Source organism: Janthinobacterium sp. PSPC3-1 (genome assembly GCF_049896105.1).
In the GTDB taxonomy this organism is placed as follows: Bacteria; Pseudomonadota; Gammaproteobacteria; order Burkholderiales; family Burkholderiaceae_D; genus Janthinobacterium.
Map to the genome: position 1 here is coordinate 1 of NZ_JAFCTQ010000037.1, position 50549 is coordinate 50549.

Genomic DNA, 50549 nt, shown 5'->3' on the forward strand with positions numbered 1-50549 from the left:
CAAGAATTTTGACAGCGGTCGATGTTGTTCGCAACACCACCAACCGCATGAGAGGAATAATACAAGGTCGGATTAGCGAGGCGAAGCCTCGCGTAATCCGACAACATGGTTGGCATGGACTGTGGTGTTGTCGGATTACGCGCTGCGCGCTAGGGTCTGTCTGACTGATTTCAAAGGAGCCATAGGATTATTGTTGCAATAGACACGCCTGCCAAATAGTTGTGTCCGCGTTTGTCGTAGCGAGTTGCGACGGCGCGGAAATCTTTCAGGCGATTGATCGCGCGCTCGACGACATTGCGGCCTTTGTAAGCTTGTGCATCAAAGCGCGGCGGCGCCCCACCTCGACGTCCCTTGCGCAGACGGTTCTGTCGCGCATCTTGACGTTCAGGGCAAATGCATCGAATGCCTCTGGCCTGGATCTGTTGCCGATAATGCCGCGCACCATAAGCACGGTCGACGCGCACGCTCGATGGTCTTTTTCGGGGGCGACCACGGCCCGGACGAGGCACATTGATAGCATCGAGTACCTGGCCGACGTGGGCGGCATCGCTACACTGGCCGGCAGTGACAAGAACGGATAGCGGCAAACCGTGTCCATCGACGCATAAATGGATTTTGCTGGTGATGCCCCCGCGTGAACGCCCCAGCCACTCGTCAGTTACGGCCCCCTTTTTTCGGCTGCTGGCAGCGTCTTTCGTACCCCGACGGCACTGCGCTGGGCCTTGATGTGTGTGGCGTCGAGCGCAGCGCCATCCCAGTCCACCAGGCCGGCCTCGTCGGCTGCAGCCTGCATTACCCCGAGAAGTCGCTGCCAAGTGCCATTTCTCGACCAACGAACAAATCGGTCATAGCAGGTCTGCCAAGGACCGTAGCGCGGCGGAATATCACGCCAGGGAGCACCTGTTCGCAAGCGCCATAGGATGCCATTGATCACGTGCCGATGCTCGACATACACGTGACCGTGATGGGGGTTGGAAGGCAGATGGGGCTCAAGTTTGCGCCACTGCTTTTCGGTAAGGTCAGTTCGGCTCATCGCCCTATGACCATCCAACCTCAATTAAGTTCAGTCAGACAGACCCTAATCCGACCTACTTGTTAACGCGCAATACTGGCCGCCCACTCGGCAATTACCTTGGCTACCGCTTCCGGCTGCTCCACCGGCAAGGCATGGCTGGCATGCGGGATTACCACCACCGTCGCCTTTTCCTTCAATACCTCCTTTACCTCCGACGCGCTGGCGCGCGGCCTCCAGGGATCATCTTCGCCCTGCAGGTCGAGCACGGGCGCATGGCTGACCGGCCACCACGTCGCGCGTGCCGGTGTCTTGGCGGCCTTGCGGTACAGCGCCGCCAGTTCCGGCTGCCAGCCTTCCAGCCACGGACGCGGATCGTTGCCGGTGGCGAAAAAGGCACGGCGCAGGGCATCGAGGCGCAATGCTTCGGGCTGGGCACTGTCGGCGGCGACGTCCAGCGCCTTGGGCAAGGTGGCGTCGGCATTGGCGCTGGCCGAGGCCAGCATCACCACGCCGCGCACCAGTTGCGGATGGTCGAGGTCCGCCACGCGCGCCACATAATGGCCGTAGGCGTGGCCGGCCACGATGGCACGGCCGGCGCCGAGCTGGCGGATGGTGGCGGCGACGTCCTGCGCCAGCACGTGCAAGGTGAGGTCTTTCATCTCGCCCCGGCTGGCGCCAAAGCCGCGCGGCTGCGGACGCAGCACGCGCATGCCGCGTGCCGCCAGCTGTTCGGCCACCGCGTCGAGATCATCGCTGCCGCGCTGCGACGAGGGCAGCAACACAATGGCGTCGCCCTCGCCGTCTGCCTTGCCGTCCACGATCACGTCGATCCGCGTTTGACCGTCCTGCAGCAGCACGCGGCTGCGCTCCGCCTGGGCTGCTGAAGCAGCACCGATGGTCAGCATGATCATCCCTTTTATCAGCATGTTTCTAGACATAGTCCACCCCACAGCCTGCGCCCGATGGCAAGCGCATTTGGCCGTCGATGACAGGCAGTGGCGTAAACGGATCGTCGTGCAAGTGCAGGTGCTCGGCCAGCTCGCAGCCATACGGCAGGCTGGCGATGCAGGACGCCGCCTGCAGCGCCACCGACTGCAGCAGCGCCGGGCCGAAAGTGGCACCGACGCGACAGGCGACATTGCCCGTTTCGCAGATCTGCACGGCGGCCAGGAAGTTGCGCAGGCCACCGAGTTTGGTCACCTTCAGATTGATCACGTCGACCATGCGCCCGCTGACCAGCGCCAGCACGTCGGCCACTGTCACCGCGCTTTCATCGGCCTCGATCGCCACCGGCAAGGTATCGGTCAACAGCTTCATGCCGGCCCGGTCGGATGCGGGAAGCGGCTGCTCGATCAGCGCGATATCGTGCGTTTCCATTTTTGCAAACGCCGCCATCATCTGCTTGACGCCATACGACTGGTTCGGATCCAGGGTCAGGATCACGCCGGCGCCAACGGCGGCGCGCACTTCGGCCACGCGCGCCACGTCGAGCGCGCTGTCGCCACTGAGCTTGAGTTTCAGCTGGCGATAGCCCTGCCCGGCCAGCCTTGCCGCGTTGGCTGCCATCTCCAGCGGCGGCTTGATGGCCAGGATGCGCGCCTGGGTGACGCTGGTGCGCACGGCGCCGCCCAGCAGCACATGCAGCGGCACGTTCAGACGGCGCGCCAGCAGGTCGTGCAGCGCCATGTCGACCGCCGCCTTGGCGGAATTGCAGAACGCCAGGCGCGCGTCGATATCCAGCATGATCTGGCGCAGCGCGGCCGGATCGCGTTTGACCAACTGCGGCAGCATGAACTCCAGCGCTGCGCGCACGGTGTCGCCGGAGCCGGTAATGGCGGGGATGGCGTGGGCATAACCGAGGCCCCGCACGCCATTGTCATCCTCCAGCACCAGCACCCAGCCATCGAGCCGGGGCACGGTGGCGCGGGCGAATTTCCAGGTGGGGTCGGCCAAAGGCTGCACGCAGGGGCGCAGGGTGGCGGAAACAATTGTCATGGTAGCTCCCTTGACTCAGAACAGGTGGCGCATGCCAAGGTTGAAGGCGCGGTTGCCGGAGCCCGTGTCGATGGCCGAATTGACGGTGTAGGAAGCGCCGTTTTCGTTGCTGATCTTGCCGTAGGCGGCATACAGGTCGGTGCGTTTCGACAGCAGGTAAGTGTAGCCGATCGCGTACTGCGAGGCGTCCTGGTTGAAGGCCGTGCGGTCATCCTTGTGGATATACGAGGCGATCACGCGGCCCGGCCCGGCAGGAACCGTGACGCCGACCAGCAGGTCGCGGCTGTCGGTGCTGGGCCGCGCCGCCACCGCCAGGCCATAGGCGTTCGGGTTCGACAGCTGCGAGCTGTTCAGGCCCTTGTTGACACCATACGCAAAAAAGCCCTTGACGACTTTCCAGTCGTAATTCATGGCCAGCAGGGTATTGCGCGCCGCGCTCTGGTTTTTCAAGGTCGCCGTATCGTTGTCGCGATGGTGGTAGCCGACGCGCATGTTGAAGGCGCCCGCGCTGTAGGCCAGGGCCGCGCCGGCCACGCTGGAGGCGGAATTGCTGCCCGCCACTTCGCCGGCGCCATACACCACTTCGCCGCTCAGGCCATTGAATTTGGGCGACACGTATTTGACGGCATTGTTCATGCGCGCGCCGGAATTGGCAAACACGCTGGAAAACACGCCGGCCAGGCCCGCCACGAAGGGATCGCCGACGGTGGTCATGGTGGTGTAGTTCGGTGCGTACTGGCGGCCCAAAGTGAGCGTGCCCCAGTTGCCGGCCAGGCCGACATACGCCTGGCGGCCGAACAGCAGGCCGCCCTGGCCCAGCGCGCCGGTATCGGCCTGGAAGCCCGATTCGAGCAGGAAGATGGCCGAGTTACCGCCACCAAGGTCTTCGGTGCCGCGAAAGCCGATGCGCGAACCGTTTTCCACGCCGCTGGTCAGCTTGGTGACGGAACCGGCCGCGCCGCCCGATTCGCGCACCACGCCCATGTCGACCATGCCGTACATGGTGACCGACGATTGCGCGGCGGCCATGCTCGAGCAGGCCGACAGGATGGCCAGGGCCAGGATATGTTGTTTCATCTACGTCTCCATTGTTATAAAGGTCAATTATCTGACCTATTGATTTAATGGGACTTTAGACGGCATGCATGGCACTGTCAAGCGATATCGGGGGAACGGAAAACAACAACGGTTGCTACACGGCGCAGCCCGCCGGGGCGCAAGCTGCGCCGCCGCCCATCTGGCCGGGCGCCGTTTGCGCAGGCAGCTGCCGGCGCAGATAATCGGCCCACTCTGCGTGGCGGCCCAGCCAGTTGCCCAGGTCGAGACGCATCATGCGGCCATCGCCGTGGTCGAGCGCCAAAGTGGGAAAGCCCTGCCCGCCCAGGCGTGCCAGCAAGGCCCGGCTGTGCGCGACATGCTGTTCGGTGGCGGCGCCGGCCAGCCGTGCGGACGCCGTGGCGAACAGGCCGGCGTCGAGGCCCAGCTGCTGCGCCAGTCGTGCCAGCACGCCGGCATCGGGGACGCGCTGGCCCAGCACATAATGGGCGTGCTGGATCCGGTGCAGCATTGCCAGGCCCAGGCCGGCGATCTCCTGCGCGGCCAGGATGGCGGTGGTCGGCGGGGTCGAATCGAACACGGCGCCGGTGTCGCGCAGCAAGCCGTCGAAGTACGCCTGCCCGAACGGCTGGCCGCTCGCCTGTGCGATGCGCCGGTCATGCGCCATCACATGGCGGCGCAGATGGTCGTTTACGCTTTGGCGGTTGGCGCCGCTCATCATGCCGCCACCGTGCAGCGCGATGGCCAGGCCTTCAATCGCCTGCGCGGCGTGCAGCAAGGGCGCGGCGCCGTAGCACCAGCCGCACAGCGGATCGTAAACGTAATGCAGCACCGGCAGGCTTACTGTGGCCATGTCATTTCCCCCTTGATGACTTTCGCGCCCAGTTCCAGCGAAGCGCTCTCGCCGGCCTGCGGGAACCTGGCTTGCATGGCCTTGACCAGCGCGGCCGAATCCTTCGCTTCAAGAGCCGCCGTTTCGAACGCCTGCAGGTAGTTGCGCGTGTAGTCCAGCGCGGCCTGGCCCTTGGGCGCCGCGCCGAGGTAGTGGCCGGGCACGATGGCTTGCGGCTTCAATGCCGCGATCTGGTCCAGGGTGGCCAGCCAGTTGGCGCGCGACTGCGGTGTTTGCGTGTCGGCCACCCAGACGTGGATGCCATTGCTGATGACGACGCCGCCGGCGACGGTTTTCAGCGAGGGGATCCACAGATAGCTGCGCTCGGGGCTGGCGCCTTTCAGCCCCTTGATCTCGATGCGCTTGCCTTCCAGCGTGAGGTGGTCCGCATGCAGCACTTGCGGCAGCACCAGCGCGCGTGGCGCATTGTCTTTCATGATCGGCGCCCAATAGGCCAGCTTGGCGTCCATATTGGACTTGATGGCGGCCACCGTCTGCGGCCTGGCGACAATTTTCGCAGCCGGAAAAGCGGCGTGGATGACGTCCAGGCCGAAGTAGTAATCGGGGTCGCTGTGGCTGACATACACGGTGCGCAAGGTCTTGCCGCTGTCCTGGATCTGCTTGACCAGCGCCAGCGCATCGTTGCGCTGGAACTGGGCGTCGACCAGGATCGCCTCGCGTTCGCCGCTGACGATCACCGCGCTGACAGGGAAGATCGCCTGCTCGCCCGGATTGTAGACTTGCAGCCGCAGTGGCGTGGCGGCGTGCGCGGCCGGCAGCAAGGTGGACAGGCCAACGGCGAACAGGGTAGCGATCAGGTGGCGGCGGTGCATGGTGGTTTCCTTTGAACAGTTCAGGCCCGGAGGGCGGGCGACAACAGCATGGTAGCCGCCTCGGCCTGTTCGATAAATCGCTTAGAATGCAATGGATTGTTGCGTGAATCGCGCAAGTCATAACTGAAAGGACGTGCCCGATGGACCGCATCGTCGCCGCGAAAGTGTTCGTCACCATCGCCGAATGCGGCAGCCTGAGCGGCGCCGCCGAACTGCTCGACATGTCGCGCGCCATGGTCACCCGCTACCTGGCGGAAATGGAAAGCTGGGCCGGCGCGCGCCTGTTTCACCGCACCACACGCCGCATCAACCTGACGGCCGCCGGCGACATCACCTTGCTGCGCTGCCAGGAACTGCTGTCGCTGGCCGACAAGATGCCCGGCGTGGGCGACACCGGCGATGACGAGCCGACCGGCATCCTGCGCATCGCCTGTTCGCAGTCGCTGGCGCAGGCCACCCTGGCGGCGGCGATCGCCGCCTACCTGAAACGCCACCGGCAGGCGGCGGTCGACCTGCGCATCGACAACCGCGCCGTCAACCTGGTCGAGGAAAGAATCGACCTGGCGATCCGCATCACCAACCAGCTCGATCCCGGCGTGATCGCGCGCCCGCTGGGCATCTGCCACTCGGTGGTGTGCGCCTCGCCCGCCTACCTGCGCGAGCACGGCACGCCACGGCAGGCCGCGGACCTGGCCACCCACGACTGCCTCACCTATACCTATTTCGGCAAAAGCCTGTGGCATTTCGAGCATGCGGGCGCCACCGTCAGCGTGCCCGTCAGCGGCAGCCTGAGCGCGAATGAATCGGTGGTGCTGCTGCAGGCGGCGGTCGAAGGCGCCGGCATTTCGCTGCAGCCCGTGTTTTCCGCCGCGCCGCTGCTCGCCAGCGGGCAACTGGTGGCCTTGCTGCCCGGCTACCAGCCCCACTCGATGGGCATCCACGCGATCTATATGTCGCGCGCCCACCCGAGGGCGATCAGCCGCACCATGCTCGCCTTCCTGGGCGAGTGGTTTGTGGCGCACGAGACCTGATGAAGCTCAGGTGGGCGACAGTTCCCGCACCACCACGCAGTTGCGCCCGGCGTCCTTGGCGCCATACAGAGCGGCATCGGCCAGGCGCAACAGCGCGTCGGGATCAAGGGCGCACGGCGCCGGCTGGACCGCGATGCCCACGCTGATCGTCACCTGTCCCGCATCCGCACCGGCGTGGACGATGCCGAGCGTCTCGATGGCGCTGCGCAGCGCTTCGCCGATATGCCACGCCTCTTGCGCGTCCGTGTCGGGCAGCACGATCGAAAACTCTTCGCCGCCGTAGCGCGCCGTCAGGTCGCTGGTGCGCCGCATGCGGCCGGCAAGCGCCTGCGCCACGCGGATCAGGCATGCGTCACCGGCCTGATGCCCGTAGCGGTCGTTGTAGCGCTTGAAATAATCGACATCGAGCATGATGACCGACAGCGGCTGGCCGGTGCGCATCGAGCGCGCATGTTCGCTGCGCAGCACGTCGTCGAAATGGCGCCGGTTCGCCAGGCCGGTCAGGCCATCGGTGATCGACAAGGTCGCCAGCTTGCGGTTGGCGTCCTCCAGCTGTTCGGTACGTTCGGCAACGCGCCGTTCCAGGCTGTCATGCAGCCTGGCGCTGGCGATCGAGATCATCGCCTGGGCGCCCAGCATGCGCAAAAAGGTGACGCGTTCATGCGTGAAAGAGGCATCGGTCAGCCGGTTCTCGAAGTACAGGATGCCGTCGATCTGGCCGCCGTGCCGGATCGGCAGGCACATCACGGCGCGCGCATGCTGCCGCACGTAAGGGTCGGCGGCAAAGCGCGACATGCCCGTAACGCCGTCTTCGATCACTTCGATGCCAGTGCGGATGACGTAGCGCAGCAGCGACAGCGGGAACTGCGGGTCGCCGGCCGCATCGAGGTCGAGCTGGCGCGATTGCAGCACGGTGATGGCATCGCCGTCAATCTCGGCCTCGACATGGTAGGCGCCATCGGACAGCAGCAGCAGGCGCGCCACCTGTGCGCCGGCGTTTTCGCAGACGATGGCAATCAGGCGTGTCAGCACGTTGCGCAGGCCGACTTCGTTCGACAGGATGGTGGCCGCTTTCAGCAGCGACACCATGTCGAGCGCGGAGCCGCCCTGCATGCGCGCACCGGCCTGCGCCTGCCCTTGCGCATGGCGGGCCTGCGCCCTCGACAGCGGCGCGGCGTGGCGCGCGCGCAGTTGCGCCACCTTGCCCTCGGCACCCCACTGGCCGTAATGGGCGATGGCGTCCATCATGAAGACGGCGGCCACGCGCGGCTGCTCCTGCTCCAGCCAGCATTCGCCGCAAAGCTCGTTGGCCAGCGCTTGCATGTTCACATGACCGGCCAGGCCGGCGGCGTCGATCGCCTGCTGGTAGCGGCGCGTGGCAAGCTGCAGTTCGTTGCGGTAGCGCGCCATCTCGGCCTGCACCAGCAGATGCCTGGCGATGCTGGTGTCCGAGCCCTGCCCGGCCCACGCGGCAAGACTGTGCAGCAGCGTGTCGATCAGCGCCAGCAGGTCGGCCGCATCAACGCGTGCGGGATCGCGCCGCAGGGCACGCAGCCAGATCAGCGCGGCATAGAAACTGGACTCGACCACCTTGGCCTGGCCGCGCATGATGCCGGTGACGCTGCCCAGTTGCGCGGCCAGCGGCTCGGCATCGCCACTGTCGAACAGGTAGGCGTTGCGTATCTTCCCTTGCAAAAAATAGGCACGGTACAGTTTCGAGTCGCCATATTGTTCCAGGAAACCGGCCTCGCTGAAGCCCGCATCGTCGTAGCTGTCGTGGCGCGGTGACAGCCCCATCAGGCACCTGATCGGTGCAACGGCGCCGGCGACGCAGCAATCGGCCATCGCCTGCTGGCCGTTGGCGCGCATCAGGGCCATGTCCTGCTCGATATCGAGCATCAGGTGCGGCAAGTGGTCGCCCAGGATCAGCCGCTCGGTGGCGCGCACGGACGCCACCACCCCGACCTGGACGAAGTCGCCGATTTCCAGCGCCCAGCCCAGGGCTTCTTCGTACAGGGCATCGGAACTGCGCAGCGGCTGCGTCCAGTGGCTGGACAGCGCGGCGAACATCAGGCCCGTCTGGGTACGCGCCTGCAGATTGGCGCGGCGCCTGGCCAGCGACAAGGCCATGGCGCCGAAATCATGGCCGCGCGCCGCATCGCCCTCGTACAGCGCAATCATCATGGCGTAGCCGACATAGGCGACGGCGCTGAAATCGCTGCTGCCACGCTGCATCGACAGCCGTGTCATCGACACCACCATCAGCGCACTGAGATCCTGTTGACCGGCGTAATAGCTGGCCATCCACAGGCCATGCATCATCTGCATCGCGGCCACGTCGGCCGGATCCAGCATGTCGCCGGCCGCCAGCAAGGTGTGCGGCGCACAGGCGCCAGGCAGTTGCCCGATCTCGACGCGAATCGCGTCGAAGCGCGCCTTCATCTGCGCCACATCGTGCGCAATGTCCATGCCCAGCAGCGCCAGCGCCTCGCGCTGCACGGCGATGGCTTCCAGCAGGCGGCCCTGCAATTGATACTGGTGCGCCTGGATCGCGATGCGGCGCACCTGCAATAGCGGCGCCAGGGTGCGGGCGCGCACCAGCTCATGGATCGCTTCGGCGGCATCGAACTGGCCACACAGATAGCTCGCTTCCGCCGCGCCCAGCTGCAGGTCGAGCCACAGAACGTCGTCACCGTGCCAGGCCTCGCCTGGCAGCAGCGCCAGACCGATGCGCATGTGTTCCAGCGTGGCCTGGAAGGCGGCCGAACGCCGGGCTTTCTCGCCCGCGCGCAGGTTCAGCGCCGCCAGTCGCACTCTTTCGCCGGCGTCGTCGATCAGCGCACGGCCGGCGTTGAGCTGCTCGACGATTTCAAACAGCTGGCCGTCCTGCTGTTGCTCGCCGGCCTGCGCCAGCAGCAAGCGGCCGAGCAGCAGATGGTTGGCCGCGCGCCCATCCGCATCCGCCGCCAGATAGGCCGCCTGCTGCACCCGGTCATGCAGGAACTGGTAGCGGCCGCCATCATCGCCAGCGAGCGGCTGGACCAGGCCGGCAACGAGCGCCGGCGCCATATCCTGCTGCGCGTGCAAGGACGTGCGCCGCATGGCCAGCGCCAGCGTGTCCAGGGTGAAGCGGTTGCCGCTCGACGCCGCCAGCTGCAGCAGCTGCTGCGTCGCTGCGGGCAGGCGGCGGATTTTCGCCAGCAGCGCCTCGACCACGTTGTCGGTATACCTGGCCTGCTCGATCGCCGCCAGGTCCCAGTCCCAGCAATCTTCCGCCGCCCGGTAGCGCAGATGACCGTCATCATGGAGCGCACCGAGGAACTGCTTGAGAAAAAAGGGATTGCCGGCGGTCTTGCGGTAGCAAATGCGGGTCAGCGCGGCGCAGCCGGGCACCGCCACGCGCACGGTGGCCGAGACCATCTGCGCTACCTGCGGCTCGGTCAAGGCGCGCAGCGCCAGCGTTGTCACGCGTGCGCCGCGGCCCAGCAGCTTGTTGCGCAGCGCACTGAGGGGATGAGCGGCGCCCACTTCGTTGTTGCGGTAGGCGCCGATGATCAGCATGCGGCTCTTGTCGCGGGACACCATCAGCAGTTCGAGCATCCTCAAGGTGGCCGCATCGGCCCATTGCAGGTCGTCGAGAAACAGCACCAGCGGCTGCCCCGCGGAGGCGAACACGTCGACGAAGCGGGGAAACAGGCGGTCCAGGCGCAACTGGACCTGAGACGGCGTGGCGGCCGGCACCGCGTCGACGGGGCCGACGATCAAGGCCAACTGGGGCATCAGTTCGACCATCGCGCCCAGGCCGCTGCCCAGGGCCTCGTGCAGTTTGCCGGCCCACTGGCGCAGCGTTTCCGCAGACTGCCCCAGCAGCTGGTGCACCAGCGCCTGGAAGGCCTGGACCAGGGCGGCATACGGCACGTCGCGTTGCAGCAGGTCCAGTTTGCCGGACAAAAAATAGCCGCTCCTGGCGCTGATGGACTGCTGCACTTCCTGCACCAGCGCCGACTTGCCGATGCCTGACTCGCCAGCCACCAGCAGCATCTCGCACGCGCCGCCGGCGCTGCGTTCCAGCGCCGCCAGCAAGCTGGCGACGGCGTCGTCGCGTCCGTGCAAGGTTGATGGCACACGGAAGCGGGCATCATGAAACGACAGCTGGCGTGGCTGGCCCGGCAGCGGCGCGCGGCATGCGGCAAGGTCGCTGCGCAAGCCTTGCAGGCTCTGGTAGCGCTGCTCGGGATTTTTCTCCAGCAGGCGCTGGAGGATGGGCAGCAACTGGCCGGGCAGGCTGGCCAGCGCCGGATGCGACCAGTCCGGACTGCGCGCAAGATGGCAATGCACCAGCTCCATCTCGTCGCTGGCATCGAACGGCACCTGGCCGGCCAGCAGTTCGTAAAAAGTGATGCCGAGCGCGTAGAAATCGGCGCGCTGATCGACCCGCCGGTTCATGCGCCCGGTCTGTTCCGGCGCCATGTAGCGCAGCGTGCCTTCCAGATGCCGCGTAGTAGCGGCGCCCTGCTGCTCGGACGCCAGCTCGCAGGCCACGCCGAAATCAATCAGCTGCAGCACGCGCGTATCGCCATTCCAGACCAGGTTGGCCGGATTGATGTCCTTGTGCATCATGCCCTGCCGATGAACCGCCTCGACCGCCGCGCACAATTGCAGCGCGATGTCGAAGAAATCGACCAGCGCCAGCGCGCTCTGCGACGGCGCCTGGCGTGCCGCCAGCTGCGCGCGCAGCACCTGGTCAAGCGCCTGGCCGCCCGTGTCTTCCTGGATCATGGTCCAGCGGCCGCCATGCTGCTGCAGCGCCAGCGGCTGCACGACGCCCGGATGGCGGCACAGGCGCGCGCTGGCATACTCGCGCTTGAAGTTCGCCACTTGCTGAAACGATGGAAACTGCTGATTCGGCACCTTGACGATCAGCGCCGTGCCGTCGGCTGCCTTGGCGCGCCAGACCAGCGAGCGCGGCCCGCTATGGAGCTGTTCGATGATCTCGTGGTCGAAAAGGGAGCTCATGGGCTGGGCTTGCGGTGCGGGGACAATGGCGTGAGCACCGGGGGCGCGAAGTTCGTCTATAACTTGATTAAAAGTATTATATCAGCAGGAAGTATTGGTGGTAATCAATCGCCACGCCCCTGTGCGGGGTGCCGCTGGCGCGCCTGTCGGCCAGCAGGAAGGGGAGAAACGACAGCTTGCGGCAATGCATGCAAGGGCCAGGCCGCACTCAAAACACGCATTCAAAACAAATCCAGCTGCCCCGCATTGCCACCTTTTGCCTTGAGCCCCATCGGCGGCACCACCAGCGGACGGCGGAATTGGGTGCTGTCGAGCTGCTTGAAGCGGCCGCCCTTGCCGTGCAGGCCCAGGCGATGCACGGCTTTTTCGAAGCGCTGGCGTATCAGGTCGGCCCACACGCCTTCGCCATGCATGCGCGCGCCGAAGCTGCTGTCGTAGTCCTTGCCGCCGCGCATTTCGCGCACGCGGTTCATCACGCGCTGGGCGCGTTCGGGGAAATGCGCTTCCAGCCATTGCTGGAACAGCGGATTGACTTCCCACGGCAGGCGCAGCACCACGTAGTGAGCGTTGATGGCGCCGGCATCGCGCACCGCTTCCAGCAATTGTTCGATTTCCGGTTCGGTCACGAACGGGATGATGGGGGCGATGCTGACGCCGACGGGAATACCAGCGTCGGTCAGGGTGCGGATGGTGCGCAGGCGCCGCGCCGGGGCGGCCGCGCGCGGCTCCAGCGTGCGCGAAATGGCCGGGTCCAGCGTAGTGAGCGTGATCGCCACCGACGCCAGTCGCCTGGCCGCCATCGGCGCCAGCAGATCGATATCGCGCTCGATCAGGGACGACTTGGTGATCAGACCCACCGGATGGTCGCATTCGTGCAGCACTTCCAGCACGCGCCGCGTCAGTTGCCGTTCGCGCTCGCAGGGCTGGTAGGCGTCGGTATTGACGCCCAGCGCGATCGGTTCGGCGACATACGACGGCTTGGCCAGTTCGCGCCGCAACAGTTCGGGCGCGTTGACCTTGGCGAAGATGCGGCTTTCGAAATCGAGTCCTGGCGACAGGCCCAGGTAGCTGTGCGTGGGGCGCGCGAAGCAGTAGATGCAGCCGTGCTCGCAACCGCGATACGGGTTGAGCGAAACACTGAACGGCAGGTCGGGCGAGGTGTTGCGCGACAGGATGGTGCGCGCCTGCTCGTCGCTGACCTGGGTTTTCCAGGGGCTGGCGGCCTCCTCGCCTTCTTCAACGGGCGCACTCCAGCCATCATCGAAGCCCTCGCGCCCGTGCACTTCGTAGCGGCCCTGCAGGTTGGAAACGGCGCCGCGCCCCTTGCGCGCCTTGAGCGATTGCGGCGGCAGCATGACCTGGCCGGCAAAATTGTCGTCATGCTCCGGGAAGATTGCTTTCATGAACGGCCCCATCAACTGTATATACGTACAGTATACTATGCCGCTATCAAGGCAAGATCAAGAGTGGTCACTCGCTTATTTCACGCTTTTTGCATCAAATGCCGTGATATAGCTCAACTGTTGAGCGACAAAGCCGTCAAATGCGGTGATCAGGGGCGCAAAACGGGCGGCCTCATCTTCGAGCTGCATCAGCGCATAGCAAGTCGCTTCCAGGGTCGACAACTGGTCCGGCGCATGCGCCTTGCGGATCAGGTAGTGGGATGGCGGCGTGTCGCGCAGCGGCAAACGTGGCAGGCGCTGCAGGGCGGGATTGAGGTACAGCATCTTGCGGCTCTTGCGCCAGGTGGCGTCCAGCACCACCAGCCGCAAGCCGGCCGGGTCGAGCAGCAGCGAGGCATCGAGCGGCGGCGGTGGCGCGATGCCCAGCGAGCGGTCGCCGGGCGTATCGGGATACAGCAGGACGTTATGCTTGCCGGCCAGCAGCGCGTCCAGTTCCCCGGCAGCAAACGATTCGCCAGCGACCAGGCGGCTGTTGGGCAGGCTCAGGTGCAGCAGGCGCGCGCTGCCCTTGGCGTTGTGCACTTCCAGCGGATGCTGCAGCAGCAATATCTCGACCTGGTGCGGCAGCGGCCGCACCCACTGGCAGATGCAGCCGGATTGCGCGCGCAAACAGGTGACGCAGCGTTCGCGCCGGGAAGAAACGGGATCAGTCAGGGAAGTCATGGTGGGGCGGTCTATGCATCAGGACCGCGATTGTAGCGCCCCACCCTTGCTGATGCTTAAAACTCTTCCCAGTCGCCGGCAGTGGCCGCCACTGCCTTGCGTGGCTTGCCAGGGGCCGCGACGGCAAGCGGACGGCGTGTCGTCACGGCTGCGGCGGCCACCGCGCGCGTCACCTGCCTGGCGTCCAGCTTGAACAGGCCCACCACGTCGGTCAGGCGCGACGCCTGTTCCTGCATCGATTCGGCGGCGGCCGCCGCTTCTTCCACCAGCGCCGCGTTTTGCTGGGTCACCTGGTCCATCTGGCCGATGGCCTGGTTGACCTGTTCGATGCCGGCGCGCTGCTCTTCGCTGGCGTCGGTGATCTGGTTCATGATCTGCGTCACATGGCTGATGCTCTGCACGATCTCATCCATGGTGCGGCCCGCCTTGTCCACCAGTTGTGAGCCGGCCTCGACTTTTTGCACGGAGTCGTCGATCAACCCCTTGATTTCCCTGGCGGCCTGGCTGGAACGCTGGGCCAGGTTGCGCACCTCGCTGGCCACCACGGCAAAGCCACGGCCCTGCTCGCCCGCGCGCGCCGCCTCGACCGCCGCATTCAGGGCCAGGATATTGGTCTGGAAAGCGATCGCATCGATCACGCTGATGATGTCGACGATCTTGCGCGAGGAATCGTTGATCGAGCCCATGGTGCTGACCACTTCCGACACCACGGCGCCGCCGCGGCTGGCGATCTGCGAGGCGTCGATCGCCAGTTGATTCGCGCTGCGCGCGTTGTCGGCATTGAGTTTCACGGTCGAGGTCAGTTCCTCCATCGACGAGGCGGTTTCTTCGAGCGAGCTGGCCTGCTGTTCGGTGCGTGACGACAGATCGAGGTTGCCGGCCGCAATTTCGCTCGACGCGGTGCCGATGGAATCGGTGCTGGCGCGCACCTGGCCGACGATGCTGACCAGCTTGTCGTTCATGTCTTTCAGCGCGTGCATCAATTGCCCGGTTTCGTCCGTGCTGTCGACCACGATATCGCTGGTCAGGTCGCCCGTCGACACGGCTTGCGCCACTTCCACGGCGCGCGTGATGGGCCGCGTGATCGAGCGCGTGATCCAGTAGGCGCAGGCGATGCCCAGCAGGATGGCCGCCACGCCCAGCGAGGCCAGCAGCAAGCGGCCGTTTTCGTAGCCGGCGCGGATCTCGCCGGCCGTCACGTCGAGCAGCTGCGCTTCCAGCTTGGCCAGTTTATCCAGCGAAGCCAGGTAAATATCGCGCTTGGCGGCCATCTCGCCTTCATACAAACGCTTGCCCAGTTCCAGGTCGCCCGCATTCTTGGCCTTGAACACATTCTTGCGCACTTCCGTGTAGGCCTTGCGGGTGGCGAGCACGTCCTGGTACAGCGATTGTTCCTGGGCGTTCAGCTGGCTCTTGCCGATCGCGTCCTGGATTTCCGTGGCGCGTGCGGACGAGGCCGCCATTTCCTTTTCGAATTGCTTCTGGTGTTCGGGGTCGCTGACCTTCCAGGCCGCCGCCGTGCGCGCCGCGTTGACTTCGATGACCTTGGCCCATTCACCGATCAGGCGCTCGTTGCGCACCTTGACATTGACCAGTTCATCGGTCTGTTTGCTGGCATGTTGCATCTGCACGATGCCGACCACGGTGAGGGTGGTAAGCAACGCCAGTACCGCGGCAAAACCTCCACCGAGACGTACGCCGATCTTGAGGTTTTTCATGATGCAGTCCCCTATCTGAAAAAGTCGACGCGTAGTCCGCAGGCGCGGCGCGTTCTGATGCTGATTGTGAGCGTATCAGATGGGTATTGCAAGGACGAAGATTCAAAAAAGCAACAACGTCAAACGTGGCTCAGTTCTGCTTCACGATAATCAGCTTCGTGGTATCAAAACCGAGCGTTTGCGCTTTATCAATCAGGCGCTTCTGCAAGGCCGCATCCATGGTGGGCGTGCGCGACAGCAGCCAGAAATACGATTTGTCGGGACCGCTGATCATCGAATAGCTGTAGTCCTGCTGGTCCAGGTCGAAGACGATGTAGGAGCCATAGAAGGGGCCGAAAAACGACACTTTCAGAAAGCCTTCGTCCTTCTTGTCGACAAAATATGCCTTGCCTTCGGATTCTTTCCAGATGGCGTCCGCCTCCTTGTAGCCGCGATTGACCACTTTCAGGCCGCCGTCCTGGCGCAGGCTGTAATCGGCCGTCACATGGCTCAGGCCCCGTTCGAAGGAATGGTCGAGGCGGGCGATTTCATACCATTTGCCCAGGTATTTGGTGGTATTGAAATTGCTTACCGGAACAATATTGTCGGGACGGCCGACGCAGCCGGCCAGCAATGCGGTGAACAGCAGCGGCAACAGCAGTTTTTTCATGGTGTACTCCGGACAGATGGGTGAGGCCGATTGTAGCGTGCCACGGCGGCAGCGCGCTTATCCTGCCGTGCCATCGCTGCCCAGCATCTCGTCGAGCTGTGCCAGGGTACCCTGATCCTTGACGACGGCGCGCAGCCACAGGTGCAGCGGCATCTCGCCCCAGCTGGCCGCCTTGTCGGCCAGGTAGGCCACCGGGCTATGCGGCTCGGTGCGGCGGAAAAAATCGGCCACCTGGCGCAGCTGGGCCAGCGCCTGCTGGCGCTGCACGATGGCGCCGACATTGCCGACGCCATGCGCCGCCGGCGCACCGGGCAGCGCCGCCACCAGTTCGGCGCCCAGCGGCATGGGCGCGATGAAATGGATGGCGTTTTCCAGCGCCTCGCGGGCGGCGCGAAAGCTCGGGCCATCGATGCCGAAACGCGCGTCGACGCAACGTTCCAGCGCCAGCAGCGACTGCATGCAGTACTGCGCGTCGGCCAGCAGGGCGTCGCTGAACTGGCGTGCGTTTTTCTGCCGCGCCGCTTCCATCTGCGCCAGCGTCGCGCCCTCTTCCTGGCGCACATCGCCCCAGCCCTGGTCCGGCGTTTGCGCACTGGCCGCCGCGCGCTGGCGCGCCGCATCGAAGTCCTGCAAGGAGAACCGGCCGTCGGCGCCATCGGTCAGCGGCACCTCGCGCACCAGTTGCGGCGTGCGCGTCAACAGCCAGAACAGGTTGCCGATGCGCTGTTCCGGGTCGCCGCCCTCGATCGGCGGATACAGGCCATCCCAATAGCGCTCGCACAGGCCCGCCAACAGCGCAAAGCCGTCGCCCAGGCCGCGAAAATGGCGCGTCTTGGCGTGCGCCTCGGCCAGCCAGACGGCCACCCGCAAGTCCTTGCTGTGCGAGGCGATCAACTGCTCGCAGCGGGTGGCGACGAAGGGCCAGTCGGCTTCCTTCAATGCCACCACCCACTCGCCCTGGTCCAGGCTGGGGTCGTCGTGCTGGCGCGCGCGGGCAATCGCGTCGAGTTCCTGGCTGAAGGTGAGGTCCTCGCCGCAGGGCTTGATCGGGCTGACCGGCTGCAGCAGTTGGTCCAGGTTGAACATGGTGCGCTCCCCTCAGTGGATGGTATAGGTGAACTGGCCGTGGGCATCGGCGCCCACGTGGATGCTGGACAGCGGCAGCGCGTCGGCCATGCGCGCCAGCACCGCCACGGCGATCTCGGGCAGCACGCTGCCATTGAGTATCTGGTCGACATTGCGCGCGCCCGAATCGACTTCGGTGCAGCGCGCCAGCACCGCTTCGACCAGCGCCTCGTCATGACTGAAGCGGGCCTGGTGGTTGAGCGCGATGCGCTGGCCGATGCGCGCCAGTTTAAGCCCGATGATCTCGGCCAGCACGGCGTCGTTCAAGGGGTAGAACGGCAGCACCTTCAGGCGTCCCAAAAAGGCCGGCTTGAAGTGTTTTACCAGTTGCGGGCGCACCAGTTCCTCCAGCGCTTCGGGCGTCGGCAGGCTGCCCTCGGGCTGGTTCAGGCAGGCGGCCATCATGGCGCCCGAGCCCAGGTTCGAGGTGGCGATAATGATGGTGTTGCGAAAATCGATTTCGCGCCCTTCCGCATCATCGAGCACGCCCTTGTCGAACACCTGGAAGAACAGTTCGAGCACGTCGGGATGGGCTTTTTCCGCTTCGTCCAGCAGCACCACGCTGTAGGGCTGGCGCCGCACGGCCTCGGTCAGCACACCGCCCTCGCCGTAGCCGATGTAACCCGGCGGCGCGCCTTTCAGGCCGGCCACGCTGTGCGCTTCCTGGTATTCGCTCATGTTCAAGGTAATCAGTTTGCGCTCGCCGCCATACAGCAAGTCAGCCAGCGCCAGCGCCGTTTCGGTCTTGCCGGTGCCGGACGGACCGGTAAACAAGAACACCGCCTGCGGCTTGTTCGGATCATCGAGATTGGCGCGCGCCGTGCGCACCCGCTGCGCCACCGCATCGATGACATGATCCTGGCCCAGCACCCGTTCGCGCAGGGCCGCGTCCAGGCTCAATACGGTGCGGATCTCGTCTTTGACCATTTTGCCGAGCGGGATGCCGGTCCAGCCGGCGACGATGCCGGCCACCACCTGTGCATCGACTTCCAGTGGCGCCAGGGGGGCCTCGCCTTGCAGCGCCGCCAGTTCATGCTTCAGCGCCAGCAAGGCGCTAGCGCCCTCTTCGCCGGGGCGCTCGCGCTGCAGGCCGGCGCGCAATGCGGTGATCTGCGCCACCAGCGTTTTTTCCGCCTGCCAGCGCTGCGCCAGGGCGGCGATGGTCTGCCGGCCCTGTTCGGCGTCGCCCTGCAGTTGCCGCAACCGCGCGGTGGCCGCCTGGCCAGTGTGTTCGCCGCCGGCCTGTTCGCGCTCGAGGGCGGCGATTTCAACGGCGATGCGCTCGAGCTGGCGGCTGGCGCTTTCCAGCTGCGCCGGCGTGGCGCTTTGCCCCAGCGCGACCTGGGCGCAGGCCGTATCGAGCACGCTGACGGCCTTGTCGGGCAGCTGGCGCCCGCTGATATAGCGGTGCGACAGGCGCACGGCATCGACAATCGCTTCGTCGCGCACGCGGATATTGAAATGGCGCTCCATCAGCGGCGCCATCGCGCGCAGCATGGCACAGGCAATCTCCTCGCTGGGCTCCTCCACTTTCACCACCTGGAAACGCCGTGCCAGGGCCGCATCCTTTTCAAAATATTTTTTATACTCGCTCCAGGTGGTGGCGGCGATGGTGCGCAGGGCGCCGCGCGCCAGCGCTGGCTTGAGCAGGTTGGCCGCATCGTTCTGGCCCGCCTGGCCGCCGGCGCCGATCATGGTGTGCGCCTCGTCGATAAACAGGATGATGGGATGGACGCTTTTGCCGACTTCATCGATGACGTTTTTCAGCCGGCTTTCAAACTCGCCCTTGACGCTGGCGCCGGCCTGCAGCAGGCCCATGTCCAGCGCATGGATGTGGGCGCCCTGCAGCACCTCGGGCACGTCGCCGGCGGCGATGCGCAGGGCCAGACCTTCCACCACGGCGGTCTTGCCGACGCCTGCCTCGCCGGTAAGAATCGGATTGTTCTGGCGCCGGCGCAGCAGGATGTCGACCGCCTGGCGGATCTCGTTTTCGCGCCCGATCACCGGATCGAGCTTGCCGTCCCGCGCCAGCTGCGTCAGGTCGGTGGTGAACTGGTCTAGCGCCGGCGTCTGGCTGGCCAGGGTGGCGACGGCGTCGCCTGGCGCCTCGCTCTGCGGTGACGATGCGATGATCTCTTCCGTTGATCCGGCCGTCAGTTTGTCGGGATGGTGTTTCAGCTGCTCGACGCTGAAGCGCGCAAACAACTTGGAGCCGCGATAGGCCAGTTGCGACAGTTCCGGCTCGGTCAGCAGCGCCAGCAGCAGGTGCCGGCTGCGGATCGCCGCCGGTTGCGCCGCACCGAGCGAAGCGATCAGCCACGCATGTTCGAACAGCAGCGGCAAATGGCGCGAAAACACGGGCGTGCGCGCGCTGCCGGTCTTGAAGCTGCCGATCTCGCGGCGCAGATCCGTTTCCAGCGCCGTGATGCTGATATCGCTGCGGCGCGCGGCCACGGCGACATCGCTGCGCTCCTGTTCCAGCAAGGCCAGGAACAGGTGTTCGATATCGACTTCGTACTGGCCCAGCCCCATGCAGATACTGGCGGCGCGGGTGGCGGCCGTGCGCGCCGTGTCATTGAGTTTGGCGATCAAGGTCTTGAGGTTGTTGCTCATGCGGCGGCTCCCTTGCGGTTGATCGAATAGCGCAGCGACGATGGCTGCAGCACGGCGTCGAAATTGACGGGTTCACTGGCCTGCGCCACGGCCAGGGTGGCGCTGATGACAAAGCTGACGCGGTTGATGGAGCCGGCCTCGCGCTCCAGGCGCGCGCGCACATGGCGCAAGCGCGGCTCGTGGCGTTCGATGGCGGCGGTCAGGGCGGCGCAGATGCGGGCGCGGTCGTCACTGCTCGACAAGCACATGCCGGCGAAGTCGATCAGGCCGTAGTTGACGATGGAGGCGGCGCATTCGGGGAATCCATCGAGCGCGCCGGCCGGCAAGGCCACGCGCGTGTTGAGCAGTTCTTCGAGGTCGCGCGCCACCGCGTCCTTCAACTGTTCCACCGACAGCCGCGCCAGATTGCCGCCGGCGGCGCCCTCGCCCATCAGGCGGTCGAACAATCCCGGCACGAAACCGGCTGCTGCGTTGAATGGAGATGACATGCGGCCTCCTTGAAAAAGACGCGGCAGGCGCCGCACTGGCGCCTGCCGCGCAATGGCTCAACGCCGCGCCATCACACCACGCGGTTGGCGGCCAGGTCCCAGCCGCCCGAGGTATTGCCGCCGGCGCCGCCGGTGACTTTTTGTTGCGTGTATTTCCACTTCACTTTCGAGAACTTGAAGCCCACGTGTTCGCCCAGGATGTCGCCTTCTTCCACGTTGGGCGTGACGGCGCCGATCAGCACGTTCTCGATCTCGATTTCAAAGTACTTGACACGCTCGCCCTGGCCATCGGCACGCATGAATTCGAAGCGCGCTTTCGGGATGGTCTTGCCGGCCGAGCAGGTCTGCAGCAGCACCGGCGAGGACAGATCGGCCAGCTTGGAGATGACGATGTCCTTGTGCTCGCAGCGTTCGGCCGTGTGGCCGCCGCCGGTCGAGGCGGTGGCCGACTTGGGCTGCTCCACGCTCCAGCTGACCGATTTGCACTCGATCCAGTCCTTGTGCTTGTCATCGGTCGATTCGCCCTTGATACCGTCTATCTGCAGATATACATCGATTGCCATGGTGTGCTCCTCTGGTTGAACAAATGGATGAATCAGGAATTGGTCGACTTCGGCAACTCCGCGACCAGTCGGAGCGAAACGGACAGCTCGTCGAGCTGAAAATGGGGCCGCAAAAACGATACGGCGCGGTACACGCCGGGCCGACCCGGCACTTCGTGCACCTGCACCGACGCTTCGCGCAGCGGGAACTGGGCCTTCTGTTCCTGGCTGGCGTTATCGTCGAGCAGCACGTAGGTCATCAGCCAGCGGTTCAGGAAATCCTCGACATTGGAGGCGGCGGAAAAACTGCCGATCTTGTCGCGCATCATGGCCTTCATGTAGTGGGCGATGCGCGAAACGGCAAAGATGTATTGCAGCTGCGACGACAGCAGCGCATTGGCGTTGGCCGCCTCGCTGTTGTACTTGCGGCTTTTCTGCGTCGACTGGGCGCCGAAGAAGGCGGCATACGCCGTGTTCTTGCAATGCACCAGCGAGATGAAGCCGAGGTCCGACAATTCCTTTTCGCGACGGTCGGTGATCGCCACTTCGGCCGGGCATTTCAGGGCCACGTCGCCCTCGTCGGTCTTGAAGGTGTGGGTCGGCAGGTCGTCGACCAGGCCGCCGCCTTCCACGCCGCGGATCGCCGCGCACCAGCCGAAGTCGGAAAAGGCGCGCGTGAGCTTGCTGCCGAACGCGTAGGCGGCGTTACACCACAGGTATTTCTGATGGTCGCTGCCGTCGACTTCCTCGACAAAGTTGAAGCCTTCGACGGTGGTGCCATCGACCGGATTGAACGGCAGGCGGCCCAGGAAGCGCGGCAAGGTCAGGCCCACGTAACGCGAATCTTCGGACTCGCGGAAGGCCTTCCATTTGGCGTACTCGATGGTGTCGAACACCTTGGCCAGGTCGCGCGGCTTGCCCAGGTCGCCATAGGTTTCCAGGCCAAACAGTTCCGGCGCGGCCGAGGCGATAAACGGTGCATGGGCGGCGGCGGCGATATGCGACATCTGCTCGATGAAATACATGTCTTCGGGCTGGCGCGAGATGGCGTAGTCGCCCAGCAGGGCGGCGAACGGCGCGCCGCCGAAGGTGCCGAATTCTTCTTCGTAGATCTTCTTGAACATGCTGCTCTGGTCGAACTCCAGCGCCGACTGGAAATCCTTCACCAGCTCGCGCTTGGTGGCGTTGAACATGCGGATCTGCAGCCGCGTTCCCGTCTCGGAATTGCCGACCAGGTAGTGCAGGCCGGTCCAGCTTTGTTCCAGCTGCTGGAAGGCCGGCGAGTGCATCACTTCGCTCAGCTGGGCCGAAATCAGCTGGTCGATCTGCGCCACCCGCGCGTCCAGGGTGGCCGACAGGCTGGCCGACATCAGCATTGTGCCGTCGAGTACCTGCCCCACCAGTTCGGCGATCAGGTCGCGTGCGCGCGCATGTTCGGCGTCGGACTTGGCGACCCGGCTCTGTTCGACGATCTGGTCCAGCAGGTCGCTCGATGCCCCCGCCGCAAAGGCCGGCGAGGCCTGGATTTCTGCCTGTGCATTCATCTCAATCCTCCTTGATCGCGCGTTGCGGTTGCAGGGCGGCCAGGCTGTCGGTGTTGTTCAGCACTTCCGTCAACAGGTCTTCCAGCTTGTCGTTGCCGGCCAGTTTGTTGCGCAGGTCGGCCAGCTTGGTGCGCGCTTCGAGCAGGCGGCGCAACGGCTCGACCTGCCGCACCACCGACTCGGGACGAAAATCGCTCATGGCGCGAAAGCGCAGGTCGACCGGAAAGGTGCCGCCTTCCTCGCTCAGGCGGTTCTGTACCTGGAAGCGCGCCACCGGCTCGACGCTGCCCAGCACTTCGTCGAAGTTGTCCATGTCGATGCCGACGAACTTGCGGTCTTTCAGGCGCCGTTTCTCGACCTCGGAATCGCCGCCGAAGTCGCCCAGCACGCCGACCACGAAGGGCAGCTCCTTGTTTTCTATCGTGTCGCCGATCTCCACGTCATACGTCATCTGCACGCGCGGCGCACGCACCTGCTGCAGCCGCTTCTGGACACTGTCAGGCTTGGCCATGGGGTTTCCTTCGCAAAGTCGATGGGGAGGCGCCGCCAGGGCGCCCGATAAAAATCCTGCTTACTTCAGGCCGCTGAACGGGTCGGCGCCGCCTTTTGCCGCGGGCGCCGGTGCGGGTGCCGGCGCCGGTACGGACGATGCCGCCGCGCGCTTGCCACCAGCCGCAGGGCGCTTGGCCGGCGGCACCAGCACGTCTTCGCCGATGCTGGCGCGCAGCAGCTTGGCCAGTTCCTGCGCTTCCGAACGCAGCGAGCCATTCAGGTTGTTTTGCCGCGACAGGTCGGCCAGCGCCTTGCCGGACAAGCGCAGGCCACTGACGGCGACGATGCTGTTGGCGACCTTGTCATCGGGGTCGCGTTCGAGCGCTTCGAGCGCATGGCTGATGGCGTCGCCATACTGGCCGCGATCGAATTTCATCTGCGCCATCTGCAGCCACGGGGCCTTGTCGGCCGGGTAGGCGCTGCCTCCTTTTTCCAGCAAGGTATAGGCCTTGTCGTATTGGCCGGCGCGCGCGGCCACGTCGGCCTCGGACAGCACTTGCGCCAGGGTCGGTGCCGGCGCCGGCTTGGGGGCGGGCGGTGGCGTGGTGGTGCAGGCGGCCAGCAGGAGGGCGCCGGCCAAGCAGGCCAGGCGGGGCGGAAGCATGCGTGACTTCATCTTGAGTTTCCTTCACGTAAAGGACGCTGCCGCTAGGAAAGATGGGCGACGCCATGTGGAGGCCATTATTGATCGCGCTATTTTTTGCCAGCTTGCGCTTGATCAGCAAAGAATAAGTTCCACTCAGCCGTGCCATCAACGCAGATAAACCCTGATCTGGCGCAGGCATTTCAACCGTCAGGTATCGTGTTTGTGCCAGCGCAAACGGCCAACCGTGCCATGCGTTTAAATAGCGGCAGCACTTTATTTCCGCACGTTTACTTTTTGAGAGGCCGGCCATGTGCCCTTCCCTGCCGCTGCGCTGCGCTGCCTGCTTGCTGCTGCTGCCGCTGTCCGGCTGCGCGGGTGGCGCCATCGGCGGCCTGGCCAATGCGGCGCTGCAGATGGCGGGCCTGGCCAAGCCGGCGCCCGAAGTGCCGGAAGCGCAAAAGCCGCCGCGCAATGTCAGCATCCGCCTGCATGCCGGCCAGCGCCTGAACACCGATCCGCAAGGCCGGCCGCTGGCGCTGGTGGCGCGCATCTACAAGCTGCGCCAGAGCGCCGCCTTCGAGCAGGCGCCGTACGACAGCTTCCTGGACGCGGCCAGGGAAAAGGCGCTGCTGGGCAGCGACCTGCTCGAGGTGCAGGAAGTGCTGCTGGTGCCGGGCCAGCGCTACGAGATACAGGAAAAGGTCGGCCGCGACGCGGCCTTTATCGGCGTGGTGGCGCTGTTTCGCGCACCCGCCGCGCAGCGCTGGCGCGCCACCTTTACCGCGCCCGACGCCGAACGCGATGGCGTCACCATCGGCCTGCATGCCTGCGCACTGAGCGTCGGCGCGCAGGCGGGCCTGGCGGGCGCACGCTGCGAATAGTCTCGTCAACAATCACATCACCGACACAAGGAGAACGGCATGGCCATGGCAGCGAAAGTCCTGTGGGGAGAGGGCCAGTTCTTGCGGCCGCAGCACTTCCAGCGCCAGGATCAATATCATGAAACGCGGCTGCACCAGACCGCCAGCGCGCTGCATCCGTATGCCTGGGGCGTGGCGCACATGCACTGGGATCTCGATGCGCTGAAGACCGGCACCCTGCGCCTGCAGGCGCTGTCGGCGATCTTTCGCGACGGCGAGGTTGTTGATGCGGCCGGCGACGGCAGCGGCGGCGACAGCCTGCCGCCGCCGGTCGACCTGGCCGCGCTGCCGGCCACGCTGCAGGAAGTGACGTATTATGCCGCCCTGCCCGTGCTGAACCGCGAAGGCCTGAACTATACCGCGCAGGCCAACGGCTCCGGCGCGGCGCCCGACACCCGCTACACGCACGCCATGCGCGCCACGCCCGACCTGTTTACGGGCGCCAGCATGGCCGACGTGGCCTACCTGAAAAAGACCGTGCGCCTGATCCCCGACAGCGAAGCGCGCGGCTCCTACGACTGCCTGCCGCTGATCGCGCTGCGCCGCACGGTAACGGGTGGCTTCGAGCCGGTGCCGTCATTCATGGCGCCCAGTCTGTCGATCAGCGGCGCGCCACGCCTGCAGGACCTGCTCGAACACCTGCTCGACGCCTTGCAGGCCAAGGTGGCGGTCCTGCAAGGCCACCACCGCGAGCCGAGCCGCAATGTGATCGAGTTCCGCTCCGGCGACGTGTCGTCGTTCTGGCTGCTGCATACGGCCAGCACGGCCGCCGCCGCCCTGATGCACTATGTGCGCCATCCGGCGCTGCACCCGGAACGCCTGTACGAGGCGCTGCTGTCGCTGGCCGGCGGCCTGCTCAGCTATGCGCGCCACCATACGCTGGCCAGCCTGCCCGTCTACGACCATGCGCAGCCGGGCGCCTGCTTTGCCGCCATCGACGCCATCATCCGCGAACTGCTCGACACCGTCATCTCGTCGAAGTACTTTTCCATCGCTTTGCTTGAGGCCAAGCCGTCCTACTACCTGGGCAAGCTCGACTCGGGCAAGGTCGACCAGCACACCACCTTGTACCTGGCGATCCGCGCCGCCATGCCGGCCATCGAACTGGTCGAGATCGTACCGCTGCGCGTGAAAGTGGGCGCACCCGACGACGTGGAAAAATGCGTGCTGTCGGCCATGCCGGGCGTGAAACTGTCGCATGCGCCGCAAGTGCCGGCGGCGATTCCGGTGCGGCCCGACACGTATTATTTTGCGCTTGAAAGCCGCGGCAACTTGTATGAGCACATGCTCAAGGCGCAGTCGATCTCGGTGTATGTGCCGAGCGGCATACGCGAGCTGCAACTCGAACTGATCGCGGTGACGGCATGAGTCAGCTCATCGAACGGCGCTCGGCGCCCTCGCTGCTGGGTCCACGCGGCCCCGGTCCCGGTCCCGCCAACGTCAACGCCGGCAGCGCCCTGCTCGACCTGATGCATGAAGGCTTCTACATGCTGTTCCTGCTGAAAAACGGCAGTTCGCCCGGCGACGAACAGGGCTTCTCGGAACGCATCAACACCTTTTTGGCCGACTACACGCGCGAAGCGAAAAAGATGCGCGCAGATGACGACGATATCGAAGCGGCCAAGTATGCGTTCTGCGCCGCCGTCGATGAGATCATCCTCGCTTCGCCGTTCGATATCCGCAAGCCCTGGGAACGGCGCCCGCTGCAGCTGCTGATCTTTGGCGACCAGCTGGCCGGCGAGCATTTCTTCGACCGCCTCGACGCGCTGCGCGGCAAGGGCGCCATGCGGGTGCAGGCGCTGCAGGTCTTCCACATGTGCCTGCTCCTGGGCTTCCAGGGAAAATATGCGATCGACGGCGGCGAAAAACTCAGCTACCTGACGGCCCGCCTGGGCGACGAGATCGCCCATATCAAGGGCAAGAGCCGTGGCTTCGCGCCGCGCGCCGAGCGCCCCGACCAGGTGGTCAACAAGCGCCACAGCGACGTGCCGCTGTGGGCCCTGACCAGCATTTTCGCGCTGCTGGCCCTGTGCGCCTACCTGGGCCTGCGCGCCCACCTGACGCGCAATACGCAAACCACGCTGGCAGCTTATGCCGACCTGGTCAAGCTGGCGCCACGGCCAGCCCATTTGACGATTACCTTGCCCTGATTTACTCGGCGATCCGGAACTCGATGCGCCGGTTCCTGGCCCGGCCATCGACCGTCGTATTGCTGGCCACCGGGCGGTCCGGCCCCTGGCCCGAGGTCAGCACGGTGTCCGGCGCGATGCCCTTGCTGGCCAGGTAGTTGCGCACGGCTTCGGCACGCGCCTGGCTCAGCGACACATTGCTGGCGCGCAGGCCGGTATTGTCCGTATGACCGATCACCTCCACCTTGCGCCCCTTGAGCTTTTGCATGGCGGCCGCCATCTCGTCGAGGATGGCCAGGCCGTTTGGCGTGATGCTGGCCTGGCCGCTGTCGAACTCGATGATGCGCTTGTCGAGCGCCGCATCGAGCACGCCCTGCTCGGCAACGGCGATGCGCAAGCCATTGTTGACGGTGTAGGTGGGATTGAGGCTGGTGGCGATCTCGCTGGCGATCTGCTGGCGCTGTGCTTCGTTGGCCACTTCACCGCGCACATTGACAATGCTGCCGTCGATGCTGAGCTGGCCGCGCGTGATCAGTTTCAGATTCGGCGTCAGCAGTTTTTGCACATGCGCGTTCCAGTTGGCCGGCACCGCCACGGCGCCCACCGCCACCTGGTCGACCACCCGCTCGGCGCCATACAATTCACGCAAGCGCGCCAGCACGGCCGCCTTGGACGCTTCGTCGGCCACGGTGCCGGTCACCAGGATCTGGCCAGGCTGCGGCGAGGCGGGCGCCGGCGCCTGGGTTTGCGCATGGACGTTGAAAATTGCCGCCAGCGGCAGGAACAAGGTCAGTGGTTTCATCGCCATCCTTCAAGCAAAGTTCAAGCAAAGGTATCGTCAAACATCGCGCAGGCCGAGCGCAGCGACAGCTGCTCCTGCTGCAGGCAGGCGGACAAATGGCGCAGCGCCGGCGCCGGCGCCAGGGCGTCTTCGACCCAATCCAGCTGGTCGAGCACGATCAAGCGTTCGCCCGCCGCCTGCGGGTCGATCAGCGCGCGCAGCGCATGCGGATCGGCGCCGCAAAAACCGACCAGCAGCACCGGCGCTTCGCCCAGGTGGGCAAAGAACAGCGCCAGTTCAAAGTCCAGCGGCTGCAGGAAGGGCAGGATCAAGTGCAGCCAGAAGCTGGCCACCAGTTCGCGCAGCCCTTCATCGGCCGGCAGCGGCAGCACCAGGTTTTTTTCCAGACGTATGCTCCTGCCATGCCCGCTTTGCCGCACCGGCTGCAGCAGCATGCCCAGGCCCAGCAGCAGTTCGCGCACCGTGACGGGAAAGGTGGGCGAGGCGAGCATCGTTTGCAGCGAGTGCAAGGTCTGCGCTTGCAGGAAGCTTGACAGCCGCGCCGCATGGCCAGGATCGCCCGGGTCGACCTGCACCACCTCGCCGGCCAGCGCCAGCAGCGCCGGTGCCGGATCGGCCTGCGACAGCATGCCCGCGCACAGGCTGTCGAGGCGCTGCCACAGCGGCGACAGCACCAAAGGGCTGCAGCCGACAAAGGCGCCGGCGTCCGGCACCTCGATCGCGCTCATGGCCATGAAGGGAAAGCGGCGCTGCGACACATCGCAACTGGCCTCCAGGCGCCCGGCGATGGCGCGCCGGCTGCGCGTGCCGACAAAGGCGAAGCGCAGCGGCGCAAGCGCGTCGTAATTGAGCTTCCAGCGCGGCTCCATCGTCAGTGCGCTCATCACCTGCGCCAGCCAGTCGTCGAGCAGCTGCACCAGCGCGTGATTGTCGCAAGCCTTGACGAAGTCGCCGCGCGCGGGCAGCTTGCCAAAATAAGCGAGGCGCACGGCCTGCGGCGCGGCCGTCATGGCGCCGCTCCCGCCAGGGCCACCGGCGAGGTTCCCGCCACGCCAACGATGGTTTCCGGCAGTTGCATGCCGCGAAAGCCCTGCTCCTGTACCGCCGCCGCAGTTCCGCCCGCGGCGGCGGCCGTGGTTTCCGGGCTGCTGGTAATTTTCAGGTCGACCGCCACCGCCACCTCGCCGCGCGTCCAGCGCAATTCGAAGACGCCGGCGTCCTTGCGCTTCTTGGCGGCGGCGTCGATCATGCGCTTCAGGCCGAACTGCCCCGGTTCGTTGAACAGCTCCACCGTGCGCCCGTCAAAGGTGATGGCGGTGATCTTCGCGCCCGAACCACCTTGCGGGCCCGGATGCACCATATTGGTCCACTGGGCCGGCGTATTGCGGTAGCGTAGCTGCTGGCCGTCGATCTCCACCGTGTATTCCAGCGTGCCGGGCGCCGGCGACGGCAGGATCTGGAACACGGTCTGCGCCGCGCCGGAGGTGGCCGCCGCGCCGCCCGCGCCGAGCGGCGCGATCCAGCCGGGAAAACGGGCCACCATCTGCGGCGACAGGCTGATGCCCATGTCGGCCCAGGTGCGCGGCGCCAGCACGTCGCCGCGCCTTACCACCAGCGGCCCCATCGCGGTAGTGACGAATTTGGCCACCAGGCCTTCGGGGCCGAAGAACTGGCCGATCTCAAGGTGGCTGGCTTCGATGCGTGCATTTGGGGCAAACGGATATTTGTTCGCCAGCGAGCGCTGGAAAGGCTCGTACACCTGGGCCGACCAGGTCTTGTTCACTTCCAGTTCGGCCGGCGCCACGATCACCGCAAAGGTCTGCATCAACGGGCGCACCAGGATAGGCCGGATCGCCTGCTTCTGCGCGTCGCTCATGCCGGTCAGCATCTGCTCGTCGACCAGTTTCAGGGCGTCGGCCAGTTCGGAGCCGCTGCCTTCGAGCGTCTGCTGCATGAACTGCTTGGCGCCGGGGCCGGCGTCGCCCTGGTTCTTCAGCTGATTCAACCGGCTGCGCAATTTCGACAGCGCTTCCAGGTAGGAACGCATCAGGGAGGCATCCTTCTCTTTCGCCGCCACCAGCTTGCCGACGCCGGCAAACTCGCGCCCGATCGGCCCCATCGGTTTGTCGAGCCGGGCCGGATCGATCTGCGCGTTCAGGCCCGGGTTGGAGGTGAGCTGCGACGGCGCGCGGCGCAGGAAAGTGTCCTTCAGCCAGGCGATGATCCCGCGCTCGGCCTGGCGCAGCTGGGCGTTCTGCAGGGCCGGATTGTCCCACGAGGTTTCCTCGTAAATCGTGTTCAGGAGCTTGGCGATCGGCGACGATTGCGGGTCGCCCAGCCGGTTCATCGCCTGCACCGCGCCATCGAAGCCTTTCAGGTCGGCCACCGCCACGCCCTGCACGAACTTTTGCCATTCGCGCGCGTAATCGGCCTTGTACAGTTCCACCAGGTTTTTCTCGATCTGTTCCGGGCTGCCTTCCAGGGTCAGGTCGTCGGTGGAGGCGCTTTTCAGCACCCAGTCGGCGCTTTGCAGCTCGCGGTTGGCGGCCTCGCGGAAAGCGCCTTCGACGAATTTTTCCCAGGCCTGGCGCGTGTAGGCGCCCGAGACGGCGTGGCTGCCCAGCAGCAGGCCCTGGTCCGCCTCGCCGACGATGCGCGCCACCGTCACGCCGGGAAAGCGGGTCGAGGCGCGTGCCTTGACGTCCGCATACACGCGCTCGCGCGCCGGCATGCCGCGCACCACGCGGCGCAGGTTTTCGCGCGCCTGGTCGACCAGCGCCAGCTTCTGCTCGATGCGCGGCCACGACGGATCGCCCACCTGCGCCAGGTAAAACGTCAGCAGCCTTTCCGCGCTGCGTATCATCTGCTCGCGCGGCATGGCGCCACGATTGTTTTCCAGCCAGCCGCGCCAGAAGCGCGCCATCTGATCGTTCAAATGACTGCTTTCGGCATGGCTTTTATCGGCCAGCATCAGATAGGTTTTCAGCGCGTTGTAGGCGTCTTCGACATTGGTGGCGCTGGCCGCCTGGTAGGGTTGGCCGCCCGGCACGGCTGCGGGCGATTGCGGCGCACGCGAGGCCGGCTGCAGCTGCCCGGCATTGGCGTTCATCTCGGCCAGCAGGCCTTCCAGGCCGGCCGTCACCGGTTCGAGCATGACGTGACGGGCGCCGGCGAAATACTCTTCGCGCAGCTTGCGTTCCAGCAGTTCGCCCTGGTACAACCCCAGGCGCAGCGACCACGGGCTGTGATGCCGGTACGCGTCCAGCTGCTCGATGCGGTCCTGCAGGATCTCCAGCGCTTCCAGGCGCGATTGCAGGTCGAGCCGCTGCTCCTGCAGGCGCAGCACCTTGTTCATGTCCGCCTCGACATTGGCCACCAGCTGGCGGTTGCCCAGGTAAGACCAGCTCCAGCCGCCCAGGCAGGCGCCCAGCAGCACGGTGGCCGTGAAAAACACCGCGTACTTGAAGCGCAGCCGGTGCCGGCTGGCGTAGTTGGAGACCAGGTATTTGTCGGCAAAGATCACCTTGCGAAACAGGTCGAGCAGGAAGTAGCCATGCTGGCGCTGGCCGGCGGCCACCGGCGGCGGCGCGTAGGTGAGATCGAAGCGTTGCGCCACCTGCTGCGAGGAAGCGCTGACAGGCACGCCTTCCTGCAGCGCGCTGGTCAGATAAAAGCCGCGAAACACGGGCTGGAACTGGAACGGATTTTCCTCGAACAGGGTGGCGATAAAGGCCCGCAGCGACGGCTTGATGGCGGCAAATTCGAGCGGGAACGTAAACACCCCGGGCGGCATGGTCTTGCGCTGGCGGTGCGCCATATTGGCCAGGCTCAGTTCCGTCAGGCCGGCGTGCAGCTCGTCGAAACTCTGGTCGAAGAACGCCAGCAATTCCGGCGTCGGCAGCTTGCGCTGGTAGGGCATGGTGGCGCCCCAGGCCCGCTCGCGCTCGCTGCGTTCCGCATCCAGAAAGAACTCGGTGAAGCCGGCGATCAGATCGGCCTTGGTAAACACGATGTACAGCGGCGCGAACACTTCCAGGCGTTCGATCACGTCCTGCACCCGCTTGCGCAGGCTGCGCGCCAGCTGCATGCCGACATCCGGGTCGCCCCCCAGTTCGGCGATGCTGACGGCGATGATGATGCCGTTGATGGGCGCCTTGCGCCGGTATTTTTTCAGCAGGTCGAGAAAGCCGAACCACTCGCCACGGTGCTCCTCGACCACCGAATAACGGCCGGCCGTGTCGAGCACGATGCCGTCGGTGGTAAAGAACCAGTCGCAATTGCGGGTGCCGCCCACGCCCTGCACCACCTTGCCATCGGCAAATGGAAACTGCAGGCCGGAATGCAGGATCGCGCTGCTCTTGCCGGCGGCGGGGTTGCCGATGATCATGTACCACGGCAGTTCATACAGGGCCGCCGCGCCCGACTTGCGGCCCAGCTTGGAAGTCTTGATGGTTTCGATGGCGGCCAGCAGCCCGGTGCGCACGGCATCGACTTCGCCATCCCGCGGCGTGGCGGCCTGGGCCGCATTGGCGGCGGCGATCTCGGCCTGGTTGAGGATGGCCTGGCCCAGCGCCTGGGCGTCGCGGCGCGCGCGGCGCCGGCGCAGCAGCCACAGCGCCAGCCAGATCACGAAGGCCAGCAGCAGCAAGACCAGCGCCCAGACCAGCGCCAGTTCCAGCACTTCGGTGCCCAGGTAAAGGAACAGGGCCAGCGCCACGAAGCCGAAAATGGTCAGGTGGCGGCTATCGGTGAGGAAATTCCAGATTCGTCGCAGCATGGTGGGTCCTGGTTGAGTCCGACAAAACGGGCGCCGCCGCAAGGGCGAACCGAACCATGCTGACAGTAAAAAAGCCGTGCTTTGTTGACTTGCAACAAGTATTCCGGCCCGGGCCAACCCACCCGGCGCGCCATGCTTGACGCTGCGCAAGCATGAGTTCGCCTGAGAAAAACCGGTCGCGGCGCCGGGCTAGAATGGCTGGCGCGCAGGCCCTGGCCGTCAGTTCCCCAGCACGCCGCGCTGGCGCAGTTCCGCATGGCCGAAATCCATCATGGTCCAGCGCCCGCCCCAATGCAGGCCCACCGATTCGGCCGTCACGCCATACAAACGGTAGCCACGCATGGCCCAGGCATTTTTTTCGGAAATGATGAGTTTTCCCTCATGCATGAATGCGCAATCGGCGGCCAGGCCGTACTGGTGATAGCTTTGGAACGCCTTCGCGTTGGTCACGCTCGGCCCGGCGGCGGCCAGCTGGTTTTGCCGCGCCGGACTGCGGTAGCCTTCCAGCAGCACCATGTCATAGCCATGCATCTCCTTCATGATCTTGAACACCAGCAGCAGGCGCTGCGCAAAGTCCTGGTCCAGCAACTGCCAGTTGCGGCTGGCGCCGCCCAGCAGCGGCCGCAGCTGCGTCACCTCGGCAGTGGTAAATACCAGCGGCGGCAAGGCGGGCGGCGGCGCCAGCTGCTCGCCCTTGAGCAGGTCGCTGACCTGGTCATTGATCACATATTGCCGGTCCGCATAGCCGCGCAAGGCGATGCGGTCGCTGGCCAGCCAGGCCAGCAGTGGCGGCACCACGACCAGCAAGGCGCCACCGAGCGACAGCCAACGATGGCGCAGCAGCCACCGCCAGCCGCGCGCCACGCCATGGCCGGAACGGTGGCTAAGCTGTTGCAGCTGCCGCCACTGCGCGCCGCCGCCCTGGTTCAGCTTGCGGGCGCGGCCATGCATGCGCCAGCCCAGGTTGACCATCGCCTGCACCAGCATGGCGCGGCCCGAGGGAAACAGCAGCAGCCAGCAGGCAAACGAGGCAAGCAGGAAGTACATCAGGATCAGGGCGATCAGCATCGGACACTCCGTCAAGGGTTGCCAGCAGGTATCGCCAAATCGTAGGCGCGAGCGTCCCGGCAGGGCGCGGCATTTATCAAATGAGATCGAATTCGATCAGGTCGGAGGTACTATTTTGGCGACAAGCACAAGCACAAGCAACGATGGACGCAAGGGTGGCCCGGACCTGCTGGCCCGCGCCGGCATGGCGGACAGCCACCGTATCCTGTCGCAGCTGGAATACGGCAGCACGCCGTTTTCCGCACCGCGGCCGGCACTGCAGTGGCGGCCCGGCTGGCTGGCCATCGTCGGCGCCGTGCTGGGGATCACATTCCTGCTGCTGGCCTGGCTGGCCTACGAGGCGATGCTGGCGGCGCCGGCGCCACTGACCGTGCAGCGCAGCGCGGCGCCCGCCCCCGGGCCGTCGCCTGCGGAAATGCCCGCGCCCGCTCCGGCGGCCGCCACCATCATCAATGAAGCGCCTGCCGCCGAACCGGCGCCACCGGCTGCGGCTGCGGCGCAGCACAAGCAGCATGCGCCAGGCCGCCAGGCGGCCGCGCGCGCGACGCCCGTCAAGCCCAGGCCGGACGCCGCGGCCGGCGACAGCGACGTGACCTTGCTGGCGGCCATCGTCGCCCATGGACAACGAGCGGAGCCACCGCGCGACGTGGTGCTGCGCAAGGATGAAGAAGAAACCGCCAGCCTGCTGCAGCGCTGCCGGCAACTGGGCTTGATCGAAGGCATGCTGTGCCGCGCGCGCATCTGCGCCGGCCGCTGGGACAGCGACCCGGCCTGCCACTGAGCTTGAGATTGACTCAGCGTGCGGCGGCGATGCGTCCTTCCAGGAAAACCCGCATCAGTTCGAGCACGGCCTGCGGCTGCTCCTGGTGCGGCGTATGGCCGCATTGTTCGATCATCGCCGGCACCGCATGCAAGGCTTTCGCGACGATGGCGTCGACCTGGGCCGCGCTGCCGTACTGGTCCGCGCTGCCCTGCATCACCAGCGCCGGGCAAGTGATCGACGCCAGCAGGTATTCGATATTCCAGAATTGAAATCCATGGCTGAGCCAGGTATCCGACCAGGCCTTGAATATGGTCTGCGTCTTGTCGCCATGGTACTTCGCCAGCGCCCGCAGTTTGCCGGCGTCAAAGGCGGCATTGGCGGTGCGGATGCCGGCCAGCGTCACCGCTTCGACAAACACATGGGCCGCTTCGGTAATAATGCCGCGCAAGTGTGCCGGCTGCTGCGAGGCATGGATCAAGGCGATGCTGCCGCCGTCCGAATGGCCGATCACGATATGCTCCTGCTGCGGGATCAGGCGATCTAGCACCGCCGGCAATTCGCGCAGCGCGTAGTCGTGCAGATAATGCAGCCGGCGCGGCGCCTTCAGCGGCGACGACAAGCCATAGCCGAGCCGGTCATACAGCAAGCCGCGGCAGCCGGTGGCCTGGCATAACCGGGCGGGAAAATCCCTCCACATGGCACAGGAACCCAGGCCCTCGTGCAGGAAGACCAGCACCGGCCGCGCCGGGTCGCCGTCGATCAATTCGTAATACAGTTCGTGGTCAGGACGGAGTGTCAATATCGGCATGGGCAGGCGCATCACGATGAACAAGATCCCTGCATTGTGCCATCGGCGCACCCGGCACGCCCGCCATCGCCGTAAAAATAGCTGGCAGGAAAATGCATCTGCGACAGGTTTGTGGCAACGCAAACGTGCTGACGTCCTCACGGTGCCGCCCCGGCAGCGCACGCCTAGAATGAACCTCGCCACTCGACAGCAGACTGGCACGGAGTCCAACTCATCAACCAGGAGACCATCATGGATATACAAGAACAAAATCGTACCGGCAGCAATCTGCAGCCAGAGACCACGGACATGCCGCAGGAAGGGCAAACCGCACAAGATGCAGGCGACCAGGAGGCAACGGCAAACCTCAGCGGCGCCTCGTTCACCACCTACTATATCTGGCGCGCCAATGGCGTCCACCCCAACGTCAATTTCACGCAAGCGAGCGTGCGTGCCAATTCCCGCGTCTTCCTCAATATCAGCGAGTACGGCGCGAATGCCCAGAGCCGTTTTATCGGCGCGGCCCGCATGGCGGTGTACAACATCGCCCCGTATGACGGCGGCTTCCGCGCCTGGGTCGACATTTCCTGGAACAGCCCGCTCAATATTCGCTTCGACGTGCTGGTCGACCCCTGATGCCCAGGTAACCGCGTGAACGACAGGGCCACGTGCAGCACGTGGCCTTTTTTATCCGCTGTTGCTGCATGAAACAATCCGCGTATATTCCCAATAGGCAAGATGCTAGACTCGACATCATGATAAGAAAACACCTCACAGCCTTGTTCGTGTCGGCCCTGTTGCCGTTTGCCGCATGCCAGGCGCAAGCCGTGCACATGGAAAAGTCGCTGACGCCCGAGATCGGTGGCATCAAACAGTTCATCGACATCAAAACCGACGATACCGGCAAACCCGTGCTGCTGTTTTTATCGGGCGGGCCAGGCAGCTCGATGATACGGAATGCGGATGCGTTTACCCAACTCCTGAAAACCAGGTTTACGATCGTGCAATGGGATCAACGAGACGCGGGCAAGACCTTGCAACTCAATCCCTCACCCGTGCCGCCATCGGTGGAGCAGATGCAAGACGACACGCTGCAAGTCGTCAACCTGCTGAGAAAAGAATTCAAGCAGCAGAAAATTTATTTGTTGGGCAGTTCCTGGGGCAATGTGCTGGGATTCCATGTCGTCAAACAGCACCCGGAACTGCTGCACGCCTATTTCGCCGTCAACCCTGTCGTCAGCCAGCTGGCCAGCGAACGCGAATTGCTCGACACCTTGAAACGCCATTTCAAGGATAACCCCGTCGCCAGTGGCGAATTGGCCAAAGTCGATACCGCCTTCACCAGCGACGACGACCTGTTTTACATCAGGAAATGGCTGTTCTACAAAGACGGCATGGACTATGCAGTCAGTGACGATTTCAAGAAGATGTTTTTGGAATGGACAAAAACCTGGTCACCGGTCTGGACCAAGGTGATGACGATCGACCTGCGCGACAGCTTGCGGAAAGCGGAATGCCCGGTCTATTTTTTCGTCGGCAAAAACGATATCCAGACCTCGGCCAGCATTACCCAAGCCTATTTTAATGAATTGCAGGCGCCGAAGAAAAACCTGTTCCTGTTTGAACGCTCCGGGCATCAGATACACAAGGATGAGCCCGAAAAGCTGCAGCAAACCATTATCAGCACCCTGTAACGCAAAAAGCCCAGGCTGTGAAGCCCGGGCTTTTTACTTTGCTGCTTGTTCTGGCTCCCCGACCTGGACTCGAACCAGGGACCTGCGGATTAACAGTCCGTCGCTCTACCAACTGAGCTATCAGGGAAGTGAGGCCGTATTATATACGCCGATTTTTCCTGTGTCCAGAAGCAATCTGCACGGCATCAAAAATCCCGATCCTATTCTGCGCCAAGGTAAATGAACTTGAACAGGAAGATGGCGGCGATGATATAAGCCACCACCGACACCTGCTTGCCCTTGCCCGTCAGCAGTTTCAATACCGCATAGGTAATGAAACCAAAAGCCACGCCGCTGGCGACCGAATAGGTGAACGGCATCATCAGCGCGGTGATGGCCGCCGGGATACTCTCGGTGCTGTCGTCCCAGTCGATGAAGGTCAGTTCGCGCAGCATCAGGCAGGCGACATACAGCAGCGCCGGCGCGGTGGCGTATGGCGGCACGGTATGGGCCAGCGGCGCAAAGAACAGGCTGCCCAGGAACAGCAGCGCGACGGCGACAGCCGTCAGGCCCGTGCGGCCACCGGCTTGCACGCCGGCCGCGCTTTCGACAAAGGCCGTGGTGCTCGAGGTGCCGAGAAAGGCGCCGGCGGCGATCGCCGTGCTGTCGGCCAGCAGCGCCTTGTTCATGCGCTCCATCTTGCCATCCTTCAGCAGGCCGGCGCGGTTGGCCACGCCCATCAGGGTGCCGGTGGCGTCGAACAATTCAACCAGGAAAAACACCAGCACCACATTGACGATGCCGATCGACAGCGCGCCCATGATATCGAGCTTGAACAGGGTCGGCTCCAGCGCCGGCGGCGCCGAGACGATGCCGTTGAACTGGTTGCCGCCAAAGAAAAAGCTCGACACCGTGATCACCAGGATGCCGATCAGGATGGCGCCCGGCACTTTCAGGCGATCGAGCGCGACGATAATGAAAAAGCCGATGATGGCCAGGATGGGCGCCGGCTGGTGCAAATCGCCCAGGGCGATGATGGTGGCCGGATTCGACACCACCACGCCGGCGCTTTTCAGCGAAATAATCGCCAGGAACAGGCCGATGCCGACCGTGATGGCCGTGCGCAGCGCGGGCGGAATGCTGTTGATGATCAGCTCGCGGACCTTGAACAGGCTGACCAGGATGAACAGGCAGCCGGAAATGAAGACGGCGCCCAGCGCCACTTCCCAGCTCATGCCCATGCCCTTCACCACCGTGTACGAGAAATACGCGTTCAGGCCCATGCCCGGCGCCAGCGCGATCGGGTAATTCGCGTACAGACCCATGATCAGGGTGCCGATGGCGGCCGCCAGGCAGGTGGCGACAAACACGGCATCCTTGGGCATGCCGGCATCGCCGAGAATGCTGGGATTGACGAAAATAATGTAGGCCATCGTCAAAAATGTGGTCAGGCCGGCCAGCAGCTCGGTGCGCACATTGGTGCCGTTGTCCTTCAGTTTGAAATAGCGTTCCAGGAACTGCATGAGTAACCCCTTGAGTTGGTCGAACCGTGCGCGTGCTTGTGGCCAGCGCGCATCTTGTTTTTGTATTGCTTTTACTTCGCCGTGCCGGCCGGCTTGAAGGCCCACCAGCGGCTGCCGGCAAAATTCCATACCAGGCCGATGCCGGTCGCCAGTACCTGCGCCAGCCAGACATGCCAGCCCTGCTCATGCACGAAAAACCACATCAGGCCGGTATTGATGCACCAGCCGACGGCCAGCAAGCTGAAGTACTTGGCGGCCGCCTCGCCATGGCCCTTGTCGCTCTTGAAGGTGAAAAAATAATTGAGCACATAGTTGACGACCGAGCCCAGGATATAGCCCAGTCCGGAAGCCGCGGCGGCGGCGTCGACGCCAAAGACTGTGACGCCGGTCCACAGCACGGCATACTGCACAAGCGTGCCGGAAGCGCCGACGGCGGCAAAGCGCAGGAACTGGTGATGCAGGGAATGCGACATGGTTGATTTCACCTGGAACAATAATGAGCGGCCGGGCAGGCAAGAACAAAAAATGGCTACGATTGCTCGTAACCATTTTTCATCCTGCATTTTACTGCAAGTTATGGCAAAGACTCAAAAGCTGGTGCTCAATCCTTGCTCTGACGACGGCTGCGGCGCCAGACCAGCAAGGCAATCAGCGCCAGCAAGGCGGCCACGCCGGCCGGCACGATAAAGTGCGGCAAGCGGGCCAGCAGCGGCGTTTCGCCACCGCGGCGCGCCTGCGCCACATAGGCCGGCGTGACCGACACGGCCGGGTTGCCATATTGCTTCAGCACGTAATTGGCGATCGAGGCGACCTGCTCGTCGGTCAAGGCTTGCACGTAAGAACGCTGGTCGAAACGCGGCATGAACGCTTCCACCTCTTCGCCTTCCTTGCCGATCTTGCGCTCGACGCCAAACAAGATTGCCGACACCAGGTTGGCCGGCGTGTTACCGCCGGTCGCCGTATTGTTGAACAACGCCGGATACGCCTGGCCCGTGCTGCCGGCGCCGCTGGCCGAGTGGCAACTGGCGCAATAGCCGCTGAACAACACCTTGCCACTGTTCAGCGAATGGTGCTCGGTGGAGCTGGCCATGCCGCGCAAGCCTGCTTCCTCGCTGACGGCGCCGCCATAGCTGTAGGCGGGCTTCTGCTGGCCAGCCGCGCGCACGGGCGGCACGGTGCGCAAATACGCCACGATGGCCGCCACATCGTCGTCGCGCAAGAACTGCAGGCTGTTCTGGATCGCCTCGGCCATGCCGCCGGCCGCCTGCCCCTTGCCTTCCACGTGGCCGGTTTTCAGGTAGGCCGCAAGTTCCGCATCGCTCCACCCGCCGATGCCGCTGATGGCGTCAGAGGTGATGTTCGGTGCATGCCACGACCCCAGGTTGGCGCCGGCCAGTTGCTGGCTGCCCACTTCGGCCATCAGCATATTGCGCGGCGTATGGCAGGCGCTGCAGTGGGCCAGCCCTTCGGCCAGATAGGCGCCCCGGTTGATCTGCGCGCTCTTGCCCGCATCGGGCACGAAGCGCTTGTCGTCGAGGAACAAGGCATTCCATCCCAGCATCGACAGCCGCACATTGAAGGGAAACGGCAACTTGGTCTGGCGCGCCGGCTCGTAGACAGGTGCTACGGCGTGCATGAAATAGTGATACAGGTCACCCACATCGGCATCCGACAGCAGCGCATAGCTGGTGTAGGGCATGGCCGGATACAGATGGCTGCCGTCGGCGCGCACGCCCTGGCGCAGCGCGCGCGCAAAGTCGGCCTCCGTGTAATGGCCGATACCGCCTTTTGTCGATGGCGTGATATTGGTCGCGTAGATCGTGCCCAGCGGCGAGTCGATGGCGTAACCGCCGGCGTACGGCTTGCCGCTGGCGGCCGTATGGCAGGCCATGCAGTCGGCGGCAATCGCCAGGTAGCGGCCCCGCTCCAGGCGCGCATCCTGATCGGACGAGGCGGATGTGGCGGCCGGCACGGCGGGACGGTCCGGCGTCAGGGTCACGGGCGGCGCGGCCAGGGCCGAGCTCATGGCCACCAGCACGACTGCCGTGGCGCTCAATACACGGCGCATCATGCGGCCTCCCGCGCCAGGGTACGGGCAATATCGTCGGCCGCGCGCAAACCGAGCGCGGCCATGCTGAGGGTCGTGTTGACCACGCTGGCCGACGGCATGGCGCCGCCACCGGGCAGCCACAGATTCGCATGGTCGTGGGCGCGGCAGTTGCCATCCACCACCGAATCAAGACGGTTGCTGCCCATGATCACGCCGCCCATGATGTGATTATTCGCGTTCAGGCTGCTGGTGATATTGAACTCCACCGCGCCGAACAGCTTGCCGATATGTTCCAGCTGCGCATGCGCGGCCTTGGCGCCGTTGCGCACATAGTCGCCCACGTCATAGTAAATATCGGGGCAAGCCAGGCCCAGCGGATCTTTGCGCGTGCGGCTCAGTGTCAGGCGGTTATGCGCTTCCGGCAAGGGTTCCAGGCTGATCGACAGGTCGACGCCAAACGCGGCGCGGCGGCGAATCTCGTCGTCCAGGTCCTTGCCGACCAGGCCCAGGTTCAGCGACTGCTGGGTGGCCGGACCGACCCGCGTGATGTTATTGAGGATCATCTTGTTGGCCGAATACTGCGCGCGGAAGGCGCCGTCGCGCGGCCCCACCAGGCAGCTGCTCTGCGCCGGGCCACGGCCGGTCCAGATCGGTTCATTGGCCAAAAAGGTACAGTGGAAACCGGAATGATCCATCATGTTGCGGCCCACCTGGTCGGAACTGTTGGCGATGCCGTTCGGATTATTCTGATTGGCCGCCAGCAGCAGCAGGCGCGGCGTCTCGATGCCATTGGCCGCGATCACGAAGGCCTTGCCGGTCGCCCTGTGCGATTGTTTTTTGGCGTCATACCAGTGCACGGCCGTCACGCGGTTGTTCTGGTCGGTATCGATGCGGTAGACCACCGCCTCTGCCAGCACGCCGGCGCCCTTCAGTTCGGCGCGCTGCACATGGTGGATGCCGTTGTACATGGCGCCGATCGGGCAGATTGGCTGGCAATTGTTATTGCCGCAGCAGGTAGGACGGCCCTGCCACGGGCGCGTCGAGCGGCCCTGTGGAATCGGCACGGAGCGGTAGCCGTGCGGATTGACCACCTCGGCAAAGCGCTTGTCGCCATGGCCCCACGGCACCATGTCCATCGGATAAGGCTTGCTGCGCTCGCTGGGTGACTGCAGCGCCGGATCGTTGGGGCCGGCCACGCCCATTTCCTGTTCGGCGCGGCAATAATACGGTTCCAGCTCATCATAGGAAATGGCCCAGTCGCGCCCTACGCCGTAATCGCTTTTCATGCGCATGTCGGACGGCAGATGTCGCCAGCACGACGCGGCCCAGTGCCAGGTGGTGCCACCGACCGTGCGCAAATAGCCCTGCTGGAAACTGCTGCCGCTGGGTCCGGACAATTCCACATAATTATTCTTTGGAAAATACAACGGCGCCGGCGCGTTTTCCGCCTGCGGATACAGGCCCTGGAAGTCGGAACCGACACGGTTCTCGAACGGCATGTTGCGCCAGTTTTCCACCGCCTGGCCGCGCTCGATGCGCAGGCCCGCTTCCAGCATGATCACGGAGTGACCTTGCGCGGCCAACTGATCGGCCATCATCGCGCCGACCACGCCGGAACCGACGATGACGACATCGGCGACGACGTCGCCATTACTCTTGAATTCGGGGGATTTCATTGTACTTGCTTGCCTTTCGGTTCGGGAGTGCCGGTGGTGGCCGGTGCAGGCGCCGGTTTCGGCGCGACGGGAGCGGACACCAGCACGGGCGGCGGCGCCTTGAGCCACCACAGCGGACCATAGTTGCAATACGTCGGCACCACCTGCCCATCGGCCACGGTGCGGTACATCAGCGCTTCGGCATAGGCGACCACGATGGATTTCGTGCCCTGCGCGGCATTGCCGGCCACCGTGCCCGTGTACCAGGCGGCCACGATGGCCAGCGCCAGTTCGCGCAGGCTGGCATCGGTGGCGGTGGCCGCCGCCAGCAAGTCTTTCGCCGGCTGGCCGGTTTTGACCAACGCGCCCAATGCGGGCAAGTGTTCGGCAAAGCCCGGCACATTAGTGCGCATGGCCTGCTCGATACGGGCAGCCGTTTCGGTACGCAAATCCTGGTGGCCGGTGATCTCCTGCGACAAGGTATAGAACAGCATGCTGCCCGGCGCGGCTTTTGGCGCGGCAGTAGCGGCGGGCATGGCGGCCGACAAAGGATTGCTCCAGAAACCGGCCTGCGCCAGCAAGGCAGCCAGCCCGATCAGGGCATGGCGGCGCGTGATGCGCGGCGGAGCAACATCGGAGGGGATGGAGGGGGTGGAATCTTGCATGGAACTCCCGCAATTTATTGTTGTGTTGACTTGGATACTTGCGTTGAATCGCATTTGGGCAAATACAATGCGCTTCGTTATTATCCTACAAAAATAAATTGTTCGCTAATGTAGTATTACTACGTGAACAATGCCAAAGCAGCAAGCGTGCTGAAACGCAGACGAGCGGACACAGCAGCGTGTCGCTGTAAAGAGGCTTGAATCAGGATTTATATCAAGCGGGTCATGCGCCAGCCACACGCTGCTCCTGCCGCCATTTCGTCACCATCTCGCTGCTGATTTCGCGCTCATAACAGATGGGAGCATAGCCGCCCTGCCGGCTCCACGCGCTGCGCCCGCCGCAGGCGCTGCCGTTCTTGGCGGCATTGTAGGGACAGGGGCAGCGGCCCGGATAGGCGGCGATCGAGTCGGCAATAATGCGCTGCTTGACCTGCGCGCTCGACAGTGCCGCCTGCCCCTGGCTCCATACGGTGGAAGCGCAGGCCAGCAAGGCGAGCGCGAGGGCAAGGCGGAGGTTTTTCATGGCGGTGGCAATCGTCGGTGTTGGCGTTGCCAGTATGACACATATCCATCCTTTATTTGCGGTCAAGCAAGCCTTCGCACATGGCGGAAGCGGGCGTACTGGTTCAACAGCTTGTTGATCAGCTGGTCGCTTGTGTAACAGCTCACATTATGCTGCGGCTCCCACTGAACTGGAAGCCATAGCCCGCTAGTGCCTGTTCTCCGGGGATGCTTGCCGGGATTCGGCCCAAGCGAAGCTGGGCGAGCGATAGCCTAGTGCGCGGATGGTATATCGGACGACGCCGCTTCGTCATCGAAATCCATGGTCTCAGGATCGGGATCCGACACCTGTGGTGCACCCATGAGATTCAGCCAGACAAATCCGGCCAGCCCGGCGACAAGCGAGGCCAGCAAGATCGCCATCTTCGATGCGTTGATGACCTCGGCTTGGCCCACGAAGGCAAGATTGGTCATAAAGATCGACATCGTGAAGCCGATACCGCCGAGCAAACCCGCGCCCAGCACATGGCGGCAGGCCAGGTCCAGCGGCAGGCGGCACACGCCGAGTGCCACCGCAGCAAACGTGAACAGGAAGATGCCCACCGGCTTGCCGATGCCCAGCCCCAGCAGGATGCCAAGACTGTTGCTGGTCAGCAGCTCTGTCGCCCAGCCGGTGCAGATCACGATGCCGGTATTGGCCAGCGCAAAGATCGGCAGGATCAAAAAGGCTACCGGCTTGTGCAACACATGTTCGAGCCGCTGCGAAGGTGAAGCGGCATCGTCCTCGATAGCCGAATCCGGAATGGCAAAGGCCAGCAGCACGCCGGCAATCGTCGCGTGCACGCCGGACAGCAGCATGAAAAGCCACATCAGCGAACCGCCCAGCAGGTAGGGCCACAGCGCCATCACGCGCAGCACGCGCTGCACCAGGAACAGCGCCGCGAACACGCCCAGCGCCGCGAACAGGTATGCGAAGGATAGCTGGGTCGTATAAAACACGGCAATGACAATGATGGCGCCAAGGTCGTCCATCACGGCCAGCGCCGCCAGAAAGACTTTAAGCGACACCGGCACCCGCTTGCCGAGCAGGCTCAGTACGCCGAGGGCGAAGGCGATGTCGGTGGCCATCGGAATACCGATGCCGGCCTGGGTGGGCGTGCCACCGTTGAACGCCAGGTGTATCAGCGCCGGCACGGCAATGCCGCCGGCCGCCGCCAGGATGGGCAGCATCGCACGGCGCAGGTCGGACAATTCACCGTTGTACAGCTCGCGCTTGAGTTCCAGGCCGATCAGCAGGAAGAAGATCGCCATCAGCGCGTCATTGACCCAGTGTTCGATGCTCAGGCCGGCAACGTAGCGGTGCCAGAATCCCAGATAGTCCGCACCCAGCGCCGAGTTGGCCAGCGCCAGCGACACGATGGTGCAAAGGATCAGGATAATGCCGCCTGCTTTTCCCGACTGCATGAATTCATTGAAGGTGCTGGAGAGTTTTTTTTCGATGCGCATGGTGTGTTCGGCCCCCTGTCCTGGTGGATGGGGGCGCCATTGTCTGGTGGTGATGGAGGGCGTGTGGAATGCTCGTGACAGCGGCGCGTCAGGAGGTGTCTACCAGAAACGGAACGGCCAAAGGCGCAGCATGGCGGCGCGCGTGTCGAAGAAGATAGCGGGGAAATGCAAGAGGGAACAAGGGCATGGGCAGCGGACACAAGTGTGGTGCGTGGCGGCCCGACCAGCGCATGTCCTGTCATGCTTGTTTGCATGATCACCCTGTCGTCATTATACCATTAGCAATATCAGCTCGACAGTGGCAAAATTGATGTGGCAGCGAAACGTGCAAAAGCCCCCGCGTACTTCAAAAAAGGCATTCGGTTCAAGAAGGGAACTTGGTCGCTAGTACTGTATGAGACGCCATCAGCCCCAGTTGTCCGGTGCCGGAACGACAAGAGCGGCAGCAATGATACTTCACCAGAAAGCAAGACGCCGCACCCAATGAAGCCAATGAGCCAAATCGGAAATCCGGGATTTTCCCCTTTTGATCCCGCAGCCGACCGCGAACTGCGCGCGCACCCGAGGCGCAAACAGGAACAGCCCAGCGAGAACGAATGGCTCGCGGTCAACGATCCGGAAATCCGGGGAGTGATGTGCACGGAAACCGGGCAACACCGGTCGGTTCGAGAGGTCTTGGGGAGGGACATCAAGGACCTGATGGACCTCCGCATGCGGGTGAGGATGAACCTGCAAACCGACCCGCTGTACCGGTGCTCCATCTGCGGGGTTGCCGTGCACATATGCTCCAGCCGCAACACCCGGCGCTTCTTTTTCAAGCACCGGGAACAAGACGGAAGCTGCCCGGCAAACACGTCAGGCGACTTGAACCAGGACGAGATCAACGCAAGGAAGTACAACGGCGCCAAGGAAAGCAAACTTCACTTGCGTATGAAGGACTGGATAACGCAGTGCCTTACCCTCGACGGCCGCTTCAACGAGATCCGCCAGGAGACCCGCTGGAAAGGCGCCCTCCCGTCGCAGTGGCGGAAGCCGGACATCACGGCACAGTACGGGGGCATTCGCGTCGCCTTCGAGATCCAACTCTCGACCACTCCGCTCTCGGTGATAGCCGCCAGGCGAATCTTCTACCAGGCGGAAGGCGCGCTCTTGTTCTGGATATTCGCCGAATTCGAGCAGGATTATCGTCGTCTGACGGAAGACGACATATTCTTCAGCAACAACCTGAACGCCTTCGTCGTCAACCAGAAGACGGTCGAGGCTTCCATCGAAGCGAAGGAGTTCCTTGTCGAGTGCGTTTGGGTGCAGCCGATTGAGGGTGGCGGGCTTTCCGGACTCCACCGAAGGCTCCTGCCCTTCCACACTCTCACCTTGCAGCCGGAGACGCAGCGCGCGTTCTGGTTCGATTTCGACGGGGCGAGGCGCGCGCTGGAGCCACGCTCCGCCGGAGACGCGCTTCGTACCGACATCGAGAACTGGTGGCTGGCCGAAGGCCCGCTCGACAAGGAGGACGAAGCCTCCGAAAGATGGAAGGTTTTCCATAAGCGCCTGCAAGCCCTCGACGTCGAGGCGACCCCGTATATATGGGACTACTTCACGACGCTGAAAGTCCTTTACTGCGCGAAGCACGGTCGCGCAATCTGTGACCGGAGGGGAACGCTGATCGCAGTCGCCCACGGGATCATAAGCAGCCACAGGCGCGACCTGCAGTGGTTCATGCGCGCAATCAAGGCGTTTGACAAATCCGGCCTGCTCGACCAGCAGGATGCCAACCGAAAGTTCGCGAGCAAGCTTAGCGCTGCCCGGAAGGACTACGTGAACGATCCCTTGCCGTTCGTCCCGCACGAAAAATGCGGTGCGTTGGTGAAGTTCCTTTTCCCGGAACTGGGGAGCCTATCGTAGGCCCACCAGATCCACGCGCAATGCAACATCAAGAGCTTGAACGCGACGCGCGCTACCCTGTAATCTGTCCGCAGTGCCGCGCGAAAACGAAAGCCGTGCCCACGTTAACCAAACCATGCCATGAAAACAATTGAAAAGATCCGGCTGTCCAACTTCAAGAAATTCGAGCGGTTCGAAGTGGACTTCGACAAGGAAATGAATATCCTGATCGGCGACAACGAAGCCGGAAAGAGCTCGATACTGACGGCCATCGACTTGGCTTTGGGCGGAAGCCGAAGCAAAGTGGACTCGGCAGGAATCGAGAGCCTCCTCAACATCAACAGTATCGCCAAATTCTTTTCGGGAGGCGCAAGATCCATCGGCAGGCTGCCCACAATGTTCGTGGAAATATACCTCAGCGACCAAGGCAACCACGATCTCAACGGGAAGAACAACTCGGCAGGCAAGGAATGCGACGGCCTGCGAATGGTCTGCGCACCCATGGACGAATTCGGAAAGGAGATTGTCGACATCCTCGCGCAGCCCGGCGAAAACTTCCCATTCGAGTACTACGCAGTCAGGTTCGCAACCTTCGCTGACCAGCCTTATTCCGGCTACTCGAAACACGTCAGGCACCTGATGATCGACAGTTCCCAGATCAACCACGAATACGCCACAAGGGAGTACACCAACTCCATGTACAGCGCCCATGCCAGCGCGCCCCAGAAATACAAGTTCCAGAATGAGTACCGGAAGCACAAGACGCAATTCAGGACCGACGTCCTGGCGGAACTCAACGACACCCTCAGCGACTACAAGTTCACCGTGCGCAACAATGCGAAGTCTAACCTCGAGACGGACCTGGTCATCACAGAGGGCGACATACCCATCGAGCACAAGGGCAAGGGGAAGCAGTGCCTTATCAAGACCGAATTCGCCCTCAAGAAGAACGCGGGAACCCACGCGCTTGACGCGATCCTCCTTGAGGAACCCGAGAACCACTTGAGCCACCTGAACACCAAGAAGCTCATACAGAGCATCCGTGAATCGAAGACGAAGCAGGTCTTCGTGGCGACCCACAGCAGCCTTATCTGCACGCGCCTGGACCTGCGGAAAGTGGTCATGCTGAACAGCAGTTCCGGAGTCCCCCTCGTGCTGAACGGCCTGTCGGCGGGCACGGCCGACTTCTTCATGAAGGCGCCCGACAACAACGTCCTCGAATTCATCCTGTCGAAGAAGGTCATCCTCGTCGAAGGCGACGCGGAATTCATCCTCATGGAAGCCTTCTACAGGAAGGCCGCAGCCGGGCGCACTCCCGAACAGGACGACGTGCATGTGATATCGGTAGGAGGCACGAGCTTCAAGCGTTATCTTGAGCTGGCCAAGGCGTTGGAGATCAGGACGGCGGTCATCCGCGACAACGACGGCGACCACCAGAAGAACTGCGTCGACAGCTATTCGGATTTCGCTGGCCTCGCCCACGTCAAGGTGTTCGCCGACCCCGCGAACGCGCGCAGTACCTTCGAGATCTGCATGTACGCAGACAACTCGGTCGCGTGCGACGAGCTCTTTGGCCCCGGCCGGAAGACCCTCCCGGTGCAGGACTACATGCTGAAAAACAAGGCCGACGCGGCCTTCGAACTCCTCGAAAAAAAGGAAGCAGCCCTCGCTACCCCGCCCTACATTCAAGAGGCCATCGCATGGGTAAAAGCGTAGTATTCGCCGTCGCGGGGTCCGGAAAGACGCGGCTGCTCATCGAGAGCCTGTCTCTGGACCGCAATCACCTGATCCTGACCTTCACTGACAACAACCTAGCCAACCTGCGTTCCAGGGTGATGCAGAAATTCGGCTACGTCCCGCACAACATAAGGCTCGCGACGTATTTTTCGTTCCTGAACTCGTTCTGCTACCGACCGCTCTTCGCCATGGCGATGAAGACAAGGGGATTCAACTGGGACGCTCCTCCTGCGCGGACGCTGAAGTTCTCCCGGGACTCCGACAATTACTACGTCGATGGCGCGCGGCGCATGTACTACGGCAGGCTGGCCCTGTTTCTGGAGAAGCGGAACGCCATTCCCGACATCGTGGCCCGCGTGGACAAGTACTTCGACTCGCTCATGGTTGACGAAGTGCAGGACTTCGCCGGGCACGACTTCAACTTCCTTTCCGCAGTCGCCTCCGCGTCGGGCGTGGACGTGCTTCTGGTCGGGGACTTCTACCAGCACACCTTCGACACCAGCAGAGACGGGGCGACAAACAAATCGCTCCACGATGACTACGCGAGGTACCGTGACCGCTTCCGAGAGCTAGGGATTGCCATTGACGACAAATCGCTGGTCAAGAGCCACCGCTGTGCGCCCGCAGTATGCGGTTTCGTAAAGGCCCAGCTCGGCATCGAGATGGAAGCGCACGGCGATCATGAAGCGCTCGTAGAGATGGTGTGCGAACAGGCGCGAGCCGACGAGCTCTTCGCCGACGGCGCGACCGTGAAGCTCTTCTACAGCGAGAGCAGCAAGTACGAATGCCATTCGCTCAACTGGGGCGGATCGAAAGGGCTGGACCATTTCAAAGACGTGTGCGTCGTCCTGCCTGACAACGTCTCGAAGGCATACAAAAAAGGTAATTTGACCACGCTCCCGGCAAGCACCAGAAACAAGCTCTACGCCGCCTGCACCCGTGCCAACCGGCACCTTTACCTCGTTCCAGGGGCGCTTCTCAAGCAGTACAAGACGCCAATACCTAACAGGAGTTCAGAATGGGCGCAGACGTAACCCAGTCCGAAAGACTCGTCGCGTGGCTGTGTAAACATGCCTTCCTCAGACTCTGGAGCCATCCAAACCAGTTCGAAAAGAAAGACAAGGAGCTTTGCGATTCCCTGATAGGGTACGGTGACCAATTCATAATCATCTCGGTCAAGGAAATCGACTACAAGGAAAGAGGCGACGCCACCGGCTGGAATCGGTGGACTATGGCCCCGACCGGAGCCACGCTTGACTTGAACGCCGCCTTTCCAGGCTTGAGTATCTTGCGGCGCGGTTCGGTCGGCGGGCATAGCATTCGCCGGCAGGCTGCGGCGTCTCTACGCTCTCGGCGACAGGAGATCACGAAACCATTTCCACGAGCACGGGCTGTCCTGTCCAGTCGTACCTCATGCACACAGGCCTTTAGTAAATATCCTCGGGAACATCGGCATCACTGCCTCGATCTGGCGCTAAGTGATGGCTGCCGCACGCAATATCAGTTTTAAATCGCTGTTTGTTAACACCGATGATTCCGTCGTAGCTCGACATCGATGTCTGGATATGGGGAATATCGGCTTAAACTTGCGTTAGCGCGAATTGCCCATAAGCTTGCCCGATGTAACTATCGCAGTCTGAAGAATCCTTTCCAGAACGAGAGCCAGTCCCACATGTTCAACATACTCATCGACACCAGCGTATGGTTAGACCTCGCTGCGGACCCGAAACAAACATCCTTACTCGACGCTCTTGTCGACCTTGTGGCCAACGGACGCATAACCCTCATAGTGCCCAGGATAGTCGTCACTGAATTTCAGAAGAACCGCAATCGCGTTGCAAAATCGAGCGCGAAGAGCCTTGCGTCACACTTTGACCAGGTCAAGGATGCAATTCGTCGGGCTGAGAACGACAACAAGCAAAAAGATAAGATCCTCGGCTATCTGTCCGACATGAACCACCGCATTCCGGTGCTCGGCGGCGCAGCGGAAGGTACCCTTACAAGAATAGAGCAAATACTTAGCAATGCTGCAATCATCGAAACTGGAAACGAGACAAAAATTATGGCCGCCGACCGCGCTCTGAATCGGAAGGCACCTTTTCACCACGAGGGCAAGAACTCCATGGCGGATGCCATACTAATAGAGACCTATTTTGAATGCGTGCGCACAATGGGCGGACTAGGGTCTGTCTGACTGAACTTAATTGAGGTTGGATGGTCATAGAGCGATGAGCCGAACTGACCTTACCGAAAAGCAGTGGTGCAAACTTGAGCCCCATCTGCCCTCCAACCCCCATCACGGTCACGTGTATGTCGAGCATCGGCACGTGA

Annotated in this window: 41 protein-coding genes and 1 tRNA gene; 11 read left to right on the forward strand and 31 right to left on the reverse strand. The window is 63.7% G+C overall.

The genetic code is table 11. The features are described 5' to 3' along the window. Positions 1 to 170 precede the first annotated feature (170 nt). The 6 genes from ACP7B7_RS26035 to ACP7B7_RS26060 form a co-directional block, all read right to left on the reverse strand. Positions 171 to 1033 (reverse strand): IS5 family transposase gene (locus ACP7B7_RS26035; RefSeq protein WP_426078613.1). Its coding sequence is split into 2 segments (ribosomal slippage): positions 171 to 691 and positions 691 to 1033, totalling 864 coding nucleotides; the frame shifts between segments, so codons are not numbered across the junction. A 62-nt stretch (positions 1034 to 1095) separates the two neighbouring features. Further along, positions 1096 to 1920 carry an alpha/beta fold hydrolase gene (locus ACP7B7_RS26040; protein ID WP_426078614.1) on the reverse strand — a complete coding sequence of 275 codons (825 nt, stop codon included), beginning with the start codon at positions 1918 to 1920 and terminating at the stop codon, positions 1096 to 1098. Between the two features lie 25 nt (positions 1921 to 1945). Then, complete coding sequence (locus ACP7B7_RS26045; RefSeq protein WP_426078615.1) at positions 1946 to 3010, reverse strand: mandelate racemase/muconate lactonizing enzyme family protein; 1065 nt, start codon at positions 3008 to 3010, stop codon at positions 1946 to 1948. A 15-nt stretch (positions 3011 to 3025) separates the two neighbouring features. Further along, positions 3026 to 4087, reverse strand: a complete 1062-nt coding sequence (locus tag ACP7B7_RS26050; protein ID WP_426078616.1) for a porin — start codon at positions 4085 to 4087, stop codon at positions 3026 to 3028. Between the two features lie 115 nt (positions 4088 to 4202). Then, entirely contained in the window at positions 4203 to 4904 is a 702-nt protein-coding gene (locus ACP7B7_RS26055; RefSeq protein ID WP_426078633.1) for a DsbA family protein, read from the reverse strand. Between the two features lie 2 nt (positions 4905 to 4906). After that, positions 4907 to 5791, reverse strand: a complete 885-nt coding sequence (locus ACP7B7_RS26060; protein ID WP_426078617.1) for an MBL fold metallo-hydrolase — start codon at positions 5789 to 5791, stop codon at positions 4907 to 4909. Between the two features lie 140 nt (positions 5792 to 5931). Here ACP7B7_RS26060 and ACP7B7_RS26065 point away from each other — a divergent pair, with 140 nt between their 5' ends. Next, a complete protein-coding gene (locus tag ACP7B7_RS26065) occupies positions 5932 to 6822 on the forward strand; it encodes a LysR family transcriptional regulator (RefSeq protein WP_426078618.1) in 891 nt (296 codons plus the stop codon). A 6-nt stretch (positions 6823 to 6828) separates the two neighbouring features. On the opposite strand, the gene ACP7B7_RS26070 is transcribed toward ACP7B7_RS26065, so the two are convergent. The 12 genes from ACP7B7_RS26070 to ACP7B7_RS26125 form a co-directional block, all read right to left on the reverse strand. Further along, the gene (locus ACP7B7_RS26070; RefSeq protein ID WP_426078619.1) at positions 6829 to 11838 is read right to left on the reverse strand and encodes a diguanylate cyclase; all 5010 of its coding nucleotides are present in this window, start codon (positions 11836 to 11838) and stop codon (positions 6829 to 6831) included. 221 nt (positions 11839 to 12059) lie between these two features. After that, positions 12060 to 13193, reverse strand: coding sequence for a PA0069 family radical SAM protein (locus ACP7B7_RS26075; RefSeq protein WP_426078634.1), 1134 nt, complete (start codon positions 13191 to 13193; stop codon positions 12060 to 12062). 123 nt (positions 13194 to 13316) lie between these two features. Then, the gene (locus ACP7B7_RS26080; protein WP_426078620.1) at positions 13317 to 13964 is read right to left on the reverse strand and encodes a tRNA-uridine aminocarboxypropyltransferase; all 648 of its coding nucleotides are present in this window, start codon (positions 13962 to 13964) and stop codon (positions 13317 to 13319) included. Between the two features lie 56 nt (positions 13965 to 14020). Then, complete coding sequence (locus tag ACP7B7_RS26085) at positions 14021 to 15682, reverse strand: methyl-accepting chemotaxis protein (RefSeq protein ID WP_426078621.1); 1662 nt, start codon at positions 15680 to 15682, stop codon at positions 14021 to 14023. A 130-nt stretch (positions 15683 to 15812) separates the two neighbouring features. Continuing rightward, the gene (locus ACP7B7_RS26090; protein WP_308925358.1) at positions 15813 to 16331 is read right to left on the reverse strand and encodes a lipocalin family protein; all 519 of its coding nucleotides are present in this window, start codon (positions 16329 to 16331) and stop codon (positions 15813 to 15815) included. Between the two features lie 57 nt (positions 16332 to 16388). Continuing rightward, a complete protein-coding gene (gene tssA, locus ACP7B7_RS26095) occupies positions 16389 to 17417 on the reverse strand; it encodes a type VI secretion system protein TssA (RefSeq protein ID WP_308925357.1) in 1029 nt (342 codons plus the stop codon). 12 nt (positions 17418 to 17429) lie between these two features. Continuing rightward, positions 17430 to 20069 carry a type VI secretion system ATPase TssH gene (gene tssH, locus ACP7B7_RS26100; protein WP_308925356.1) on the reverse strand — a complete coding sequence of 880 codons (2640 nt, stop codon included), beginning with the start codon at positions 20067 to 20069 and terminating at the stop codon, positions 17430 to 17432. Continuing rightward, entirely contained in the window at positions 20066 to 20557 is a 492-nt protein-coding gene (tssE, locus tag ACP7B7_RS26105; protein WP_308925355.1) for a type VI secretion system baseplate subunit TssE, read from the reverse strand. The genes tssH and tssE overlap by 4 nt, the downstream gene beginning before the upstream one ends. 71 nt (positions 20558 to 20628) lie before the next feature. Beyond that, positions 20629 to 21120, reverse strand: a complete 492-nt coding sequence (locus ACP7B7_RS26110) for an Hcp family type VI secretion system effector (RefSeq protein WP_065310606.1) — start codon at positions 21118 to 21120, stop codon at positions 20629 to 20631. A 32-nt stretch (positions 21121 to 21152) separates the two neighbouring features. Next, a complete protein-coding gene (tssC, locus tag ACP7B7_RS26115) occupies positions 21153 to 22643 on the reverse strand; it encodes a type VI secretion system contractile sheath large subunit (protein WP_308925354.1) in 1491 nt (496 codons plus the stop codon). Position 22644: 1 nt separating this feature from the next. After that, positions 22645 to 23154 (reverse strand): type VI secretion system contractile sheath small subunit, encoded by a 510-nt coding sequence (gene tssB, locus ACP7B7_RS26120; RefSeq protein WP_308925353.1) that lies wholly within the window; start codon positions 23152 to 23154, stop codon positions 22645 to 22647. Between the two features lie 60 nt (positions 23155 to 23214). After that, positions 23215 to 23799: a tetratricopeptide repeat protein gene (locus tag ACP7B7_RS26125; protein ID WP_426078622.1), complete on the reverse strand. Its 585-nt coding sequence runs from the start codon at positions 23797 to 23799 to the stop codon at positions 23215 to 23217. Positions 23800 to 24089: 290 nt separating this feature from the next. On the opposite strand from ACP7B7_RS26125, the gene tssJ reads away from it, so the two are divergent. The 3 genes from tssJ to icmH are packed head-to-tail and all read left to right on the forward strand — an operon-like array spanning position 24090 to position 26851. After that, positions 24090 to 24662: a type VI secretion system lipoprotein TssJ gene (gene tssJ / locus ACP7B7_RS26130; protein WP_426078623.1), complete on the forward strand. Its 573-nt coding sequence runs from the start codon at positions 24090 to 24092 to the stop codon at positions 24660 to 24662. 39 nt (positions 24663 to 24701) lie between these two features. After that, complete coding sequence (gene tssK / locus ACP7B7_RS26135) at positions 24702 to 26069, forward strand: type VI secretion system baseplate subunit TssK (RefSeq protein ID WP_426078624.1); 1368 nt, start codon at positions 24702 to 24704, stop codon at positions 26067 to 26069. Further along, positions 26066 to 26851 (forward strand): type IVB secretion system protein IcmH/DotU, encoded by a 786-nt coding sequence (gene icmH, locus ACP7B7_RS26140; RefSeq protein WP_426078625.1) that lies wholly within the window; start codon positions 26066 to 26068, stop codon positions 26849 to 26851. The genes tssK and icmH overlap by 4 nt, the downstream gene beginning before the upstream one ends. A gap of 1 nt (position 26852) precedes the next feature. On the opposite strand, the gene ACP7B7_RS26145 is transcribed toward icmH, so the two are convergent. The 4 genes from ACP7B7_RS26145 to ACP7B7_RS26160 form a co-directional block, all read right to left on the reverse strand. Next, positions 26853 to 27632, reverse strand: coding sequence for an OmpA family protein (locus ACP7B7_RS26145; RefSeq protein WP_426078626.1), 780 nt, complete (start codon positions 27630 to 27632; stop codon positions 26853 to 26855). A gap of 20 nt (positions 27633 to 27652) precedes the next feature. After that, positions 27653 to 28642: a type VI secretion system-associated protein TagF gene (gene tagF / locus ACP7B7_RS26150; protein WP_308925347.1), complete on the reverse strand. Its 990-nt coding sequence runs from the start codon at positions 28640 to 28642 to the stop codon at positions 27653 to 27655. After that, positions 28639 to 32409, reverse strand: coding sequence for a type VI secretion system membrane subunit TssM (gene tssM / locus ACP7B7_RS26155; protein WP_308925346.1), 3771 nt, complete (start codon positions 32407 to 32409; stop codon positions 28639 to 28641). The genes tagF and tssM overlap by 4 nt, the downstream gene beginning before the upstream one ends. A 219-nt stretch (positions 32410 to 32628) precedes the next feature. After that, positions 32629 to 33477, reverse strand: a complete 849-nt coding sequence (locus ACP7B7_RS26160; protein WP_308925345.1) for a M15 family metallopeptidase — start codon at positions 33475 to 33477, stop codon at positions 32629 to 32631. A 115-nt stretch (positions 33478 to 33592) separates the two neighbouring features. Between ACP7B7_RS26160 and ACP7B7_RS26165 the strand changes: the two genes are divergently transcribed. After that, positions 33593 to 34258 carry a hypothetical protein gene (locus tag ACP7B7_RS26165; RefSeq protein ID WP_308925344.1) on the forward strand — a complete coding sequence of 222 codons (666 nt, stop codon included), beginning with the start codon at positions 33593 to 33595 and terminating at the stop codon, positions 34256 to 34258. A 13-nt stretch (positions 34259 to 34271) separates the two neighbouring features. On the opposite strand, the gene ACP7B7_RS26170 is transcribed toward ACP7B7_RS26165, so the two are convergent. Next, entirely contained in the window at positions 34272 to 35048 is a 777-nt protein-coding gene (locus tag ACP7B7_RS26170; RefSeq protein ID WP_308925717.1) for an alpha/beta fold hydrolase, read from the reverse strand. A 231-nt stretch (positions 35049 to 35279) separates the two neighbouring features. On the opposite strand from ACP7B7_RS26170, the gene ACP7B7_RS26175 reads away from it, so the two are divergent. Then, positions 35280 to 35663, forward strand: coding sequence for a hypothetical protein (locus ACP7B7_RS26175; RefSeq protein WP_308925343.1), 384 nt, complete (start codon positions 35280 to 35282; stop codon positions 35661 to 35663). Positions 35664 to 35782: 119 nt separating this feature from the next. After that, entirely contained in the window at positions 35783 to 36721 is a 939-nt protein-coding gene (locus ACP7B7_RS26180) for an alpha/beta fold hydrolase (RefSeq protein WP_426078627.1), read from the forward strand. Positions 36722 to 36772: 51 nt separating this feature from the next. Here the strand turns inward: ACP7B7_RS26180 and ACP7B7_RS26185 are convergent. From ACP7B7_RS26185 to nhaA, 8 genes are all read right to left on the reverse strand, one after another. After that, a tRNA-Asn gene (locus ACP7B7_RS26185) sits at positions 36773 to 36848 on the reverse strand. A gap of 73 nt (positions 36849 to 36921) precedes the next feature. Continuing rightward, positions 36922 to 38223: an NCS2 family permease gene (locus tag ACP7B7_RS26190; RefSeq protein WP_308925341.1), complete on the reverse strand. Its 1302-nt coding sequence runs from the start codon at positions 38221 to 38223 to the stop codon at positions 36922 to 36924. Positions 38224 to 38294: 71 nt separating this feature from the next. Continuing rightward, on the reverse strand, positions 38295 to 38696 hold the full coding sequence (locus ACP7B7_RS26195) for a GtrA family protein (RefSeq protein WP_426078628.1): 402 nt from the start codon (positions 38694 to 38696) through the stop codon (positions 38295 to 38297). A 128-nt stretch (positions 38697 to 38824) separates the two neighbouring features. After that, complete coding sequence (locus ACP7B7_RS26200; protein WP_426078629.1) at positions 38825 to 40294, reverse strand: c-type cytochrome; 1470 nt, start codon at positions 40292 to 40294, stop codon at positions 38825 to 38827. Then, the gene (locus tag ACP7B7_RS26205) at positions 40291 to 41949 is read right to left on the reverse strand and encodes a GMC family oxidoreductase (protein WP_426078630.1); all 1659 of its coding nucleotides are present in this window, start codon (positions 41947 to 41949) and stop codon (positions 40291 to 40293) included. The genes ACP7B7_RS26200 and ACP7B7_RS26205 overlap by 4 nt, the downstream gene beginning before the upstream one ends. After that, positions 41946 to 42593, reverse strand: a complete 648-nt coding sequence (locus tag ACP7B7_RS26210) for a sugar dehydrogenase complex small subunit (RefSeq protein WP_426078631.1) — start codon at positions 42591 to 42593, stop codon at positions 41946 to 41948. The genes ACP7B7_RS26205 and ACP7B7_RS26210 overlap by 4 nt, the downstream gene beginning before the upstream one ends. Before the next feature lie 223 nt (positions 42594 to 42816). After that, a complete protein-coding gene (locus ACP7B7_RS26215; RefSeq protein WP_308925336.1) occupies positions 42817 to 43116 on the reverse strand; it encodes a hypothetical protein in 300 nt (99 codons plus the stop codon). Positions 43117 to 43367: 251 nt separating this feature from the next. After that, positions 43368 to 44600, reverse strand: coding sequence for a Na+/H+ antiporter NhaA (gene nhaA / locus ACP7B7_RS26220; protein ID WP_308925335.1), 1233 nt, complete (start codon positions 44598 to 44600; stop codon positions 43368 to 43370). A gap of 492 nt (positions 44601 to 45092) precedes the next feature. On the opposite strand from nhaA, the gene ACP7B7_RS26225 reads away from it, so the two are divergent. The 4 genes from ACP7B7_RS26225 to ACP7B7_RS26240 all read left to right on the forward strand — a co-directional run bounded on the left by ACP7B7_RS26225 (position 45093) and on the right by ACP7B7_RS26240 (position 50412). After that, a complete protein-coding gene (locus ACP7B7_RS26225) occupies positions 45093 to 46502 on the forward strand; it encodes a DUF6035 family protein (RefSeq protein WP_308925334.1) in 1410 nt (469 codons plus the stop codon). A 120-nt stretch (positions 46503 to 46622) separates the two neighbouring features. Continuing rightward, a complete protein-coding gene (locus ACP7B7_RS26230; RefSeq protein WP_308925333.1) occupies positions 46623 to 48197 on the forward strand; it encodes an ATP-dependent nuclease in 1575 nt (524 codons plus the stop codon). Next, positions 48182 to 49252, forward strand: coding sequence for an AAA family ATPase (locus tag ACP7B7_RS26235; protein ID WP_308925332.1), 1071 nt, complete (start codon positions 48182 to 48184; stop codon positions 49250 to 49252). The genes ACP7B7_RS26230 and ACP7B7_RS26235 overlap by 16 nt, the downstream gene beginning before the upstream one ends. A gap of 638 nt (positions 49253 to 49890) precedes the next feature. Continuing rightward, on the forward strand, positions 49891 to 50412 hold the full coding sequence (locus ACP7B7_RS26240; protein ID WP_426078632.1) for a PIN domain-containing protein: 522 nt from the start codon (positions 49891 to 49893) through the stop codon (positions 50410 to 50412). Positions 50413 to 50549 lie beyond the last annotated feature (137 nt).

Excerpts from the sequence above, each read along its gene's own strand:
- ACP7B7_RS26040 (WP_426078614.1), bottom strand. The coding sequence starts at position 1,920 with ATGCTGACCATCGGTGCTGCTTCAGCAGCCCAGGCGGAGCGCAGCCGC.
- ACP7B7_RS26045 (WP_426078615.1), bottom strand. The coding sequence starts at position 3,010 with ATGACAATTGTTTCCGCCACCCTGCGCCCCTGCGTGCAGCCTTTGGCC.
- ACP7B7_RS26050 (WP_426078616.1), bottom strand. The coding sequence starts at position 4,087 with ATGAAACAACATATCCTGGCCCTGGCCATCCTGTCGGCCTGCTCGAGC.
- ACP7B7_RS26060 (WP_426078617.1), bottom strand. The coding sequence starts at position 5,791 with ATGCACCGCCGCCACCTGATCGCTACCCTGTTCGCCGTTGGCCTGTCC.
- ACP7B7_RS26065 (WP_426078618.1), top strand. The coding sequence starts at position 5,932 with ATGGACCGCATCGTCGCCGCGAAAGTGTTCGTCACCATCGCCGAATGC.
- ACP7B7_RS26070 (WP_426078619.1), bottom strand. The coding sequence starts at position 11,838 with ATGAGCTCCCTTTTCGACCACGAGATCATCGAACAGCTCCATAGCGGG.
- ACP7B7_RS26075 (WP_426078634.1), bottom strand. The coding sequence starts at position 13,193 with ATGCTGCCGCCGCAATCGCTCAAGGCGCGCAAGGGGCGCGGCGCCGTT.
- ACP7B7_RS26080 (WP_426078620.1), bottom strand. The coding sequence starts at position 13,964 with ATGACTTCCCTGACTGATCCCGTTTCTTCCCGGCGCGAACGCTGCGTC.
- ACP7B7_RS26085 (WP_426078621.1), bottom strand. The coding sequence starts at position 15,682 with ATGAAAAACCTCAAGATCGGCGTACGTCTCGGTGGAGGTTTTGCCGCG.
- ACP7B7_RS26090 (WP_308925358.1), bottom strand. The coding sequence starts at position 16,331 with ATGAAAAAACTGCTGTTGCCGCTGCTGTTCACCGCATTGCTGGCCGGC.
- tssA (WP_308925357.1), bottom strand. The coding sequence starts at position 17,417 with ATGTTCAACCTGGACCAACTGCTGCAGCCGGTCAGCCCGATCAAGCCC.
- tssH (WP_308925356.1), bottom strand. The coding sequence starts at position 20,069 with ATGAGCAACAACCTCAAGACCTTGATCGCCAAACTCAATGACACGGCG.
- tssE (WP_308925355.1), bottom strand. The coding sequence starts at position 20,557 with ATGTCATCTCCATTCAACGCAGCAGCCGGTTTCGTGCCGGGATTGTTC.
- ACP7B7_RS26110 (WP_065310606.1), bottom strand. The coding sequence starts at position 21,120 with ATGGCAATCGATGTATATCTGCAGATAGACGGTATCAAGGGCGAATCG.
- tssC (WP_308925354.1), bottom strand. The coding sequence starts at position 22,643 with ATGAATGCACAGGCAGAAATCCAGGCCTCGCCGGCCTTTGCGGCGGGG.
- tssB (WP_308925353.1), bottom strand. The coding sequence starts at position 23,154 with ATGGCCAAGCCTGACAGTGTCCAGAAGCGGCTGCAGCAGGTGCGTGCG.
- ACP7B7_RS26125 (WP_426078622.1), bottom strand. The coding sequence starts at position 23,799 with ATGCTTCCGCCCCGCCTGGCCTGCTTGGCCGGCGCCCTCCTGCTGGCC.
- tssJ (WP_426078623.1), top strand. The coding sequence starts at position 24,090 with ATGTGCCCTTCCCTGCCGCTGCGCTGCGCTGCCTGCTTGCTGCTGCTG.
- tssK (WP_426078624.1), top strand. The coding sequence starts at position 24,702 with ATGGCCATGGCAGCGAAAGTCCTGTGGGGAGAGGGCCAGTTCTTGCGG.
- icmH (WP_426078625.1), top strand. The coding sequence starts at position 26,066 with ATGAGTCAGCTCATCGAACGGCGCTCGGCGCCCTCGCTGCTGGGTCCA.
- ACP7B7_RS26145 (WP_426078626.1), bottom strand. The coding sequence starts at position 27,632 with ATGAAACCACTGACCTTGTTCCTGCCGCTGGCGGCAATTTTCAACGTC.
- tagF (WP_308925347.1), bottom strand. The coding sequence starts at position 28,642 with ATGACGGCCGCGCCGCAGGCCGTGCGCCTCGCTTATTTTGGCAAGCTG.
- tssM (WP_308925346.1), bottom strand. The coding sequence starts at position 32,409 with ATGCTGCGACGAATCTGGAATTTCCTCACCGATAGCCGCCACCTGACC.
- ACP7B7_RS26160 (WP_308925345.1), bottom strand. The coding sequence starts at position 33,477 with ATGCTGATCGCCCTGATCCTGATGTACTTCCTGCTTGCCTCGTTTGCC.
- ACP7B7_RS26170 (WP_308925717.1), bottom strand. The coding sequence starts at position 35,048 with ATGCCGATATTGACACTCCGTCCTGACCACGAACTGTATTACGAATTG.
- ACP7B7_RS26175 (WP_308925343.1), top strand. The coding sequence starts at position 35,280 with ATGGATATACAAGAACAAAATCGTACCGGCAGCAATCTGCAGCCAGAG.
- ACP7B7_RS26180 (WP_426078627.1), top strand. The coding sequence starts at position 35,783 with ATGATAAGAAAACACCTCACAGCCTTGTTCGTGTCGGCCCTGTTGCCG.
- ACP7B7_RS26190 (WP_308925341.1), bottom strand. The coding sequence starts at position 38,223 with ATGCAGTTCCTGGAACGCTATTTCAAACTGAAGGACAACGGCACCAAT.
- ACP7B7_RS26195 (WP_426078628.1), bottom strand. The coding sequence starts at position 38,696 with ATGTCGCATTCCCTGCATCACCAGTTCCTGCGCTTTGCCGCCGTCGGC.
- ACP7B7_RS26200 (WP_426078629.1), bottom strand. The coding sequence starts at position 40,294 with ATGATGCGCCGTGTATTGAGCGCCACGGCAGTCGTGCTGGTGGCCATG.
- ACP7B7_RS26205 (WP_426078630.1), bottom strand. The coding sequence starts at position 41,949 with ATGAAATCCCCCGAATTCAAGAGTAATGGCGACGTCGTCGCCGATGTC.
- ACP7B7_RS26210 (WP_426078631.1), bottom strand. The coding sequence starts at position 42,593 with ATGCAAGATTCCACCCCCTCCATCCCCTCCGATGTTGCTCCGCCGCGC.
- ACP7B7_RS26215 (WP_308925336.1), bottom strand. The coding sequence starts at position 43,116 with ATGAAAAACCTCCGCCTTGCCCTCGCGCTCGCCTTGCTGGCCTGCGCT.
- nhaA (WP_308925335.1), bottom strand. The coding sequence starts at position 44,600 with ATGCGCATCGAAAAAAAACTCTCCAGCACCTTCAATGAATTCATGCAG.
- ACP7B7_RS26225 (WP_308925334.1), top strand. The coding sequence starts at position 45,093 with ATGAGCCAAATCGGAAATCCGGGATTTTCCCCTTTTGATCCCGCAGCC.
- ACP7B7_RS26230 (WP_308925333.1), top strand. The coding sequence starts at position 46,623 with ATGAAAACAATTGAAAAGATCCGGCTGTCCAACTTCAAGAAATTCGAG.
- ACP7B7_RS26235 (WP_308925332.1), top strand. The coding sequence starts at position 48,182 with ATGGGTAAAAGCGTAGTATTCGCCGTCGCGGGGTCCGGAAAGACGCGG.
- ACP7B7_RS26240 (WP_426078632.1), top strand. The coding sequence starts at position 49,891 with ATGTTCAACATACTCATCGACACCAGCGTATGGTTAGACCTCGCTGCG.